We start from the raw sequence: 54,088 nt of genomic DNA on the forward strand, positions 1-54,088 counted from the left end.
TCGACTCCCTGACCGGCGCCGTGGGGTCTCAGGCCGAGACGACGACCGACCGCTTCATCGCGTGTTGGGTCTTGACTCGAAGCCATAGAAGGGTCCCCGGCATCCCCGTTCCGGGGGCGCGAGCTGCACTCGCGCAGCGGCGACGGAGCGCCGCCCAGAGGTTCGGCCGGCGGTGCCGGCCGCTGATGTTCGCCCGTTGAGCTCACGCTTCTTTGCCGTGAAGCCTTCGGCGGCTCCCTCCGCTTCGCTGCGCTCGTAGCTACCTACGGGCTCCGTTCAAGTGGCTGCGCCACCGGCTCCTCCGAGACTTTCGGCACGCGGTCGCTGCGCTCCCTTATTTCGCGCCGAAACTCCCTCCACCGCCGCCCTCCGGGTTGCACTGCGCCCTTCGGTTGCTAAGGCGGAGAACCGCCTTCCTTACCGTTATTTCCGTGGATCCGGGGCAGTTGTAGGCTCCGGAACGCGCCAGGGGTCCCGGGTATGGCTGACCGCCTTCAGCCGCCTGATGGCACGCCATGATGAGCCGCCCGGGACCCCGCAACGGCAGGACCGCTCATTGAGACACGCGACCAGATCGCCCCGTAAGGACATGCCGGCACGGTCGTTCACGGCGCACCGCACCCCTCAACGGAAGGACCCTGCATGCCACAACTCTGGGCCGGTATCGACGCCGGCAAGACCGAACACCACTGCGTCGTCATCGACACCAACGGAACCAAGCTGCTCTCGCAACGGTTCAAGAACCGAGAAACGGCGATCCTGACCCTGATGGGCGACGTCGCATCGCTGCCGGGCGGCACCGACGTCGCCTGGGCGACGGACCTGAACTACGGCGGGACAGGGCTACTGCAAACACTGCTCAGCTCGCACGCGCAGCCACTGTTCTACATCTCGGGCCGAGTCGTACATCACGCCTCGGGCGCTTACCGGGGCGAGGCGAAGACGGACGCGAAGGACGCGGTCATCATCGCGGATCAGGTGCGAACGAGGCGAGACGTGACTCTGATGCGGCAGGCCGACGAGTTCACCGCCGAGTTGCGACTGCTGTCCTCGCGTCGGGAGGATTTAGTGCACGACCGCACTCGCACCGTGAATCGGCTTCGCGCGATCCTGGTTCGCTACTTCCCGTCGCTCGAGGGAGCGTTCAACTATGCGACGACCAGGGGACCTCTGGTACTGCTCACCCGATACGCGACGCCCTCCGCGATCCGGCGCATGGGCGAGAGCCGTTTGGCGTCGTGGTTGAAGGGGCAGGGGTGCTGGAAGTCTGCGGCCGTTGCAAAGGCGGCGGTCGATGCTGCTCGCGAGCAGACCTCGGTAGTTGTGGGGGAGGGGGCAGCGGCGCGGCTGGTGGGTCGCTCCGCTCGTGACCTGCTCCGCATCCGCGACGAGCTCGCTGAGCTCGAAGCGGAGATCGACGCCGTTCTGGCAGGCAGTGCTTGCGCAGATCTGCTGGTGTCAGTTCCAGGATTCGGGCAACGGCTCGCCGCGGACTTTCTTGCCGCGACCGGCGCCGACCTCGCCGCGTTCCAGAGCCCCGACCGGCTCGCTAGCTTCGCCGGCCTCGCCCCCGTGCCCCGCGACTCCGGCAAGATCTCCGGCAACCACCACCGCCCCCGACGCTACGACAGGCGGCTACTCAACGCCTGCTTCCAGTCGGCGTTCATCGCGGCCAGAACTTGCCCCGTCTTGCGCTCGTTCTACGAACGGAAGCGACAAGAAGGCAAATCGCACAAGCAGGCGCTGATCGCTCTCGCCCGACGACGCATCAACGTGATCTGGGCAATCTTCCGCGACCAGACCGTCTACAGACCGACGCCGACACAGCTACAGGTTCAAGGCTGTGTACCCGAGTCAGATGATCCAGATTTAATCTGGGTGGAATATGGTGCTTGCTGCAAAATCCGGCCAACGTTCTTACCTCAGTCAGACGAACAGGGGATTTTGCTAGAAGGCAGACGCCCGACTGTGCGGCGCGCAGTTGGTGCTCTGGTGGAGGAGAAAGACGGTAACGACCAGTTTTGGTCGATCTCATGGTCTGACACGGCCGGGTGATCGTGATCGAACAACATGGGGTGGAGCTAATTGAGCGGAGGGACGAGGCCTGTGGCCCCGCCCCTCCGCTCTTTCCGTCTTCGAATTTCGGCTAACCGCCTTGCGTCATTCGAGCGCGTGAGGTGAGGTTAGCGCCTGTCTGTTAGCACGCACACGCCAGAAAGCGCCGGCCGCTGAAGCGAGCAAGAGAAATGCTCCCGCTCCAAGCATCCACGGATCCATCCCGTAATACCAGGGGCGCCGGTCGAGGACTGTCATACCTCCAGCAGCGCCCTCGCCGGTCGCTTCGGAATTTTTGATTGACTCTGCAAAACGCGTCGAGACGATGCTTGCGACCTCATTCAATGAAGTCGTGTATGGAACTTCCCTCGCCGCGGACTCGTTCAGCGCCGACACGGAACCGTCGCTGACCGCGTACCACGCCTCAATCGTGGGGTCCGACACCAGAACGGATTTCTCGCTGAGGGCTTGCAGTGCGCCCACCAACTCAGTGTCGTCGTTGTAGCCAGCGAGCTCCGCCTTGCTGTCCGACGTGGGACGCCAGACCCGATACGTGCCGACCGGTTCTCCATCCGGTCCGAGGATCGGAGCGAGCCACTCCTCGAGAGGCGAGGTTGGGGTGTTGGATGCCTTTCCTGAGATCAAGTCGGAACTCCACAAGTTCACCTGATGGGGAGTCCCGAACGAGCTAGCCGAGGAGAAGTCGGGAACGCCCGTTTCGTCCACCGTCACCAGTGTTTCATCCGCAGTTCGCAGCTTTTCAAGTGCTTCGGTGGAGTAGGCAGCTTGCACATCCGACGGGATGCCTTCAGTTGCTGCCTGTGCGGTCGCAAGCGAACCCAAGCTGAACGCTACGGCCAGAGCTGATCCGGCGACGATTCGAGTTAGGTTTCTCATAATCAGTTCGCCGCCCCGTAAAGAGTGTCTGTCCATTTGTGACCGCCGCCAGCCACCATCCAGGAGTAGGTGTTCGATTGGTACGAGGAATTGAGCGGGTTCATGTACGACACCGTGGATACCGAGTTGTCGTAGCCACGGATTACCACGATGTGACCAGTCGATCCGCCTGTGTTGTCCCAGCCCCATCGTGCTACCGCTGGCCGGTTCACGTTCAGATCACCCTGAATGTTGGAGAAAGAACGCGATCCCGAGCTGATTGAGCCGGGGTTTGCGAGGCCCGCGGAAACGAGAATGCTGTAGATGTTCCCGAGAGTCCCGGTGTTGTTCGGGCAGGTAGATCCGCCTTTGCCCCACTTGTATGCGGTGCATTGAGACGGGTTACTTCCGGCATGGTAGCTCGTCAGGGATTTACCCGCGGCGACCCAGCACCAGTTGCTCTGCTCCTGTACCACAACAGGGGAGCCCACATATCTGCTGGCAGCCTGCGCGGCAACCGCCCCGCCGCCGAGGATCGCCATTGCGAGAATCACTCCGAGAGCGATACGACTTCGCAGCCACTTATTCGTTTTTGTGTTTTTCAAGTGAACCAACCATCCTCATTGATACGTCGGATCTTTCTACAAGCGGCAACGTACTCCCGAGCAACGTCTGAGTACCAGATTCTTATAACCTGAAATTTTGGACAGGTTCGCGTCCACTCGTGATCGCTGCAGGTGGTGGCTTGTTCGAAGGACCAGGGAGACCGGGTTGCGGCCTGGACCTCGTTCGAGTACCCCTCCGAAGGATCGCGAGCGCGCCGAGAGCGCATGCTCCGTGGGGCTGCAGCCGTCGCGACGAGCTTCGCGATTCACAGCCGTGGGCGAACGAGTGGACGCCGAGCTCCGCTCGGCGCGGTGTTGAGCGCTGTGCGCATTTTGCCTGGAAGCCTTCGGCAGCGTACGGGCCTCCGGCGTCCACGCAAGCCGCTGCGCGGCCGGCTCCTCCGACGTTCTCGGCACGCGGTCGCTGCGCTCCCTCCCATCGCGCCGACAACCTCTCCTCCGCCTCCCTCCGGGTTGCGCTCCCACCTCCGACCCTGCTCGGCACTACGTGCCTTCCAGGCAAGAAAACGCTGGGAGAGAACGAAGAACAGATGAGCCTGAACGCCCCCGCTGGCTTGACAAATCTGATTGAGAATCACGGCAAAAAAACGATGAGGAAGAGGAAGAACATGCAGCAGATCACCACCGTCAGCACCTTCGTCCCGGCCGCAAACGAGGACGGGATGCAGAGCCAGTTGCGCCGGATCGCCGAGCGCGACGTCGACCTCTCGGGCATGGCACGCAACGGGTGGGCGCTGGCACACACCGCCACGATCCCCGGCCCCGAGGGCGCCATGTTCGTGGACACCCTCACCCGCACCGAATCCTGACCCGCACCACCACCACCGAGGAGGAAACGCCATGTCTGACACCATCACCACCAGCCCCGCGGCGCAGGAGCCGACCCTCTGGGGCGCGGTGGCCGAGTTCGCGTCCGTGTTTTCCCACGGGGACACCGCCGACGAGCTGGCCGTCCGGCTCAGCTGCTGCGAGGTCGACGCGCTGGCCGGACTCCTGCGAGCATTCGGACAGGGCGAGGCCGCGGACCTGTGGATCGCGGAGCACGCGACCGGCGACGACGAGGGCGACGCCCACACCCCGGAAGGTGCGAGAGGATCGCGATGATGCAGCAGAAGCAACTTGGCCTGGTCGTCTACTCGAAGCCGTCGTGCATGCAGTGCACCATGACCTACAGGGTGCTCGATAAGAAGGGCATCGAGTACACCGTCGTGGACATCACCACGAACCCCGAAGCGCTCGCGTACATCACCGAGGAGCTGGGCTACTCCGCCGCCCCGGTTGTCGTCGCGAGCGATCAGGACCATTGGTCGGGGTTCCGCCCGGACCTGATCGAGAAGCACGCAGCGTGAGCGGCCCGGACGCCTCGGGCGACGAGTACCGGGCCGGGTATCTCGCCGGGCGCGCTGACCGGCAGGGCGAGGTCGATTGGTTGGAGAACGAGGCGGATCGGTACTACCGCATCGCCTACGGCGACGAGCGGCGTCTCCCGAGCGTCGCTGTAACGCGCGCCGAGCTCGAACAGCGCAGGGCGCTGTCCGAGCCGCCCGTCGAGGTCACCCGGCGCGACGCTCTCGCGTCCTGGGGCATCGAGACGCCCCCCACTGACACCCCCGCGGCTGATGCCGCAGACGAGATCCCGCCGACGTCGACGGGACGACTCACGAATCGAACGAGCAGGAGAAGGCAGATGAGCACCAGGACGATCACCGGGAACCTCGCCACCGACCCCGAGGCGGTGCAGGCGGGCCGCGTGCAGATCGTGAAGCTGCGCGTGATCGAGAACACCGGAGAGTTCCGCGGAGGGGAGTGGACCGCGCACGAGGCGCCGACGACGCACTTCGTGGAAGCGAAGTTCGAGCTGGGCGAACACGTGCTCGCCTCCCTCCACAAGGGCGACGGCGTGATCGTCGTCGGCTACGAGCACACTGTCGCTTGGGGTGAGGGAGAGAACCGCCGCACGGGACGCGTGATCGAGGCCGACGCGATCGGCCCCAACCTCACCCGCGCAACCGCCGTCGTCACGACGGCCGCGCCGCGAGCTCGTCTCAACGAGCGCTGAGCCCGTCCGGGAACTGCTCTACCAGTCGCGACGCGAACTGAGGCGAGGCGGTGCCGGGTTCTCAGGAGGAGCCGGGAAACGGAAATTGCGGTAGCTGCGCTGCGGAACGAGGCGTCGCCCCGCTTTGGCCTTGTCGAGCCAGTCCACCAGCTCGGCCACGTCCTCCTCGCGCATGCCCTCATGTAGGCAGCGAGCACGGAAGGCAGCGGTGTTCACCGGCGTCCACCGGTGGCGGACGTGCATGAGGTCGGCCTTGAACTGAGCTTGTTCGTTCCACTTGAGGTGGTTGCCGTAACCCTTGGCCATCATCGCGAGGTACTCGATGATGCCGACGACGCTTGGCGGGAGTTCTTCGGAATCCATACCGAAGAAGTACCAGCAACCGCCGACACTCAAGGCCTGCCCTGTCCTGCGTCCTTGCAAGCGCATCAGCGGGCGCGAGCTAGCTCGCGCAGCGGCGACGGAGCACCGCCAAGAGGAAGCCGCTTTGCGGCTCGTTTCTTGGTTTTCTTCACCTCTCCGCGGTTTCAACCTATTTCGCTCCTGCGGCTGCGTGCCACCGATCCCGGACGCGCCCTGCGGGCTTATTTCGCCCGTGATCGGCGTCACTCCGCCGCCTCCACTCAAACGGTTTTCCCCGCCGGAGAGGCAAAGAAAAACGATCAGCCAGAGGGAGCACCCAGACCATGCAGACCAGCACCGTTCCGCGGACCACGGCGAAGACCTACCCCACCCTCGCGAACACCCGCGCCGTCAGTGTGCGCGTCGAGGGCACCGATCCGAAGACCACGCCGTCCGTGCTCGTCACGCGCCGCCCGTCGGGTCGGTGGGAGGCGTGGCACTCCGACGAACTGCACGGCTTCACCAGCGGCTCGTTCCGCATGTGCGTCATGTACGCCCGCCGCGCTGCGATCCGCCGTCACGGCCAGACCGTCACCCGCTGAGAGGAACAAGCCATGACTCGCACCGATACCGGCCGCGCCACCGCCGCCCAGCTCGACCTCATCCTCACCACCCGCCGCGATGAGTCCGACGAGGACGCCGCCGCCACCGACGCCGAGATCCTCGCGCACATCCGCAACACGCTCACCCTGCCGGGGGAGGGAGGCCCCGGAGGGTTCCCCGTCACCGACGACGGGACCGACTACGCGGCCGCGCTGATCGCGTACCTAGCCCCGACCGAGACGCCCGCGCGATGAGCGCCACGACCCTCAACCCGGTTCTGCGCCAGCTGCGCGAAACCGCGGCGCTCCTGCGGAAGCCGCAGGCGCAAGTCGCCGCGAACTGGCTCCGCACGCCCGCGATGCTCACCTACTCGGAGGCTATGAGCGTCGGCATCACCGCTGAGCAGCACGCTCACGCCGTGCGCGTCATCCGCCGTCTCGCCGAGACCATCGACACCTCGAGCGCCGGACCCGGCCGGTGACCGGTGGCGGGCCGGCCTTCGTGCCGGCCCGTGAGGGGCGACCCCCTCACACACCCCGGTGTTCCCCTCCGGGGGCGCGAGCTTCTGCTCGCGCAGCGGCGACGGAGCGCCGCAACGAGGAGCCGCTACGCGGCGCGCTTTGGAGGTTTTCTTCACCTCTCCGCGGTTTCAACCTATCTCGCTCCGCCGGCTGCGTGCCGTCTCTCTCGGACGCGGTCGCACGCTCCCTTATTTCGCCCGAGAGAGCCGTCACTCCGCCGGCTCCACTGAATTGGTTATCACTCGCCGGAGAGGCAAAGAAAAACGATCAGGAAGAGACAAGGGACATGCCCCGCAACCAGGGTCCGGGACCACAGAGCCTGCCGTCTCGATGATCACACACCGATTGAGGAGAAACCATCGTGACTATCACCCTAGGAACCGGGACCATCCAGCACGTCGCACCCGGAGACCTCATCATCGAGGCGAACGTGCGCACCAGCGCCCCGGTCACGCCCGAGTTCATCGCGTCGATCCGCGAGAACGGCGTCATCACCCCTGTTCTCGCCCGCCGCGACGAGCACGGCAACGTCATCGTCCGCGCCGGACAGCGCCGCACCCTCGCCGCCCGCGAGGCCGGAGTCGCCACCATTCCGGTCTACGTCGTGGAAGGTGACGAGACGACCGCCCACCGGATCGTGCAGCAGATCATCGAGAACGACCAGCGCGCCGAGTTGAGCGTCGCGGACCGCACCGCCGCGTGGGCGCAACTCTCCTTCGAGGGCGTGTCCGCCGCAGCGATCGCGAAGCGCACCGGCACCAAGACCGCGACCGTGAAGAAGGGCCTGGCCGTCGCGGAGTCCGTGACCGTCACGTCCGTTCTCCACGAGCACGAGCTGACCCTGGACCAGGCCGCGGTGCTGTTGGAGTTCGAGGAGGACGAGCAGACCCGCGGACAGCTGATCAAGGTCGCGACCACCGATCCCGCCCAGTTCGTCCACACCGCGCAGCGCGCCCGCGACGAGCGAGCCCGCGCACAGGTCAAGGCCGCCGCGGAAGCCGAGCTGACCGCCCGCGGCTTCGCGATCCTCGACAGCGAGGTCTACTACGGCGACACCAGCCACACCCACATCCGCGACTGCCGCAAGGAAGACGGCTCCCGCGTGGACGCCGCGGACATCGAGAACGTCGAGGGACGCGCCGCCTACGTCCAGATCGTGTTCACCGGCAAGAGCGCCGACGTCAGCTACTACCTCACCGACCCCCGCGCCGCGGGCTTCCGCAAGGAGGGCGGGAACACCGCCGGACCGATGACCGACGAGCAGAAGGCCGAGCGTCGCATCCTCATCTCCTGCAACAAGGCGTGGAACGCGGCCGAGACGGTGCGCCGCGAGTGGATCGCCTCGTTCCTCCCCCGCAAGACCCTCCCGAAGGACGCGGACCGGGTGATCGCCCTGGGCCTCACCGTGCACCGCTTCTCGGTGTCCTCCGGGATGACGGGCGGCAACGCTCTCGCGCACACCCTCCTCGGGATCTCGCAGCCCTCCGGCTTCCACGCCGACGCTCTCGGCGCGCTGGTCGAGGCGAACCCGGCGAAGGCCCGCCTGGTCGCGCTGGCCGTCGTTCTCGGAGGGCAGGAGGCGAACACGAGCAAGGAGTCGTGGCGCCGCGGCGACGAGCGCGCCGCCGCTCACCTCAGCCAGCTCGCGGCCTGGGGCTACGCGCTCTCCCCGGTCGAGCAGGTCGTCACCGGCGACACCACCGCCGCCGACGCCGCGGGCCTGAGCTAGCCCGCTCCGCAGGGACTGGCGGCCGCCGGTCTCCGCCCTCCCGCTTCGACTAGGTAGAAAGGCTCACCATGACCACCTCCACGACTCCCGCTGTCGACGTCGACGTGTGGGGACACACCCCGGCGCTGCGCGACGCGCAAGCCACGGTCGACGCCGCCACCGCCTCCGGCGACCAGGCCGCAACCGCCGCCGCCGCACGAGCGCTCATCGTCGCCGCGGCAGCGCACGGCTGGCCCACCGCGACCGCTCTCGTGTTCAAGTACGAGACGACCGGCCCCGTCGCCCGAGTCTGGGGACTCTGGCGAGTCCTCGACGCCGACCGGACCGTGCTGCGCTCCGACGACCCCCATCCGACGATGGATGAGTCCGAGGAGGAGTTGGTCGCCCTCGACCTCATCACCAACCGCCGAGCGACCCAGGAGTACACCGACTTCGGGAAGCCCATCGGTTCCACCGTGTTCATGCTCCACGCGATCGCTCTCTGAGCGTGTGTGCGGGCCGACCCGAAGCGGGTCGGCCCGCACGAGGGGGAGAGCCCCCTCGACCCCCGGTTACGCGTGGTGAAACGGCTGCCCACGCTCGAGCGGTAAATAGCCACGGTCCGGACCACACCATGCAGTTAGCGATCAGCGCAGTGAGCACGAGCTTGGACCAGACCTTCGCCATGCGCCGACCCTTGCGCCGGAGGGTGGACGTATCCGCCGGCCGGTGAAGGAGAATGGATCATGCCTATTCCCGTGTCTATCAGCGTTGATGAGTTCCCGGCCTTGAATGAACAGTTTTACGAGATGGCGCCGCACCGTTATCTCGATTCGCGGTTGACGGCTCTGCTGCTCATGGTGGGTGAGGCGGACGATCGAACTCGTCGTCCCGCGTCTCTTCGTTTCGGATCAATCACTGGTGAGCCCGACGAGCTCAGCACGCAGGAGCGCAGCGAATACGCAGCAATCGAATCGACGGTGCTTCTGCACCACGCCTGCGAAGCGCTGCTACGGATCTACCTCGCTCACGCGCACTCGAACCCCTGCCCGTGGATCGCGCTGTCGGAGTTCACGAATCCCCGCGCGTTCAAAGACGCAGTCCGCAAGCTGCGCCGGGACCTCGAGCAAGAAGAGACGATTGCGGACCTGCTTGCGGTTTTTACCGGCTCGCCTGATAGGTCGATTTTCATAGATCAGACGGAGGAACGATGGGCGAACCATCGTGAGGCCCTGGTCCTGCTTGTGCATCATTGCGCGGACGTCTTCTTGGACCAGGCCAACATCTACAACGCTGCCAAACACGGACTCGCGCTTGGCTCCCAGGAGGTCGGGATCAGCTTGAAACCACCAGGAGATGTGCCAGCGCTGGAACGAAACGGCCCCACCCTCAACTACCTTGAAACGGCAGGCCCACCCCACGACAAGCACTGGCGTCGAACCCTCCAGTTCGTGCAACCGGATACGAACGTCGGGTGGGTGGCGCTCATCCTGAGGGAGATCAGAGTGCTCTGGTCCATCGCTCGCCACCGCCGCGTGCGTGGAGTCGAGGAAGTGCACATCACGTTCCTAGAGGTCGGAGCGGTGAAGGAACTTTCGCGACAGGAGACTCCCAACGCCATGAACCTCTCGGGGTTCTCGGAACGGCTCCACGGCGAAGAGCCACCCCCGGCGGCCAGCGGCAGAGGCGCTCGCTAGCCGCGGACGCCAGGACGACGTGGCTGACAAACCACCAGAAGGCGAGAGGACAACTGGTTGAACTCGGTTGCAAGGCAGGCGTGCCTTCGCGTGGCGTCCCGGTCTGATCTGATAAGACTAGAGGCTGCGATTGTTTTGTACGTAAATATGGAGGAGTGGTCCTATGGCTCAGAAAATGACTCTCGTTGACGACCTTGACGGTTCCCCGATCGAGGATGGCGGCGGCACCGTCCGTTTCTCGATCGACGGCGCGAACTACGAGATCGATCTGTCCGAGAAGAACACGGCCCAGCTGACGCAGGCGCTTGAGAAGTACGTGTCCGCAGGCCGTCGCGTCCGCGCCGGCGGCAGCTCCACCCCCACGGTGAGCGCGAAGAAGAGCGACCCGCAGCGGCTGAAGGCGATCCGCGAGTGGGCGAACGAGAACGGTCACGAGGTGTCCAACCGCGGCCGCATTTCCGCCGAGATCGTCGAAGCGTACGACGCCGCGAACTAGCACCGGCCGCCGGCCCAGCTCACCGTGCGAGAGCTGGGCCTTGCGCGAACGGCTGCTGAGGGAGATGCGCGGCGAGTAGGCCAGTCAACAGAAGAAGTCAGACCGCAGGGCAACGTAAGCCAAGTGGGTCATCGGCGGCGCGGTCGCGGCCGGTACGATTTCCCCGCGCAAATGTTCCGGTTCTCGATCACGCCCACGACCGCCAGCCCCACCGCCACGGCCAGGATCAGCGCCCAGCCGAGGACGTTGAACCACTCACCGGTGAACGCCGCGTACGTCTGCTCGCCGGCGATCGCGAAGAACATCACCGACGCCCCGAACCACACCATGCCATTCGCGAACAACGCGGTTCGCGCCAGAGGAGTGCGGGGAGCGGTCATACCGTCAGCGTCCCACGACCGACGGAGGACTGTCTCCCCTCCCTCTAAGCTCCGGGCATGGTCCCGCCACTCGTCCGCAAGATCGTCAACAAGCACGAGCGCGACATCCGCTCGATGCAACGCACCCTCTTTACCGACGCAGGAGAACGGATCACCTCACAACCCGGGCTCACCGACGCCCAGCTGCACGAGCTCGCACACGCTCGCGCACGACAGCTCCCACGCCTCAGGGGACGGTCGCTGACCAACCGGCGCGCCGAGGTATCCGTCCTCATGGACCGCGGACCCCCCGCGGAGCTCGAACCCGACTCCAGCGCCGACCCAACGCACTCGCTGGTCAGCGTGTCCGCGAAGGGCCTCAACCTCCTCGTCGGCAACTCCGAGGTCCTCGAACCGGACGAGTGCACCGCCTGGGCGCAAGCCGTCGTGGGGGAGCAGGGGGCAACGCGCCTCTACGCAGCCGGCGCCCTGTCCGGCAGCAACGACAAGCGGCTCTCCACGTTCTACTTCTACGTGTTCACAGGCCAGGACGGCCGCGCCGTCGACAAGCCGGTCGGCTGGTCGCTCAAGCTTGAACCAGTCACTACGTAGAACCGCGCACCCAATCCGTCACACGCCCGACTTGGTGGGCGGCGTCGTACGCTTCCTGGACGGGTGCGGCGATTCGGCCGCGAGGCGACACCTCATGACTGTGTTCAGCGGCCCAGTCCCAAATGGCCTCCAAGCATTCGGGTTGCTCTTCCCTCGAGCGGAGAATGTGGCGGGCGTACTGATGCCGCGCACCGGTCGGCCAGCGGAAAAGTACCCCTCGAACACGCGTCGCAACTCGGCGGTGTTCCTCTCCGACAGGTCGACCTCGAAGTTCGCGCCGTCAACGGAGAAAGCGATAGTCCCACCGTCATCCTCGATGAGGAAGCCGTCCAGGTCATCTATAAGGAACAGCTTCTGCTCCATCAGGTGTGTCTCCAAGCAAGATCAAGAGTGACTACTCTCTTTGTAGCAGCCAGCTGCTCGCGCGCGAGGACCTCCTATGCCGCTCCACTAATGTGCAAGCGTATCAATTTCCGGCCTCTCCACGTATGTATGTCACACCAAAGGCGACGACCTGTCGGAATTCCTGGCGGCGGGCGGCGAGGTCGTACTGGCTTCCCGAGCCCTTTTGAAAGATGTCGAGGCCACGGCCGAGGAGGATCGTCCAGCCGTTGTCGGCACGGATTGAGCGGTCGTGTATCGTCTCGTCCCAGGTGACCGTGATGTTGATTCCTGCGGCGGACGCGCTGTCCTGGATGTCGTTAAGCATCAACAGGTGTGCTTGCTCGTACTGCCCCGTCTGGCCCTTGGTCACGAGCGTAACCCGAATCTCCTCGGCCGCGTCCTTAACCGACGCGAGTAAGGCCAGCAGGTCGACGAGGTTTCGGCCCTGGTGCGGGAGACGGACGTACGGGTCGATGATCGTGATATTCGATGCGCCATGCAAGTATGGAAGTAAAAGGGACTCGTATGAGATGCCGCGTTGGTTCTCCTGGAACTCGCGGTGCCCCTCGTGCAGCTCAGCCTCAGCCATTGTCGCCACGACTGGTGCGGTAGGCACCAGCGTGGCGACCTCGGCGCGCACGGTCACCGAGTCGGCATCAGCTTCCGACTTCTCGGGCGTCGATGCCGCCCGCTGGTTGTAGTAGGTCGGGTACTCCTGCTCCTCGAGTGTCATCACCGGCGACCACGTTCCAGCCCGGTCAGTGAACCCGAACTTGACGTCTGCCATCGTGGCATCGATACGCAGGATCTGGTCTTTGATACGCTTTCGGCCTTCAATGGCGAAGCGCAGGACCTCTTCGATTTCCTCGCGAGTTGCCTCGCCATTGGGGTAAAGCAGCTTCATCAGCCCGGAAATTGTTTTGTGGATGCCATCACGATCGCGCGTAGAAATATTAGGTGACAGGGTGAAATGCTGCTGGTAGCGGTCGGAGTAGTCGGCGGTGCGCATCGATTTTAGCACCTCGGCGATATAGTCGACAACAAATCCGTAGCCGCCGGAGAACATCTCGTTGCGAATCGTGTCGACCTCCCAGCCTGGGATGTAGTGGTGCAACCGATCGAGGTAGGCAGAGTCGTGGTAACTCTCGGGCAGTTCGTCGAACAGGTCGGAGTGCTTTAGCATGTAAGGCACGGTGTGCGAGGTGTTGCCGACGAAGACCATTGACGCCTCGGCTCCGAGAGTCTCAACCCCGCGGGAAAAGGACTTGTTCGCCATGTAGTTCTTCATGATGTCGACCAGCGCCTTGTCTGCGCGCTTCTTCTTGCCCGCGAACTCGTCGAAGGCGACGACGTCCCAGTAGCCAACCAAGCCGAGTCGCCCGTTCGAATTGTTAACGAACAGCTTCGGGACAGTTACCTCTCCGCCTGAGATGAGCATGCCGTGCGGCGAGAACTCCGAGAAGATATGCGACTTCCCGGTGCCCTTCGGTCCTAGCTCGATGAGATTGTAGTTGCGCTCGACGAACGGTATGAGACGCACGAGCTGGATCAGCTTTGCGCGCCGGCCAAACGCCTCGGGATTGAAGCCGATCGACTGAATAAGAAGGTCGATCCACTCGTCGGTGGCGAACCCGCGCCGTGCGGTGAGGTAGCCGTCGAAGTCGAAATTGGAGAGCTGAATGGGCTTGATCGAGCCGAGAATCCACGGGACAATGCGCTGGTCCTCGCTGTGGAAGTATTCAATGTCGCAGATACACCACACTCCACCGGTGAGGAGTTTCGGGTGCGCCTTGATGGTCGCGGGTTCGACTAGCACGCCCTTGATGCCGAGGTTGGCGAACTCTGCCTGGTAGACGTCGTCCTTCTCGTTTAGAGTGACCGCGACTCTGTCGATAATGCGATGGCGCCCACGCTCCCGGATCATCGACTTCACCAGTTCGGACTGGTTCCGGTGCACGTAGTGGTCGGCAAGAATCTTGCGAACTGCGTCGATACCGGCCTGAATAGTGGCCTCGTCGTCGGATGCGGCGTACTGGCCGAGTAGGTACTCCAGCACGTACGAGGGCACGATGGCGTTGCCTTTGACCGCCTTGACGAGGTCCTTTCGGACAACGACACCGGGGAAGAGCCTGTTGATTTTTCGGTCGAGATCAGATTGCACGGAGGGTGCGGCGTCGGCCGCTTCCTTGGTGTTGATGGTGCTGTCGAGACTCATCGATCCCTCCTTAAAAGTCGAAGTCCGAAGCGAACGAGCGCCGGAGTGTGTAGAGCGCCTTTTGGTAGGTACGCCATTGGTTAGTGTTCAGAATGCGCTCTTCGAGTCGAAATTCCACGGCGCGGTTGTTGAAATCGTTAGCGTCCTGGCTAAGCAGCATGTTGGCGTTCTGGTAGCGGTCGCGCTTGTCGCCTGAATCCTGGTCGAATGTCAGGTCCTTCTGGTTTGAGATCAGCGTCTCCCCGACGTACAGGCCTGCGCGGACGGTGCGTGGCTGCACCTTTTCACTCACCGGCTCGGACTGGAACAGCTTCACGACGAGCTGCCCCGTGGTGATCTTGTCCGACTCGGGCAGTACCTCGACGTGAACGAGTCGAGTGTCACTGCGGCGCTTTTTGTTGACCGTCAGCACCGGGACGACGATCTCCTGAAGAGATGCCCCGCCGTGGACAAACCGTGAACCCGCTCCGGGTAGCCGCAGCCGGTGGATAGACTTCGGAATCTGCACCTCAAGGTCGCTGTCCAGTCCAAGCTGCGACGGCTCGAAGGTGCGGAACGCGTCGTTCTGCTTAATTCCACGACCCAGGACATAGCGCCGGTTCGTGGTGACGATGTTGTCGCCCTGCGGGAGCGTGGAGAGGTAGAAGGCGTCGGTGAGGGCTGTGTCCTGGAAGAGGAAGCCGTGGTCGGCGGTGATGAGGATGTTTGTCGCGTTCGCGTTGGTCAGTCGCTTTACCAGATCGAGGAGTTCCCTTAGCGTCTCCTCCGCAGCCTCGAAGACCTGCCGTTCCGTACCCGCTTTGTCGCCGGTTGCGTCGATGCGGTTGTGGTAGACGTACAGCACCTGGTGCTGGCTGTAGAGGTCGCGCAGCTCGTCCCGTGACAGCGAGAAAACGTCCTCGGCTTGAATTGCCTTGCCATCGATGGCGCTCAGAATTTTTGTACGGTTCGCCGAACCGTCAGTGCGCTGCCCGTCGACCAGCACAGGATCGCCGTTCTTGGAGTGGCCGATCTTGCTGTGCGGCAATAGCGCAGCCATGCCGAGCTGCGTGTAGCTCGGAAGCACGCCCAGCACGGCGTCGAGATCGGCGTCGAAGCGGTCCTCCTGGCGGATGCGCGTGCTGAGTTCGTCAGCGACCTCGTAGCGCAGGGCGTCCGAGATGATCACGACCGCCTTGTTTCGGCCGCCTCTAGTAATCGGCGCGACGTGCTCGGAGTAGAACGCGGTCTGCGGACGAAGCACGGCCGATCCCCACCTGTCAGTGCCGTCGACGTGAGGCTGCCAGGCGTTGCCCAACTGGAACAGAAACTTGTTCACGTAGAACTTCTCGACCTCGCCTCGCAGCTCCTCGAGTGGTTTCGGGTGCTCGGAGGTGCGGGCGGCGTAGACGAACTGCCGGTAGAGCTGGTCGATTCGGTACCACTGGCGCCGATATCGGTCGAGTCCGTCATCGAACGAGGTGATGGTCGGCGCGAGCGGCGAGAGTTCACTCAGCAGTTCGGAGCCGCTCTCGATGGCAGCGTAGACCTTGCGGTATCCCTCCGCCCAGATGCTGCTCTTGCGCTTGCGAACGACGTCAGCCACCTCGCGCGCGGCCATCGTGCGGGACACGACTTCGCGCGCGAGATCGCTGATGATCTTCTGGTCCACCTCCTCAAAGAGGTCGTTGTCGACGAGATCGCGGAAGTCGACATTCTCGATCGTGTTCGCGTAACTGATGCTTGATGCGACGCGCTTAGCGAGCGTTGCCATGCTGCCCTGACTGCGCAGATCGAAGCGCAAGCTGTTGAAGTCAAGCTGGATGTTGCGGAGACCGCCAGGGTGGTCGCTACGGAAGCCGCCGATGGCCTGCTGGAACATCCACAGCAAGAAATCATCGATGCTCGGAGCCGACGACGAGTACCCGTAGATCTTCGCGACGCCGCCCCAGTAGAATTCGTCAAGTTGCTGGTCCGCGACCGCCTTGAACTTGGCGGTACCGCCAGCCGCATTCTCAATGAGGAGCGCGCGCGTCAGCTCAAGGAGGCTGTGTTCCGACTGACCAAGGATCACTGCGGTCATCTTCGCGCGAAGCCGGTCTGAGCCATCCTCCGAATCAAGAAGCGCCTTGAGAGCCTGCGCCCGCTTGGCGGCACGGAAGAACTTTTCATGAGCGCGGAGTATCTCGCCGACCCCATCAGCCGTGAGGCCGAGATCGCTCTGGATGAGGGAGGTGCGGTCGGCCGTGAAGACACCATAGGCAAGTTCAAGATCGAGTAGCCAGTTATCGGTGCCTGTTATTGCGGCACCCTTCATATAGACAAGAAACTTCCTTGTTGAATCTCGGTGAAGGAGCAAGTTCTTGATCATGTACTCGTTATTTGCCACCTCTATGACCGAGACGCCCGGTAGGTTGAATTTGTCGAGGTCAGTCGAGTACTCGTCGTTCGGGTCCTGCCAAAAGACCACCCGTTGTGCGATAAAGCGGCGCGCGAGGTGTTCCCTGACGCCAGCGATCTCACTCACGTGGTCACCGGATCTTCAATGGCGAAACGGCTAGCTGCCCTCTCCGCTCGCTTCGTCAGGGACGCAATGATGTTCTCCACCCTTCGGAGCAGGTCGTCATACGAGATGATATCCGTCACATTCGAGTAAGCGCGGCGAGCGAACTCCAGGTCGAATCGCTCCTTGATAGACAGATTGCTGTCTCGTCCAGCCAAGATGAATGCCTTCGGGTTCGAGATACTTATTTCGATGCCGCTCGGAAGGTCCTTCGAGTGGGCCTCCGTGATGGTTATCTCGCCATCACGACCCGCCTTACTCAGGTAGAACAGGTACTTCTCCGCTTGGATGATCGACCCCGTAAGTTCACGGACGGGCACATGGTTGTCACGGTATAAACTTCTCGACACAAGGCCGCGTTCGAACGGCTTCTTGATCTCTATAACGTCTACAGTGCCAGTGGCCGCTACCAGAAGCAGGTCAATGAACCGGTTAGTCGACTTCCCTGGGTTTGAGTAGCGCTCCTTGACATTCACGTTGTGAAGAACGGCCACGTACTGTGGGAAGATGAGGAGGAAGAGGTCGGCGACCGTCGCTTGCCATTCCGCCTCGGAGTACGCCTCGGCATCGCGCAGCATCTCGATCAGCCGATCTCTGACGAACTCGAACTTCGCGAGTTCGAGTTTGGTCGCGGCAGGAATCCGGCCACTGGGCTGATCCTGGGTCTTCGGCTTCGATCTCGCTCGTCGTGCCATATATCCTGCAAGGCGCTGCTCCGCGTCCGTCATGGTTTCCATGTACTCGGAAAGCACCCGCGTGATCCTCGTCCAGGCGTAAAGCTTCATCTCGGTAGTTGTTGGGAACGTACCCAGTAGCTTGAGGAACTCGTCCTCGGGAATGGCGGACGAGTGCGAGCCGCCGATAACGATCGGACTTTCGACAAGTTCATCAATGCGTCGGAAGATCGAGATGTCTCGTTCTGCGACAAACATGGCTCGCGTGAGTTTGATGGATTTCGCAATGCGCAGGTCGTGCTTCAACCCGAGCACATTGTCACGAATACTTCGATATTCATCGTCGATCGCGCCGATCACGAAGACTCGGGCGTCCCCGTCATCGTCATTTTCCGTGGGAAGTAGATCCGCCGGACGCACGGTGAACGTCCGAGACACGGTTGCCTCACCGTCGGTGCGCAATTTGTCATCGACCCAGCTGACAGATCCCCAATCTGACTCGTAAATGAGGACGACTTTGGTGTCGCGATCTTCGAACCTAATCATTCGGCTGCCTCTAGCCCGGGGATCTTTTTTAGAGCGGAGCCGAACTTTGGGTAGTTGGCCTTCACGCCGTCGTTGAGATCGATTGCAACCGTCTGAGTTGCGAGCGGGTAAAGGACGTCATGCTCATACTGGTTTAGCTCGACAAGCACCTTGCGCAGCCGGTCGACTTCTCGTATGTTGTTCGAACGCTCCGCCTGGGTCAAGCTCGCCTGAAGCTTTGCCTGGAATTGACGCAGGTAGTCGTTGAGCACCGTGGACACAGTCGATTGACTGTAACGGTGCATGTAAATGAGCGCGTTGAACGAGCCCTTCGGGCTGGAGAACAGCCAGTAGATCGGGCGCTTTTTGTACCTCTGACTGTGGTCTTTATAGAAGGACTTCACAAAGTAGTCACGTAGGCTCTTGGCGCCGAGCGACTCGGTGATGAACCACAGGTTCTCCTCGAAGTGCGATTGTCCAAACGCGGTTCGCAGGAACTGACGGAACCTCCCGACGATATCGTCTTCAAACCAGTCTCCGTCGACGATCGGGATGACACCGTCCGCGTCGGGCGTGAACGACGGAGACGGCACCTTAGCTAGGAAGTCCTGCAACGTCGCACCCTGGTCTGCCAGGATCGGACCCGGCTCGTCGAGGCTGTAGCGACCGAACATGCATCCCACCGCGTACGAGATTAAATCTCGCACAATTGAAGCCTGAGTGTACGGCAATGAGGACGGCTCGGCATCGGACGACTCTCTTGATTCAGCGAGCAAAGCCATCTGAAACAGCAGTGCGTTCTCGGCCTCAAGCTCTGTCAGTTCACTTTGAGTACGAACATCCCGATCCAGCGTGGACTCCACGTTGATCCGAAGCGAAGGATTAATTTCGGCACCCAAGAAGATCGACTCGAGCCCACCGAACCCGCGCGAGGTCTCTGATCGATCAAAGCCAGTTCGTGAAAGCTCAATCGCGCGTCGCGCAATCTCCTCGATCCGTGGCGCGGCAAGGATCTCCTTCGGGATAGGAAGGTGTGCCAGCGTGCCGACACCGAATCCTTTTGATGACACAAGCCGCGCTAGGGCTTCGAACGCCGGACTGTTCATGAGCGCCAGTAACTGCTCGGTCGTAGTTGAACCGATAGTGAAAACCATTGAGTTTTTTTGATCAAATATGGCCCCTTCTGACACAAAGCGCGCCTTAAGATATCCGGCGAGCCCGCCATAGGAAAGCCCGGGTCGGAAGTAGTACGTCGAATTGCGAAGCACAGAACTGGGATGCGCACGGATATCGGCACCGTCACTACTCCAGTCGACGACCAAATCCTCGCGTGCGAACCATCGAGTCGCCGAAGCTGATTTCACGTACGGCACCCAGCGGGAGGTATCTTTGGATCCTCCAAGTCGTACGCTAGAAAAGGAGACCTCAAACCACTGCCGCAGGAATCTTGTGTTGTCTCCAGTCTGGAGACCTGTGCGGACTTCAGCAATCGATTTCATCGTAGGCGCCGAGGCGAACGTGGTGTGGGCAGTCTCAGATGCGGCATATGGCGTGAAGACCCTGCCTGGAAAGACATCGAACCAGTCAAGTGGGTGCGTGTACCGTCGAGACAGGTCCTTGAACTGCGCGATCTTCGCGTCCGTTGTGGCGCCTGTGGTGGCCCCAATGAAAGTGCTGAGGGCGGTGCCAGGGGTGGAATTCTCAAAGATGGTGGCAGCAACCTGCACCACCTCACCGGCTATTTGAGGAAAGGCGCGCGGACCGAGTTGTAGGACGATTCTGGGAAGCAATGCGTCGCGGACAACATCCCGGAAATCTGCGCATTCGACGTTCCCGAGCCAGCTATCCATGGTTAGGAGCCCGAGATATCCTTTTGGCTGGACCAACGAACGCGATCGTAGCACGAAGGCGAGATCTATACCGGTAAAGCCTTCAGGGAAGTTCTCAACTACGAATTCGTACAGAGGCCCCGACATGTTGCGGGCGTCCATGTATGGAGGATTCGCTACGAGAACTGATCGACGTGCGGACAAGAAAGTTGCTTGGTGAATCGCCTTTCGCCCCCAATTTAGGGCGTCTGCATGGAGCATGTCGCCTTCGTCGTCGAGCGTCGCCAGATGCTCGTCGAGCCGGGCGGTCAGGGCGTGGTCGGTCTGGATGAGTGAGCCATAGGTGTCGGCCTCGGCGAACTGGTTCCAGAACGCTTCCTCCGCGTGGCGGTCGCCGTCTTTGGTGACGAGGTAGCTCAGCTCATCAGCGCTGAAGGAGATTGGGTCGATGACGCAAATGTTTGGCCTGGCCTGCTTGGAGAAGAAGGTGCGCTGCCTGGCCCGGGCCTTCATCGTCAGGGCGAAAGCCGCCAGCGCCCCTGCGCGCGGGTCGATCTCGGCGCCGTAGAGATTGTGAACGATGATCTTGCCCGGGATTTCGGCCGGAGCTTCGCCCTGTTCCTCGTAGATCGCGTAGAGCAGATCGAAGGCGTAGGTCAGCATGTGCCCCGATCCGCACGCTGGGTCGATGACGGTCAGCTCCTCGGCCTTGCCAATCTTTAGAAAGCTGGCCTCTTCGTTCACCGGAGCGACGTAGTAGTCCATCTGGTCGACGAGACGCGAGCCGGGATGGTTGAGCATCCACAGGCGGCCGAGGGTGTTCTCCACTAGGTAGCGGACGATCCAGTGCGGGGTGAAGAGCTGTGTGGCTGCGGGGATTTCATCGGCGCCGGCCTTCTTATTTCTCTTGAACCCGGCGAAGACCTCCTCCTTCCGTTCCGAAATGTAGAACTGGTAGAGCCAGCCAATGACCTCGACGTCCTGACAGACATCCTCGGTGAGCACTATCACCGAGCGAGCGAGCACTGAGTTGTCGGCGAGTAGGTTCGCCGGGATGAGCAGCTCGGTGTAGTCGCCCTCCCGCTCGAACATGAACGGCATTGAGCGGTGCCAATGTCGGCAGTATTCGGACAGCAGCAGGCTATACGCCTCGCCGTGCGGATCGATACTACGGCGTGTGCTGTCTAGGAGCGCGGTGACAGTTCCTGCCGTGCGCTTCCCGACGATCTCGGTGTCGATGACGCCGCGCTTGGCGTCGACAAGCACTTCCGGCTGCCCAGAAGTTTGTCCGCGGTGGGGTGAGACGACCCCGATGCCGCTGTAGCCGTTGGCGTCCATGAACCGCAGCGCAATGATGCGGTTAAACCAGGTGTAGGCGACCGTGTCCGCCACCTTTGCGCGACCGGCAGCCTCATCGCCAGCGGCTTTGACGGCACGCTCCAGCGCCTCGATCGCGGGCGCCTCTTCAACGCGCTCGCTGGACCCCGGAGCAAGCACAGAGGCTATCCGGGCGCCGACCTCCCTGATCAGCTCGGTGCGCGCCCACGTAGCAAACGACTTCAACGGTGCGGTTTCCATCAGAGTGCGATCCGCTTTCCGTCGTCGAGAGCCTGGATAAGGGTTTCGCGCAGGGCGATGATGTATATGTCAACGTCGTCGGGGGTCTCCAGGGGTCCGATGACGCCGCGTGCGGTGATCGTTTTGATGGAGACGGTCTGCTTGGTGGGCGGTGGTGGCATGTCCGGATCGGCCTCACGCCGCGCCGCGGCGAGTTGGTCGAGGATTGCCGGGTATCCGGTCTTTTCGAATCCGTTAGCCAGCTCGCGGAGGACGGCGATCTGACGTTCGAGGCCAACACGGGTGATGAGTGAGTCAATCTGCGCGGCCGCCCTTGTCCTGGCTTCGTCCGTGGCGTCCGCGTAGATGGTGCTGATGAGGAGCGCGTCCCGACGGGTCGTAATCTCGTCTTCAGCGCCGGACCGATTAGCACTTACCGCATTAGTGATCTGAACGCTTAGCGTGTCGGCGGCGTGCTTGAGCTGGGTCATCCTGTTGCCGCGGAACGCCTGCGGATCGTCGAGCAGGTGAGTCACCGCTTCGTCGCTGCCCTGCGGCAGGTAGGTGAGATTGCCGGCGTTGTCCCGGAGCAATTTGGCCGCGTCGTCGTAGATGGTGCGTTGATTGCCGCTGAGGAACGCCTGGGTGGGGTCAATAACGTCGTCTTTGGCTTCCAGCAGTTCGTCGGCGAGGGCGAAGTCGGTCAGGTACCACTCGTCGCTCTTGCCGACGACCTGTTCGAGCAGCGCGATCGGCGCGCCGAGCTGACTGACGAAGGGGTACTTCGATTCGGTAACGCGCGCCCTAAGTTCGTCGAGCTTTGCGCGCAGCTTCTCGCCGCCGTAGTGGGCCAGCTCGAGCGGGTCCTTAGTCACGGCGGGATCATCGAAGAAGTCGATGCAGAACGAGCGGAACGCGACGACCTTGCGGTCGTCAAAGCTTTTCTGCGGCGCGACCACGGCATGCGGGTGCTTCTGAGTGTTCCGCAGAATCATGGATACTTCGGAGCGCTTGAGTGTGTTGCCGTCTACAGACAGCGTCACCTTCGCGGCACCAACGAGATAGGCGGTCACGACCTCAGTGGAGGCAAGATCCCATCCATACGGCTTCGCCCCGAAGGTGTCCACAAGCGCCTTCACCGTAACCTGCTCGCCGAGACGATCGCGGCGCAGCACGTGCGATAGCATCTCGTTGCCCGGGCCGGCAAGCTTCGACAGACTCGTTGCTTCGAACATCCCCCCCTGATCAGGGTTGACTGCACCAGTAATCTGCTGCTCAGCGTAGGTCACTCCGCCGAGCAGGCTGAGCTGGGTGTAGGTGCGAGCTATGAGGTCCTGGAAGCCGTCCGTCACCCGGGCCAACGGATCCTGCGAGGAGGAAGACACATCAGCCGCGTTGATCACGAGTTGTGCGGAGCCGACCGCGCGCTTCATGCGCTCGATGAGTTCCTTCTCCCGTTCGACATTTTGCGCGGCCTTGGAACGGAGGATGCGGTCCTCGTCAACGGACAGCGAGCTGGTCTGTTTGCGCTTAGTGTACTTTTCAGTCTTGATAAGAAGCCGCAGGTCGGTGAGCACTCGGTCGTCCGCCTGCATGATTACGAGTAGCTCGTCCTTGCCTGCACTGTGCATGCGGGTCTCCTCGGGTGAGTACGCGTACTCCGGGGTGATGAAGTGCAGCGCCAGCTCGCGCTGCTGCCCGAATACCTGGTCATCTAACTTGTAGCCGAAGGCGAAGTCCTGACCGTTCTTGATGTATTTCAGCTTGGACGCCTTAATCACATCGCCAGAGAGAATCTTGTTAAGCCGGGCAGAAAGTTCGGAAGCGTCAATGTCGACAGCCTTTATCTCTTTCTCCATGTCCTGCTCGAGGTCCGTCAGGTACTCGTAGGTATTGCCGTTGCGCTGGATATAGGTCTGCGTCTCCAGCAGCGTGAGCGCCTCTTGCACCTGCTTTGCTAGCACCGGCAGATCGAGGCCGAACCGGTCGTAGACCAGCACGGTCAAGTTGCGGACGGTCGCACGAAACCCGTCGACGTACTTAACCAGGAACAGTGCCTTCAGCAGTCGTACTGCGAGCAAGTCTTCCAGGTTTCGGTCGGCGACATCGATGGATCGCTGCGCCGCAGACTTCAGCGATGAGCGGATGCCCGCAAACATGCTGTCGAACGTCGCGAGCTGTCCGACCTGCACATCGCCGATGTCCTTCGCCACCTGCTGCACAACTCCAAGCATCGAACGCTCGCCGACCGAGCTGTTGCGGCCCTCGAATACGTTATGATCGGAGATTCCCTCAATTGCCGCCTGGAACAACGAGAACTGGTAGTTAACGAACGGGTAGGTTCCCACGAACTGGTCCTCAGTCGTGTAGTTGCGGTACGTCTTCGCCCCGTCGACGAAGTCGAACAGCGTCTTGAAGTTCGCCGATTCCGCCGCATAGACCGCACTCAGTGCCGCGGTACCTGCGTTGTTCTTCTCCAACAGACGCTTGCTGATGACTTCCTCCACATCGGCGCTGGTGAGCTTCACACGGGTCTTAAAACGGGCCTGAATCTTCGAGAAATCGTTGCCCTGCTGCCTGGTGCGGTCGCCGATGACGCGATCCATGTCCTCCTGCGATGTCACCATGATCCACGCGCGGCCTTGACACTTAGTGTTGAGCGACTCTGCGATGGTTTGAAGGTTCAGCATCAAGTGGGTGTTGTTGCCAATGAACTGGCCGATCTCGTCGACGAAAAAGTTCAGCCGGAAGTCTTTCTCTTGCTTGTCGAGCCATGCCTTTACCTCATCCGCAAAGTCTTCGATCGAGACCGAGTAGGTGTCCTGGTAGATCTTCAGGATGTCCGGTGCCGTTTTCGCGTCGATACCAGTCACCTGGGCGTACGCCTCGTTGACTTGTTTGCGGACGGTCGGTAGCCCGAAACTCGGACGGCGGTCCTCCCACTCTCTTCCGGCGATGACCCGGAAAGCTTCCTTGAACGCGTCGAGCTGGCCCTCCTCGTCGAGCTGGTGCTCGAACCGGGCGATGAACCCCTGGTCTCCGTAGTAGCCGCGCGACTCGTTGAAGACTTGCACGAACACGCGCAGCAGTGCGTCGGCCTGGTCCTTGCTGATTAGCGGAGCCTTTTGGTCGATGTTGAACAGCAGACTCTTCGCTGGAACCCGGTCGGCCCTGGTGATCAGAGCAGGTAGGAAAGCACCCTCAGACTTCGCGCGGAACGTCGCGGAGACCTCGCCACGAGGGTATGCCTGGCCCTCGACATCGCCGAGGAGGTGGGCGAGCATCTTGAGCAGATGCGATTTGCCGGAGCCGAAGAAGCCTGAGACCCACACGCCGTTGGCGTTGGTGTGGTTCGTGTATGCCTCAAGGAGCTGCTCCAGCCCCTTGGCCGCCTCGTTTGTGAGGACGTACTCGTCAACCTCGGTGCCCAGGTTCCGGGCGTCGTCGGCCTTGACAACGCCTTCGATCGGACGCTGGACGTCCTTGGCGAAGATCTCTTGAAGTTGCATGGCGGTCACGGTTCCTGTTCCAGGATGTTCTTGGCGCGGTAGTACTGGTCGTCATGCTGAGTTCCGAAGAGCTCGAGCGATGAACCCAGCGTGTTCGACTGCTTGTACTCGCCTGGGAAAAACACGAGCATTGGTTTGCCGGTCACGACGCTCTGAAGGTTATTCAGCACGTTATGCGAGCGGATGTAAGGGAAGACCTCTCCGATGCCGGTGAGGAAGACGATGTCGAAGCCACCATCGGCGATGGTCGCGGCTATTGCCGGTGCCAAATGCTGCTGAGGATTGAGCATCGAGCGCAGCACCTCGGTAAACTCGGACTTGTCGATCGTCGGCTCGATCTCCAGAATCTCTTCCCAGTCGCCGCGCTCCTTGAGAATGTCCACTGAGAGGTCGTAGAGGTTGACCTCGCGAACCTGTATGCCTTTCTCGGTCGCGAGCCTGGTCTTGATCCGCTTCTTTGCCTTCGCCACGTGGAGCGCGTGCTCGGGAGGGTATGGGTATATGAAGAACGGCACCTCATTGCTCAGTCCCTCCATGTTGAGGAAGCGCCTGCGGCTGAGCACCGCGAACAGGTGCTCCTCCTGCCGATTGAGCTCGCCCGGAGTCATTGCGTACCGCCCCGCGTTGCTGGGAAAAACCGCAGATCACTCGGTTTTCGCGCTTCAAAGGCATCGAGGAGTCTCCCCGAGATTATGACAGGGACGATCTCGCCATCGTCGGTCAGTAGGCCCGCTTCGACGAGCATCTGGAAGACCACCGCGCGGAGCTTTTTTAACGTCGACTCCTTCAGGTCCTCCAGCTCTGGGTGCCATAGCGCCTTGCCTCGCACGAACCCATCGAACTCGTTGTATGTCAGCGTCGAAGTAAACAGCAGGAAGCGTTCGCGCACGACCTCCTCGGCGAACTCGCCGATGAACGCGTAGCGGCGACACGCAGCCGTCCACATCAGGTAGCCGCGCTCCATTCCGCCTGCGTCCGCGAGGAGTTCTAACTCGTCGTCGCTGAGTACTGCGAGTCGCTGAGCAACCTCCCTTGCCAGCCGGAACCCTGAGGACACGGTTCGAGTCTGAAAAAGATTGTCTTTGCCAATGAGCTTGCGAACCGCCTCCCAGTCACAAGTTCTTTCATAAAGAGGAACGGCTATAACTGCTTCTCGAGTTAAGAGGGAGCCACTCGTGAATGACAGTGCATACCGAATTTTTTCGTCACTTTTGCCAGTCACATCGCCTCCTCCCTCTTTCCAACTACCAAAGGGCAAATCGTCATAAAATAGGAATTGCTTTCGGCGCTCAGCTTCGTTCGCCTCAGGTCTCGCTGCCGCGGGTAGAAGCACCTCCACCGCGTACCCACGCGTCGACCTCGGAGGCCTGAAACTTCCAGAGACGACCCACCTTGTGCGCCGGCATTTCCTTGTCCGCGATCCAGACGTAAACCGTCTCTTTGGTGACGCCCAGATGCGCTGCGACGTCGTCGGCAGACAGCCAGGGCTCACTCACGAGGGCACCGTCCTGACGAGTTCACACGAGGTCATCCTCAGATCCTACCGTCGCAACCCCGATTCGGTCGGTTCTTCCCGGTCTACTTCGCTTTCGGCGGGCCTGCTTCGACCGCCCGGCACGCCAGCGGCCCAACAGAGGCGATTAACGGCCGCCTCGAATCCTCCAGAGGGCCCGCCCTCATTTTCAACACCTAACCAGCTACGTCGTCCGCCGCCTCCCTCGAAACCATCGGCTTCAGACCCTAACTTGACGCCGGGTTGCGATGAGCTGAAGGACGCGACAGGCAGTGGCTATATATGGCTAAGGTAAGAGTCTCCGCCTTACCTGGACTGTTGCCCGCGCGGGAGGCTGATGTGTGCCTTTTGCATTAGTCGGGTGGGTCCGCTAGCTCGATCGGTCAACGATCCGGGTTCAGGGTCGGCACCATTGTGCGCACTGCGAACAAGTGAAGGCTGAGGGGCACCACCTTGCTAAGCGCTCGGCTTGAACTTGCTTTTCGTAGCCAGCGCACCCAGGGACAGGGCAGCCAGACCGGCACCGACAAGCGCCTTTTTTCCGAGCTCTTTACCGGCCGTCTTTCGCTGACCAGGAACCCGAAGTGCCTGGCGCCAGGCGGTGGCCCTCAGCGCTTCACGATCGGAGTCGATGCCGAGGGGCGAATGAAAGTCATCAATCGCTGCCGCCGTCGCATTGAGGGAATCGATGACTGAGCGGGCGGCGATGGCGTGGAGCAGGATATTTTCGTTGGCGATCCCGCCGGCTGCATCCATTTGGGCCATAAGCTGCGCCGTCTTCTCGAGCACCTCGACGCGTCGCTTCTCGCGCGCGTGCGAGATTCCCTGCCGGTGCCCTTCCAGTGCGAGAGGGGCCGTGGCAAGGACATGGTCCAACTCAATAATTCCGAACTCGTCCTGCAGCTCGAAGCACCGACCGAGCGCTGCGAGTTGAATGGCAACCTCATGTTCGATCTCCCGCATGACCTTCTTCAGCTCGCCGGTCTCCCGCTTGTTCTTGACCTTGTCAGCAAGTGCACTAAGTGCCGCGAGCCCATCCTCCTGAACGTTGAGGATCGTTTCGTGCGTGCCGCTGACTTTGTCCCACAGAGTTCGCGGATCGCCGCCTCGCGCACGGATGATCGATGCTTCTTCGATCGCTGCCCCTGAGCTTTTCAAACGAGCCAGTACTTCGTCTCGTTGTCGACGACGTATGTCGTCGAGCTTCTCGTCGATTCTGACCAGCATCGCGCGTAGCTCCTGTGCTTCGGCTTGCTGGGCGAATTGGCTCATGAGGCTACCAACGCCCGACAGTACCGCCGGGTTGGTGAGCAGCGACGTGGGTCCGTCTTGAACCTGGAGCCACTTCAGCGAGTCCTTGCCCGTCTCGCCGAGCATCACGTGGCTGATGCCGCCGGTCTTCGTCTTCATGAGACCGCCTGCGTCCTTGAGTCGCTTGACGGACTCGGGCGTCAGCTTGAGGTACATCGCTGACTGTTCGGCGATGCCGGACGCCGATGATGCGAAGTCGGCTCCGGTGCTGAGCAAACCGCTCAGCTTGCCGAGACTGAGCTTTCGTGCGTACCTCAGGAGGGCGGTTTCGCGGAGAAAACGCTCGACCGCGGAGAAATTGCCGGTAACAACGACACCCTCACCGTCGCTGATCACTTCGATCTCATCCGCCATAACCCCACCTCTCTTCCGCTGAGGAAAATCTATCGCCTCCGCCCGACATCGTTCTTGCGAAGTGGCCGCGCGAACTGGGGCCTTGCACGCCTGTTGGTCATGGTGAGGGACGCTCGAAGCGGGTTGTGAAGCACTGGCTCACCGCCCGCCGCGGCCCTTGAGACTAGCGCCGCGGCCCTCGAGGTCTCTCATCCCGAGGGAGGCGAAGCATCTTGGTGATCGCGGCACCCATTTTCCGTCGCTGTGTGCTGGCGGGGAGCGGTCGGTCTCGCAACTTCGGCGCGCTGCCCCGGAGGACGCCGATCGCGCAGGACTCTGTTGCAAAGCAATCGCTGTCTGCTGACCGCCTCGTAAAGCATTAGCTTGTTGAGACAGCCCGTTGAGAGCCGTTCCGAAGTTGGCCTCGGCCGGAACGGCGGAGGCCTCACTGTCTCAACAACTTGTCTCCTAGTACTTCGTCTCAGGAGGGTGCTTGGAGGGGCTTTCCGAGTCAAACTGAGCTTGTGAGACTTCTCGGTTATACGCGTGTGAGTACGTCGAGTCAGGATGCGCAGTTGCAGGTCGACGCGCTCGTTGCGGCTGGCGTTCAGAAGCGGGACGTGTTCGCGGACGTGACGTCTGGCAGCAAGACCGCCATCGAGCGTCGCGGGATGAAGAAGCTGCTCGAGTACGCCGAGGGCGGGGACACCGTCGTCGTCTGGCGGGTCGACCGTCTCGGCCGGTCGCTGATCGACGTGCTGAACACGGTGAACCTGTTGCGTGACCGCGGCGTGCAGGTCCGGTCGATCTCCGACGGCATCGATCCGTCGACGTCGACGGGCCGGCTGATGCTGAACATGCTCGCCACGCTCGCGGAGTACGAGCGGGAGCTCATCGTTGAACGCGTCAACGCCGGCATCGCCGCCGCACGTGCGAGCGGAACGCGCTTCGGCCGGCCCCTGTCGGATCCTGCGGTGGTCGCGGACAAGCTCGCGATCGCCGCGGACGCGCGAGCGCGTGGTCGCACTGCTGAGGATGCTGCTCGTCTCGTTGGGTGGAGTCGCGCGTCGCTCTATCGCCACCAGGCAGACGCCGCTCGCCGCGCAGCTGCTGGAGAGCAGGCAGCGTCCTAGCAGGGGATGCTCCACCGCGACAGATCCACTGTCTTGACGCAGGCACGAACGTGCTCACTCATCGCCTCATCACCATTGACGGTCCCGTGAGGGATCCCTGGCCGGCTGATGAGGTCGTGCTGCGGCCGGATTCAGCTGGTGAGTCGGCGGACCTGTTCGATGGAGAGCTGGCGGTCGGCGTAGAGGACGATTCGAGCGGTCGGGTCCGGGCTGTGCGCATTCGGACCTTCCCACCTTCGCTGAAGGCCGAGTCGCTCGATGGTGCGGCGGGAGCGTGCGTTGCGTTCTGCGACGACCGCGGTGACGGGCAGTTCCGGTCGGAGTAAGTGGGCGAGTTCGATGCCGGTGAGGGCGACTTCCTGCGCGTAGCCCTTTCCCCAGTGGTCGGGGTGGAGGGTGAACGCCACGTTCCAGGCCGCGTCGGAGAGGAGGGTGCATCCGCCCATTCCGATCAGATCATGGTTGTCGGTGGGGGATTCGCGCCGGCGGATCACCCAGCTGCTGAGTCCGTCTTGTGTCCACTGGGTCCTTCGGTATGCGATGACGGCCCGGGTCTGATCGGCGGAGAGATGGAGGAGGAGTGGATCTTCTTCCGCGATCCGTGGGTCGGTGTAGAGGCGGGACAGCTCGTGGAGGTCGGTTTCGGCGGGCCGGCACAGTCGGAGTCGGTCGGTGAGCACGTCGAGGTTCTGTGGGGCGCAGGCCTGTCCGTCGCTCACGATCATGGGACGAGGATTCCACGTTCCGACCGCTCGACCAGCGTTATGTGCGCGTGCGATCCGTCGCGGGAGGCCGCCCGTACGGGGACGGGCTAGCGGTCAGTCCTGCGCAGTGAACTCGATCTCGGGTGCTGCCCCGTCCGCCAGGAGGAAGTAGCCGATGAACACGACGTCTTCGCTCGTGGTGTCGAACTTGGAGACGATGACCCCGGCAGGCTCGTAGAAGACGTCGCCGGCGCGAAGGGTGGTTTGTGCCTCCTCACCGATCTGGAATGTGACCGACCCCCTTTCGATGGCTCCGAAGACAGGGCCGTTGTGAACGTGAGCACCGCCCTTCGTGCCAGCTGCGATTGAGATTCGGCGCACCTCGACGTGGGACACGTCCATGCCGCCTGCAAGCGACTGGTGGAGAAGAGTTGATCGAGTGATGGGCGATTCAGTCATGGTCACAGCCTGGTCGGACGGATCGCTCAGACGTGGGTCGTCGGACTCAGGAAATACGGCTCGCAATGTGCGGTTCTCGCCAACGGCCGCGTGGTCCGACACCCCCGCCGCTGCCGGAACTTGTCTCGATAGCCGATGGGCTAGCGCGTCAGACCCAGCGTTTCTCTGCAGACCTAAGTGCTCGTTCCGAGGGCTGCGGGGACAGCAGGTCACCGAGCTCGCGCTTCGCCTTCTGGTACCGACTGCGCGCCGTTGACGGCGGGACGGAGACGATCTGAGCTGCCTCGCTGAGAGAGAAGCCGTCCCAATGCACCAGTCGCACGAGCTCTGCGAGCTCTGGAGCGAGCTTGTCCAGAGCTGCCCGTACGTCGAGGGCGATGTCGGAGGGTTCTGCGATCACGACGGTGGGGTCGATGGTGCCGCGGAGCTTCTCGGCGAGGAGGTCTTGGCGCCGGCGTGTCCTGCTGGTGTTCAGGACGACGTTCCGCGCGACCCCGAACAGCCAGAGGCGGGCGTCCTCGTCCGGCAGGGGCATGTATGACGATCGGCGCCACGCGATCGTCATTGTCTCGGAGAGCGCGTCGGGAGCGTCGTCAGCGCCGACTCGGCGTTCGAGGTAGTTCAGAAGGTCACGGGCTGTGGCGTCGAGGATCGTGACCACGCGATCGGCTCGGGTGTCGCGGCGGCTCACTGTGTGAGGTCTGCCTGGGTGAATTTTGCGCAGTCGTCCTGGCTTCCGAAGGAGAGATCCGATCCGGTGACGGGATCGACCACTCCTCGATCTTCGAGCTCGTCCCAGACGACGTTGATGATCGCGCCCCCCACGGCTTGGCGGTACAGCTCATCTTCGGAGTACAACCCGGTCGCGCGCACCACGGTGTCGCCGTCGTCGCCGCGGACGGTCACGTCCCGGGCGACGATCCGAGCAAGCTCGCCGTCGACGTCCGCGAGGGCGAGCACGTCGGTGGTGCGAAGCACGTCCTGCATCTCCTTGATGTCCTCCGGGTCGCCTTCCTTGGCGACGCTTCGGAGCTCGCATTCTCTTCCGCTGGGCAGGGTGAAGTGGACAACGGAATCCGGATTCGCCACCCACGGCTCCCACCCCGAGAGCGTCGCTGCCGCTGCTGCACCCGTGCCGCCCAGCGTGAGAGCGACGACGGTCCCGATCACGAGCGCACGAGGCGTCGCCTGTCGCCTGCCGCGTCGCGCGTTCCACTCCGCTCCGCGAATCATCTCTCGAAGAGAGGAGTCGGAGATGGCTTCCGCCAGTGGGGTCGGCGGCGCCGATTCGTCCAGGAGCGCGTTCATCGCCCGATCGCTGCCCGCGTCGTGAGGTTCGGTGGTCATGATCTGCTCCTGTGCGCTCGAGTGGCCTTCACTCTGTACATGTCCGGCAGGACCCCGAATTGACGACGCGACGATGGAATCAGTCGAGAGTCTGTCCCGTAAGGGGATGGCCATCTGACGGAGCTAGACCTCGGCTTGGAGTTCCGACTTCAGCTGTTGTCGAAGTCGCGCGTATCGGGTCCGGATCGTGGAGGGGTTTTTCTCGAGGATGCGTGCGGCTTCTTCGAGGGTGAAGCCTTCCCAGTGGACCAAGCCGATGATGTCGCGATCAACGGCGGGCAACCTCTCGATGAGGTGGTGGAGGTGCGCGCTGATGTCGTCCAGCTGGTCGTGGGCCGGGTTGTGAACGACAATCTGGTCTCGGAGGCGGTCAACGAGGCTGGTTCGGCGGCGATTCGAGCGGTGGTGAGTAGCGAGGACTCGGCGTGCGACCCCGTAGATCCAGAGCGTCCCTTCGTTGCCGGCGGGTACGTCTTTCGCGCGGCGCCAGACGGTGAGCATGGTCTCGCTGAGGAGGTCGGGGGCGTCATCCAGGGGAGCTCGGCGGGAGAAGTAGCGCAGTAGCGGTTCCGCCTGGGCGAGAAGCAGGAGCTCCACCCGTCTGGCGCGCTCGTCGTCGCCTCGCCGCGTCGAGGAGGCTTTCGATGACAGCTGGTCGTCCAGGGTCACCGCAGTTCTCCTTCGCAGTCGGATTCGGCTCCGCTCAGCATGTCCTCGGGCACCAGTTCGTCGGGGACTTCGGCCCAGATCACCGTGGTCAGAGCCGCCCCGAACGAGAACTTGTCGAGGTTGGCCTGCGTGAGGCCGGCGGCCTCTTCGCTGTTCCGTGGGATGTAGGGATGTGCGAGGGCTTCTTCGTAGACGCGCTGGCCGATCCCTGACCAGTCGTGCTCAGCGATGAAGTCCTTTACCGCTGCCGGGTCGCTCGTGCCGCCGATGCCGGCCTCGACCGCGTAGTGACAGCTGACCTGTCGACCCGAGTCGGTCGTGTAGTTGATCGGGACGATCGCGTCCGCATCGAATCCCACGGTGAAGACGACGGCCCCGGCTGTCGTCGCGGCGAGGACACCGATCACGGGGAGGATTAGAAGCGGGCGACGCCACCACGGACGCCGTGGTGTCGCGCTCTCCGCGGTGGCGGACACCAGGTCCTCAATAACAGTGCGAGACGCGAGCCCACCTATCGGACTACGTCCCGAGCGGGCCAGGAACTCATCGAATCCGTCGTCGTCCATCGTTTCCTCCTCGAGCAGACCTTGCTCTTCACTATGGACATGGCCGGTCGGGCGCGGAACGTCTCAGGAACGCCGTCCAAGTTCTAAATGGTTGGCTTCCGCCGCGCGGCCGACGTCCCGTATGGGGATGGTTCACCGGCACGCAAGGTTCTAGTTGTCCTTGACTCTGCGACCCGCGCCGCGCCCGTCTCCGCCGGCAATCCAGTCGTTGACCGCTCGAGCTACGTGAGTGTTGTGACTTGCGGCCCATGAGGGATCGTTGGATGCGGACGTGAAGGCGATCATCGGTGTGTGCCGGATGCGGCCGTGACGGTCGCGCCAGTGCAGGACCATCAAGCCGGCTTTTTGGCGCACTTGGATGGTCTGGTCGCGAGGGACGCGTCGGGACCACCAGACCCCGTGGACGGTGAGGTCGTTCTCTCGCAGGCTGACGCCGCTGAAAACAACCCACCGCGCAGCGAGCGATATGACGACCGCGAAGATGACGATGAAGACCAGCTGCTCGTCCAGCGCGAGGCCGGGCTTCCATACTGTCGCTGCCGGCACGCAGATCAGAGCTGCGGGCAGGAGTATGCCGAAACGGAGCTGGATATTCGGGCGAAACCGCACGGCGCTGATTTTAGGGGCGCCCGCCCGTTCGTCGTTCCGTATAGGGATCGTTCAGTGGCCGGTGAGCGGGCAGGTACTGCTCTCGCCCGCGCTGTGCGTCGCGGCCCAGAGCAGGGCGGCGCCGGCGGCCCCCGCCGGTCTGTCACGTGCGGCGTCAGCGAAGTCCCCATCTCTCGACCGCACCGCCACAGGCCGCATGTCCACAGCGCGTGACGCTCCGGCTGCAGATTCCGCTAGCAGCTAGCGAACGCCGCGGGCACGCTCGTAGCACCGGTAGAGCACGATCGCGCCGACGGCTGACACGACGAGTCCGATAAAAAAGCCCACGAGCAGGACCGGGCTGAGTTGGCCCCCGGTCTGATCCAGGTCCGCACGAACGCCGGTCTGAAACCCCGCCACTGAGCAGAGGAAGGCGATCACGACACCCGACGCGAGCAGGCTCACGCCCTTGAGCACTTCCACCATGACCACCCCCGGTCGTGAAGCTACCGCAGAGTGTTCCACCCCGCGACCGCCTCGTCCCGTATGAGGATCGTTCACCGAACGCTCCTCTGCGATTGCTGGAACCCGTTCCGGTCGTCAGTTGCTGTCGAGTGGTGAACCGGGAAGTCCTGGCGCCGGTAGCCAGTCCGAAAATCTCGCTCGCAGGTCTTCCTGCTGTCGCTCGTCCTTGAGGAAGACGTCGACGCCTCCGTCGTAGGGGGCGAAGAGCCAGCTAGCGGTGGCGTCGGTGACGGCGACGTGCGCTTCCTCGTTCGAGACGGCGCGGAACAGTGGCTCGAGTTCTTCGGGTCGGTGTGGCCCGAAGCTGATCGTCAGAGCCGGTAGATCGTAGAGGTCCTCGTCGTGCACGGAGCTTCTCCAGTGGACGGCATCGGGAAGAAGAGCTTCGATCCACGGAGTCCGGGCGAGGTCGTCTTGATCCCATTCCTGCGCAATGACGAGCAGAGAGGCTGCAGAATCGCCCGCGACCTCGGTCAGCAAGGTGACGTAGCGATCGAGAACCGTCTGCATCTCCTCCGGGCTCTCGGGGTACTGCTTCGACTTCGGAAGAGTGTGAAATCTCCTCCAGCGGTCGGCCCCGGAGTCGAGCGCGCGCATGTGCCATCCGATTGGCGCCACGTCATCGCCCCACTCGGCTCGCCAGCGTTTCTCGAAGGCCCTGATTTGTGAATTCACGCGGTGATCGTCGCACGATTCTGTCGGGGAGAGAGCTGGCGTACCGGCCGTCCCGTATGGGGATGGTTCAGCGGTCGCTCATCAAGCTCTTCCGGCTTGGGAGAGGGCGTCCGGCTCAGCTGTCGTTGGACCGCCGCCCGAACACGGAGCCAGAACGCATCCCACGCAGCAGGATCACGGTCGTAACGCTCCGCCTCATTGACGTACTTGTCATGTGCGCGCTGCGCGGACTCGTGGTTCCACTCCCTGATCGCGACGTCGTTGAGAAGCTGCCCACCGAAGTGCACGATCTCGTCTCGGTAGTCACCCATCGCCTCGTTCATCCACTCTCCGTGGTCGGCGGCCTGCGTGTGAGTGGCGAGATACGCGTTCCATCGCGCGTCCAGCTGAGCCCGAAGCGGGTCCGGGTCGCGGTCGGGGGATGAAGACTGCTCCATGACCGGAACCCTACGACTCGGTCTTCGGCCGCATCGTTCTCGTCCCCGTGGCGAGCGAGAGGCGGAGGAGGACCGCCCAATTCCACAGGGGTGCTTCAGCAGGTGGACGAGGGCGGTCCTAAGATTCGGGGGTGGGCATCACCATTCCTCGCATGGCCGCGACGATCGAGCGGCGTCTTCTCGTCAACTTCCGGGTGGACCCCGTCGTGATTGAGTCTCTGCTGCCCGAGGGGCTCCGTCCGCAGATCGTCGACGGGAGCGCGGTGGCGGGCGTCTGCCTGATCCGGCTGGGAAATTTCCGGCCGATGTGGGTCGCACCGAGGATCGGCCACCGGAGCGAGAGTGCGGCCCATCGAGTGGCTGTCGAGTGGGACGGGCCCGACGGGATCCGGACCGGAGTGTTCATCCCGCGCCGGCACAGCGCTTCGCGTCTCGCCCAAGTCGCGGGTGGGCGGGTGTTCCCGGGCGTCCATGAACGCGCTCGGGTGAGATCCGTCGACTCGGACGACGAACTGAGTGTGACCGTCGACGCCGCCGATCTTCGTGTCGCTGTCGACGCCCACGTTGTCCCGCCCGAGACGTTCACGAGTTCACTGTTCGCCGACCTGTCCGCGGCGTCCGATTTCTTCCGGAAGGACGCTGTCGGCTGGTCGCCGACGCGAGCGGGGCGGCTCGAGCCGCTTCGGCTGGACACCCACGCCTGGCGCGTGGAAGCGGCTCGCACGACGCGTGTCCAATCGAGCTTCTTCGACGCGCTCCCCACCGGCTCCGCTTCGTTCGACCACGTACTGGTCATGCGGGATGTCCCGGTGGTGTGGAGCAGTCTTGGAGAGGCTGCGCCTGCCGCTCGGCCTTGACCGGCGGGTGCGGAGCATGCGGTCACCCATCCTCCGCGGAACGGTCGGCGGACGGGTGCGGAGGGGTCACCGTTCGGCGCCGCGCTGTACTTGGTGCGCCTCATCACCGGCGGCCGCGCTTGGGGTGTTGCCGCGGGCGCGCTGACGGCCGCAGTCGCCTTCGCATCGAAGCTCCGGCGAGCAAGGCGGACGAGCGCGATCTGGCGTCCCGTAAGGGGATGGTCAGCCGGTCAGCTCCGAGGGGGCCGCTTCCACTCGGCCGCGAGGATCGCGTAGACCGCTGAGTCGATCCAGGTCTCTCCGCGTTTCTCGCTCTGCAAGAACAGGGCCTCTCGCCGGAGGCCCATCCGCTCCATCGCGTGCACGGAGCTGCGGTTGTGGGCTGCGGCGCGCCCGACGATGCGATGGAGGTTGAGCGATCCGAACCCGATGTCGAGCAGGGCGGCGCCCGCTTCGAGCGAGTAGCCCAGGCCGGCCGTGTCGGGGTGGAGAAACATGCCGATCTCGCCCTGCTGTCCATCCGCGGATCGGATGAGGACGGCATCACCGACGAGCATCCTCGACGCTCGGATCTCGATCCCGTAGAAGCGGCGGTGACCTGGTTCGCGCAGCTCCCACTCGATGTCTCGCTCCTCGAACCAGGGGATGTACTGCCCCTCCGTCAGCGGCGGGTGCCCGAGGAAGCGGGAGGCATGGGCGTCGCCCCGATATGACATGACCGCCGCCTCGTCGTCTCTTGTGAGTCGACGCAGCCGGAGGCGTCGCGTGAGGAGATCGACTGACGCTTCCATCTGCTCAGGCTAGGTGCAGGCTCCGCCAGTCCTGCGAGACGCCATGGCGTCCGAGGATCATTCGGCGTCCGGCAGGGGGTCGTTCACCGGTCGCTTGAGGCGCCGATGCTTGTTCCGTCTCCCACAGCGCGGCAGGTCCGGTCAGCTCGTGGGGAGAGGTGTCGGAGATGCGGTGGTGTGCTTCGAGCTGGCGACCCATGCTTCGCCATCCCAGCTGATCCACACTTCGCACGCACTGCGCGCGGCGGCTCCAGAGCGGGATGCGCCGGCGAGGTAAGCGTGGGCAGAGGTCGGCACGAGCTCATCGAACACGTCGAACTGCGTATCCGTCGCTGATACGTCAGCACAGGAATCGAGGATCCCGGAAGCCTGTTCCTCCGACGTCGCGCCAGCGGCAGCACGGATCGCTTCGACATCCCCGGTCAGAACGCCCGGCTCGAGAGCCGTGAGCGTGGAGCGCGCGGAGCCGGCGGGTGGTAGCGAGCTCTGCGCGTTCAGCAGGAGGGCAGCTGCACCTCCTGCTGTGATCACGAGCGCTGCTGCGCAAGCAAGGACCACGAGGCGACGTTGATTCATGTCCACAGTGAACCGCATCACCGGTCGGGGCGGATCACGTCTCGAAGGTGATCGCTGAGCGGGCGTCCGATAGGGGGTACCCCAACTAGATGGTCTCGTGTGAACGTCGAGCCGTGAGCGAAGGCGGCCTCCTGCGGGGTGCGCAGGCGGGGCGATGCGCCGGGGATGCTCGGCGTCGCGATGGTGGAAGACTTCTCTTACCGCCCCCGATGGAGGAACTGATGACGAGCTACCTCGTGAGCTATGACCTCTCTGCACCGGGACGTAATTATGACGAGCTCATCGCTCATCTGAAGCACACGCTCGAGAGCACATGGGTCGTCGTCACAGACATGACCAGCAACGAGGTGAGGGACGCTGCCACGAAGTACCTCGATGCCAACGACAAGCTCCTCGTACTGAAGCTCAGCGGCGCGGGTAGCTGGCGTGGGCTGAGGGCGTCAACCACTGAGTGGCTCAAGAAGCACCTCTGAGCCGACCTGCCGGCCGCAGGGCGGCACGTGGGTACAACGGTGGTGTCGCGGGCACGGCGGAGGGCCGGCCGAGTTGAGCGCTCGGCCGGCCCTGATCTGCTGGCTGGTGTGGTGTCGGGTTAGAAGCGGCAGCGCCAGCCGCTGGCGCTGGTGTTGACGGTGACGGCGACCGCTCGGGAGTTGTATTGCTGCTGGCAGGCGACGGCGACGTTGACGCCGACGAGGCCGTAGCGGGTGCCGCAGCGCCAGCCGTCGTAGCGGTTGTTGATGTTGGTGGCCTGGCTGGGTGCGAGGGTGCCGCTGCTGACGTTCCTGGCGCAGTAGTTGGCGATGTTGACGCCGTAGTCGGCTGCGAGAGCGGGAGTTGCGGTGGCGACTGAGAGACCACCTGCGAGCGCGAGTGCTGCGCCCAGTGAGGCCAGACGTCGGGAAACTTTCATGGGTGTTACCTCCTCGATGAGCCGGCGATCTGCCGTCGACGTGACGATGACAGGCGTGGGGCGGTTCTGGGGTCCTCGTTGGAAGAACCGTCATTTCCGGAAAAGCTGGAGAATCAGCTGCATCGAAGCGAGCGGAGCATGGGTGGCGTGGGACGGGTCCTGGTGCTCTGACCAGGTGTGTCGATGTCGACCCGGCCGGCCTTGAATGGGCGTTCCTGAGTGATCGGATGAGAGCTGCGCTGGTTCCGGTCCGTTCAGTCAGGTGCAGAGTGCGTCGCCAACGTCGATGGTGTCGCCGTTGAGGGTGATGTTCCCGTGCGCGCAGATGCGTGTGTCGGCGTCTGACCGGACGATGAGGGCGGTGTAGGCGCTTTGGACTCCTTCGACTGTGGATTCCTGTCGGTGGTTGTCGCGGTCAGCGCTCTGTGGGTAGATCTCGATGTGGACGCTGTTGTTGAAGCTCTGGTTGTCGTATCGCGTGATCCGACCCCATGCGGCTTGGCAGCGATCTGACCACATGACTTCGAGTAGGACGCTCTCGTTGCGTGTCTCCGATGCGGCCGGTCGGGCGTCGTCCAGGCAGGAGGTCGCTGCGGGGTCGACGCCGTTCTCGACGGGAAGCATCGACGGGCTTCCCGGATCCGGCTCGGTGGCAGCAACTGCCTCGGGGCGATCAACAAGGGCAGTGATGCCGGTCGCGACTGCGGCTCCCGCCCCGAACGCTACGACAGCGAGAACCACAGCCCCGCGAAGAGTCAACGCGTGCTGTGGCTGCGGACCGGCAGTCGGTGGCGCCGGCTCATCGGGCGCCGAGCGCGTCTTGGTGGTGGGGGACGCTAGTAGGGTGCGCCGGTCCAGCCACGCGGACGGGTCCTCGCCAAGTGCGCGGACGAGGCAATCGAGAGTCCGTTCGGACGGCAGCTGCTTGCCCTTGAACGCGTCTGACAGCGACGACTTCGAGACTCCCGTCAGCTGCTCCAGGTGGACGAGCGTCGGACTTTCCGCTCTCAGACGTAGCCGACGAAGATCAGCAGCCAGGAGGTCGACCCCAGAGACTTGCTGCGAAGAGCCCTCTTCTTGCACCTGCGGCCTTCCTGACCCGATCACACGCTCAGCGTGGAAGTCCAAGGTACCGTCGGATCCGGCGAGCCGTGGAGTCGTCAACATGCGATTCAAGGTCGGTAGTGAGTGGTGAACGTGATCGAGGACATGGTGCGCAGCATCGCTGAGGCGCCTGGCGCGGTGATCGGCGCTGCGGCGGTAGGCGTGGTGGGTTTCGTCTTCTACCGATTGAACAAGCTGCTGGATCGGCGGGCTGATCGTAAGGCTGCCGACGCAGCGAGGACTCCGAAGGCGAGTGCCGCGAATCGTCGCGCCGGACAGCGCTTCTTGAACCGAATGGCGACGAGGCGAGTGCACCGGGACGGGCCGGCGCGATGGTTCGTGACGTACGAGCCGAACCTTGCCGCATACAGCCTCGAGCACCGCGGACCGGGACCAGTCCACGACCTCCGCGTCGACGTTTTCACCCGCGGCCGCCGACCACGGCCAGTAGGTGTCACGATCCCTGTGCCGGTGCTTCCCGCCGGGGTGCCCCTCGCGTTTCGTCCCGGCGCGCCGAGCCGAGCTCGGATGTATGTCCTCGGACTCCGATGGGACGACGACTTCGGAGTTGAACAGTTCGAGCGCTTGCCGCTTTCCACCGCCGGCACGTTCTGAGCAGGACACCCACTGCCTCATGGAGGTTGGGTCTGCCGCAACGGGACGCGTGCGCGGGTGCTGGCAATTGCTGTCGTTCCTCGCGGTCGCCTGTACGACTCTTCGCGCTATCGCGCCACTCGTGCAGACAACCGTGAGCATTTAGATGTTCAGGGTCCCCTGCACGCGCGATGCGGGCGCCACTGAACCGTTCCGTACGGGATCGTCCTTCGGACGTCCGTCCCGTAGGGGATCGACTGCCGGTCGTGAGCGCTGTCTGCTGGAAGAATCCAGCAGATGGACGAGTCACGTGCTGAGGTCAGAGTGCAGCGGCTGGCGTCAGCCCGAGATTGGCCCGTGCCCTCAGGGCACTCGCCTCCATGCGGTCGACCTCGATACCCAGAGCGGAGCGACCACCGGCGGTGAGCTGGAAGTAGCGACGTACCCGACCGTTGACCCGCTCATCGCCGTCGGCGCCGATCAGGCCCTCCGACTCCAAGCGCTCCAGAGCGGCGTAGAGGGTCGTCACTCGGAGGCGCACGCGACCTTCCGACTGCTCTTCGATGTCTTGGAGGAGTGCGTAACCGTGGCGCCGACCCGTCGCCAACGTCGTCAAGATCCAGAAGGTCGTCTCTCGCATCTCGTCGGCCATGATCCGAACCATACTCCAACGCTCGCACTATGAGGGAACCAGTGGCTTCGCTGTAGTCGTGCGCGTTGGTCGAGCGGTTACGCGGGGTCCCTCTCCAAGCATCGGCCCCACCTCAGAACTGTCGAGCTTCAAACCGTCTGTACTGCGGATGGCTCACTTGAGCGTCGAGCATCGATCGCCGTCGTTGCGCCACCTTCTCGCTCAGCGAACCCGCGGTTGTGGTACATGCAACCCTTGCAACCAGCACCCGCCTCTAAAGGGGGGCAGCCCGCTTTGCGGCTTTCATGTACCTTCCGCTTCTCCTATTTCGAGATGCATTTACCCACACCAAAGCACTCCGGTCGCGAGCAAACAAACTTCTTGCGCCTCAAAGCGGCACCCTGCTAACTTCCGAACATGGAACATGCAGATTCACTATCGAGGCGAACAGTCGTCGCGGGAACTGCCGGAGGCTTGTCGCTCTTGGCGGTGGAATATTTGTTCGGCCCCGCGGCGGCCGCACGAGCAGCTTCCCCTCCCGAAAGCAACGGCGCTGTCGACCCCGCAAAACTGACCACCGTTGCAGCCAGTGCGGGAACAGTGCTTCTCGAACGCTCTACTGCTGCGAAATGGACGGCGATGGTCGCGGCTTGCAAGGCTGCGACAGGAGTCACGATGGTCATCACATCCCCGGATGGTGGTTATCGCGACCTGGTCCAGCAGCAGTACCGCTACGACCACCCGGAGGGACCGGTGTCTATTGCGCCCCCAGGCTCATCTACGCACGGGTTCGGAACAGCGGTCGACATCTGGAACAGGCAGTACACCTGGCTTGTAGCGCATGCTGACGAATACGACTTCAAACAGACCTTCTCGAGCGAGCCCTGGCACTGGCAGTACACAGGATCGACATCGACGATCGGCCCCGAAACAGAGGATGACGAAATGCAAATGATCGTGGTTTACCAGGACGCCGGAAGCGGCCGTACGTCGAGTTACGGAAGCACCGCAGTGATTACTCCCCGACGCGGGTTCGTGCAGACAAGCACCGGACTGGGAAACCGCGACGAGCTCAACGCGTGGACGTCCATCGCCGGCGCTCTCGGCATCACGATCATCGAAAAGCACGTCGACGCTAACGGCTTCGTCATGGCTGGGCGATTCTGACCGATCCCAAAGCGATGCAACGGAGGGCTGCAACCCGCTTGGTGGGTGGCAGCCCTTCGTCGTGCACAGGAGAGAGCCAGACGCGAGGGGGCGCCGGGACCGCAGCCGTCATGCCGTTCGACGCCGGTCCAACGCAGACAAACTGACATAATCTCGATTATCGGAGGTCGCGCGGCGGAGCGGTTTGCTCTAGCGAAACCGGTTGCTCCAACTGCACGCCGGTCGCTTCGACCGCAGCCTCGTTTTGTGCCCACGGGTGATTTGGCGCCCACGCAGGTCAGCGCAGGTTGCTGCTCGGGGCGAAGGGCCGTCGACTAGTTGTCGTTGATGGGATGGACCGACGCACGATCGTGTGCTGTGCAACTTCTGATCACCGCGGAAAAATTTTGCAGTTACAACTGAAACGCCGTAACGTGGACCTGCGCAGATCAGTTGAGACGCGTGATGGAGGATGAAGGACATGCCTAGAACGCTTGCGATCACGGCACCAGCAAACACCCGGGCCGTGCGAAATGAAGCCGCTGCGGTCGTTCGCGACGCGTGCGATGAGCAGATCACAACTTTCTCCGTGCAGGTCGGCGACCGCACGATTCCTCTCCAGGAGAACGTGTCGAGCTTCCTCCGGTTCATACTCGAGCAGGCCGCGGAAGGCGCATCGTTCTCGATCGCGTCACGGCCCGAGGAGCTCACATCGACGGTCGCTGCCGATCTCGTCGGAGTATCTCGCCCCACGCTCATGAAGATGGCGCGGGAGGGACTCGTCCCGTCGATCAGAGTTGGCACTCACACTCGTTTCAAGTCGGCGGACATCGAAGAGTTCCTTCGCGCGCGAAGCGAAGCGAGAGCAGCAGCGTTTAAGGAGCTGCGTCAGATCTACGACGAGCTGGAGCTTCACGCAGCCCAGTAAGCTCGCGCCATGACCCAGCGCATCTTCGTTGACGCGAACATTCTCATGTCGCGCACGCTGATGGACTGGTTGTTCATGCTTCGCGCGGAGACCGGTCGGATGTTCTCGATCGTGACGAGTGAGGACGTCCTGGCGGAGGTTGAGTACTCGTTGCGACGCCTGCACCCCGAGGCGCCCGGCCGGCTGATCGTTCAAAAGCGGGCGAAGATCGTCGAATGTGTCGATGAGGTCCTTGGTGACTCGGACGCCACCGTTCCGTACAACGGCACCGATCCTCACGATCGCCACGTCCACGCTGCTGCGCTCGCGGCCGGCGCGGATATCTTGCTGACCAACGACGGCGGATTCTCGGACAGCGAGGACGAGCTCTACGAGGTCTACCGCGCGGATGACTTCTTCATCCTCATCGATGACGGAGCGCCCTCACACGTGCAGCGTGTGACGGACAAGCAGCGGATTTACTGGCGAGACAGGGATGGCAGACCCCTCGCTGACGCTCTCCGCGGGGCCGAGTGCCCGCAGTTCGCGGAAAGGGTCACCGGGCACCTCCGTATGCTCTCGGGAATCCGCCGCGACGATCTCGCCCCCGTTCTCCTCACTGCAGCGTGAACGCAGCGAGGCCCAGCACGCGGGAGTCGTGCTGGGCCTCGCTGAGTTCAAGCGCGGACCATTGGACGTCTCAGCCCGTGGCCCGAGCCGCAGGTGTCACCGGACCAAGCGGTGCAGGAACTGAATGGCGTGCTCGACGCGCGTCTTGATCACCTGAAGCTGCGGCAGATCGAATCGTCCCGCTCCCCCGTGCGTTGCGGCGTTGAAGTCGGTGAAGAGCGAGATGACACTGTCGATGTCGTCTTCCACGAACTGAGCGAGCGCGGCGACGTCGTTTCCGGTGCGAGCGAGGAAGAACTTGATCTTCGCGCGGCGGGACACGCCTCCGTTCGGGGTTTGTACGTACTCAGGGTTTGCCTGCTTCACAGCAGAGTCGGGCGCTTCTCGATCGAGAATGCTCGCGAGGATCTCGCGGGCGCTCGTGCGGAAGTGCCGGGCTGCGTCCGGGTTCTGCGGGCTCAAGGCGAACAGTGCGCCGTTCCACCGGTCCTGCAACTCCGGGTCGATGCTCGCGAGTTCGTTGGTGAGCGACGTCACCCGAAGCTCCGGTTCTTGATCCTCGTCATCGGTTGACGGAGCCAACAGTGCATTGAGGGTTGCGACGCTGTTGGCGGCTTCGCCCTCTGCCAGGTCGAGGAAGTTGCGCGAGTCTGACCAGGCGCCTTCGGTGGCTGCCGACTCCACGTCGGCGAAGGATCGCTGCAACGTCGACACCGATCGGGTGTAGGTGACATAGCGCGTCGACGAGTGCGTCTGGGACCGCAGCTTGCTGAGTTCCCGCTCGAGCCGCTGGCGGTTCGCGCGGACACGCGAGTTGTGGGCGGACGCCTCGCGGTTGTACGTGCTGACCGCTTGGCGCACCTTGTTGTTGTAGTTGCGGACTTCCCGGTTGTAGTTACTGAGCGCCTGCCGCTGCTTCTGCTCGGCCTGGCGAACCATGCTGCGAAGCTGGGAGGGAGTGACTCTGCGCACCATCACTACCACCGCACCTTCTCGGCCGTGAAGGTGATCCTGGTCCCGGAGCTGATCGCCTCCGCGTACTGGCTCAGCTCCGGATCGGTGAGGTCACCGCCGTCCTGGCGGAAGATGCGCTGAAGCGCGGGCTTGATCTCGCTGACCGGTCGACCGGCATAGCGGCCGTGCAGAGCCGCGAGCGCGCGGCTCCGCTTGCGGGCGACATCGTCGAGGGTCGACTGGACCTGCTGCTGCAATTCGCGGCGAAGCGCTGCTTCGTTGAACGTGAATGACATGGTGGTGTGTGAGCTCCCTGCCCGAACGGGCGTTGGGGAAGCGTGCCGTGCATCGAGACGTCGACGAGGGTCCGTGGCTCCGGGAGGAGCCACGGACCCTAGGGGCTAGCCCTTTCCGAGGGTCGAGCCGGCCTTCGACTTGGCGGCCTTGCCGGACGAGTCGGACGCGAGGGTCCTTCCCGCCTTCGACAGGGCAGCCTTCGAGGGCTTGGCCGACCGTGACGACTTCGACATCACGTGCTCCACTTCTCTATATGAGGGAGGCAGCGTCGCGTCAACGGGCCGGAGCCCGCTTCACGCAGAGGTCATGGAACCTCTAAGGTCAAGGAGTCCTTCCACAGACACCCTCGGCCCCGATCTGCCTATGAGCACCGAATCTGCTCAGGAGCAGATCGGGGCTGTTTACATTCACAACTGTAACTCAGTGGTCCGCTCTGCGCCTCTGTCGCAGCGGAAATGTGGAAAACACCTCCTGGTTTATCCACAGGATCTTGAGCCGCCAGGGGGCCGTCAGGGGCCGAAACGGACTGCTTTTCGAGCTGGGTCACGCTTCGGTCACGAATTACACGGCTGAAAGTCAAAGCTGAATGCTTGCTTAGGAAGTTATCCACAGGCAGCCTGCGCAGGACGTCCTCGACCGGTCGCCCGTGAGGAGATCCCGTTCGATCTCTGCCGCTAAGCCGCGCTTTGCGCGGCACAGGGCCCGAATGCGTGCTCACCGCGCCAGCTTCTCACCGACCCATGACACAGGGCCTTTCGGGGCTGAGTGCCATCCCGAATGGGGATCGATCGGCGGGACGCTGAGCGTCCAATTCCGCCACGACATGCATCACGAGACGGCATGGGCCGAGAACTGACATAAGGTCAATTTTGATGAAAAGGGCGCTTGTTTCCGGTAGTTAGGGTCAGCGTACGGCGCCGTCTCGCGCTGCCACCACTTCGGTGTAGAGCGGAGGCTGGTTGTCGTCCTCGAACATGCCGACCGGTGGCGGCGTGTAGGGCAGCGGATCACCGCCGTCGTTCTCGTCGCGAGAGTCCGCGAACGGCCCATCCATCGACAGGAGCACGTTCATGTGCGGGTCGCAGTGGTTGACGCACCAGGTGCTCGGCCCGTCCGTCTCGTCTCGTCGTGCGGCCTCCCACGCCCGCCACAGGGCTTCGATGCGCTGCACTGCCTCCTTGCTCTCCCACCAGGCCGCTTTCCAGCGCATGCCGCCCCCGGAGCCGTAGGCGATCACCCGGCGCCGGTAGGTGCTGATGAGCTGCTTGCGCACGAACTCATCCGCGGACCCGTAGTGCGTCGTCACTGCCTCCTCGTCTTGCGCCGGAGCGTGCTCCGAGGCGGGTGCGGAGTCCTCACCGCCGAACGGGTCGAAGTCGTCTGCGGTCATGCTTCCTCCATAGCGGCGGTAGTGACGAGGGGCGGCGTGGTCGGTGCGGGCTTGCCCGCTTTGTGGTTCGCGATGGAGGCGTTGATCGACTCCACCAGCGCCTTGGGTCCGTCGAACCACGGGACGGTGCGCAGGATCGCGGCACGGTTACCGGAGGACATCATCACCGCGCGCCCGATCTTGCGGCCCTTCCGCGGTGTGGGGAGGTTCGCCAGCTCCGCGACGTCGAGGATCAGTTCGCGCTTCAACGCGCTCGTGGTCGAGCGCACACCCTTGTTCATGCTCGCGGAGGTCGTCTCCCGGTCGTAGGTGCCGATCAGGTCGGACACCATACGCAGGACCCTGAACCGACCCCTTGACAGCACGGTGCTCGGAGCTGAGTGACGCGATGCGCTCACACGCACCGCTCGAGCAAAGGCTCGCTCCCTCCTCCCTCCGCCGTCACACCCAACTAGGAGGTACCACAGGGGCTCGCGGGTATGTAAACGCCCAGCCCCCATGCCCGTCGGCCACCCTTCCCGGCCACAGGGCCACGCCGCCGGGCCTGCGAAGCCCCGCGTTACCTCTTCTAGCGTTCCATAGCGGAACGCAATAAAGTCACTGCCTCGAAGGTAAGTTTCGGCTGGCTGGTATGAATTGCTTGCCCGACCCATTTGATGCCATTCTCATCAGCCTTGATAGACGCGGTTCCAACGGGTTCCGAAAGCTCTTGGGCTGTATCCATACCATGAAGTAGTGCGGCTTCCACTCCTTCGGACGTGAGAAGCTGTTCATGCCACCCGAAAACGTTGGAGGGTCCTCTTCGATATCTATAGAGGATGAAGGCGTCATTAGGTTCCTGTGCCCAGCAGTGAATAAGTTCGATATCACCAGCACGATCTTGCTTTAGGAAGACACGCACTCCTCGCAGGAAGGCGTCGGCTGTATGTTCCGCCTGTGTCATTGCCCAACTCCTCCTAATCGACAGTAGCAGAGGAGAAGAGTAGATTTCTTCTCCTCTGCTACTGACCGAACTTACTCCGTGAACATGATCTCCGGCAGGGGCGCGTAGTCGAACGCGACCTCGGTCACGTCGCTTGCGATCTCTGCCTTCAGCTCCTCGATCTCCGGCGACGCGAGGATCTCGGCCTGCTTCGCTTGTTGGTCCGCCGTGAGCCCTTCCTCCGCAGGCGTGCTCGACCGGCTAAACGGGTTGTCGACACCTGGGTAGTCAATCGAGTACGTCACCCAGTCGGCGCAGCGAGCTTCGCCGCCCTGCTTGCAGTAGAGGGTCTGCATGCCCATCTTTCCGCCGACGGGCCATCCGTAGTACAGGTCGTACGACCGGGGATTGTAGATGCCCAGCAACTCGACCTGCTCGCGGAGCACGCACCTGCCGTCGACGCAGTCGTAGTTGCCCGCGTAGGCCTTGAGATTGTAATTGCCGTTCCCCTGCAGCGTGCTGTTCGTGGAAGCCATCACCTTCTTCATTGCGTTGGTGCTCCAGATGTTGTGCTTGTGGAAAACCTTGTCGAGGCCCCACCCGCGCTCGATGTCTGCATCGTAGAAGCCGCGCCGGATCGGGAAACTCCCATGCGTACTGCTCGACACCGTCGCGAAGGTGTCTGTACTGGGGTAGCCGGCGGGCGGTTGTGCTGCCATCACCGGTCCCGTAGAGACCAGTCCGATTCCGGTGGCTGCGATGCCCGCAATAAGCAGGCTTGCAGCGAAGGAACGGAAACGCTTCATGCGATCCACCTTTAGCTTCTTGTCTCTACTCTCATTGGCACTTCTGAACTCCCTCAATGGCATATCGAACGGCCTTTCATCTGTAGCGTTTTTTCAGATGCGGATTGATCTCCGCGTTTGAAGAAGGCTTGCAGCGAAGTCAGGAACGGTCAAGAGCGGAGCTTCAAGTGGCGGGATAAGTGGCGCGTTCGTGAGCGAGGAGTCTTACTCGGATCTTCGTGAATTCGGCTCTACTTCTTTCCCTCCTCCGCTTTCGCTTGCTTCAGCGCCCTCGGTTGGCGTGGCCGGAAGGGTGGCGGCCAGCGCGCTGGTGAGATCACTTCGGGGGCCGCCCGCAATGCGACTCTCGTTGGCAGCACACTCCGATCGACCATATGAGTATGTGTCACGTTCCAGGCGTGTGGTGAGAGGATGAAAGGTATGACAGGAGCGAAAAATCGCAGCACACCAGTGAAACCACTCCAAGATCGAGCTGATCGAACGCGAGCCGCGATCGTCGCGGCGGCACGCGAAGTCGTCATCGAGGTGGGTAGAGATCGGGCGACAACCGCCAAGGTGGCGGCTCGCGCCAGCGTCGGCATCGGCACTCTCTACCGGTATTTCGTCGATTTCGCGGATGTGCTCGAGGCTGTTTATGCAGAGGATCCGATCTACGATAGACATCAAGCGGTACTGAGAGCTGCGCACAAGGCGACCGACTCGGAGAGCGCCGAGACCGTCGCGGTGGAAGCTCTTCAAGAACTCATAAAGGAACTCAGGGCTGAGTCGCTTCTCGAAGCCGAGCTGCGTCTTTACACCTGATCTCGGGATCGTGCGAGCAACCCGCGGTGTCCGCTCGCATCGCAGAAGGCCTTCGTTTGTTCAGCGAGCGCACGCATCGGATGCCTCGCCACGAGGGACCATCAGCGCTCGCCGCCCGACCGCTCCCCGAACTCCACGAGCTTCACGAACAGGTCCTCGATCAGCCAGCGGGTGTCGAACGCCTCGCAGACCCGGATCGTGTGCGGCCCGGAGTCGGGCAGGACTTCGCCGTCCGTGGAGAACCTCGGCGCGCGGCGCTCCCGCCAGCGCCCGCCGGCGGGGTTCATCACGGCGCCGATGGCCGGGCTGTCACCCAGCGACCGGAAGTCGAGCGGCCCGTACGGGATGGTGTCGTTGAACGCGATCAGCTGGTCCACCAGGTAGTCCCCGAGCGGGCTCGTGCCGCGCAGCCGGGTCCGCAGCTCGGCGTGGCCGACTCCGACTCCGGAGTAGACGGGCATCGGGATCTGCCAGAGGGCGATGCCCGACTCGAGGACGCGGTTCGCGGCGTCGACGTCGTTGATCAGGTTGAACTCGGGGCTGTAGGCGGGGATCTCGTCGTAGGGCGGGCCGCCGACCCAGACGACCACGACGTCGCGCGAGGCGATCGACGGCTCGAGCAGCAGGGCGGCGGCGACGTCGGTCAGCGGCCCGAGCACGGCGATCCACAGCCGGACCTCGTCGCGCAGCGCCTCGGCCACGATCAGGCGGGCGCCGTCCGACGCCTCGGCGGGCAGGGCCGACTCGGCGCCGTCGACGACGGTCACCGTCGAACCCGCCAACTCCACGATGCGATCGATCTCGGCGCGCGACTCCGCCATGCTCCCCGGCCGGCCGAAGTGCGCGGCGACGAGGCCGCGGACGTCGAGGGTCTCGGTCAGCAGCGCCTGGACGATCGCGAACTGGTCGTCGGCCTCGTTCGCCGCGTCGGTGCTGACGATCAGGCGGTGCGGGGGAGGCGGGGTCATGCGGACTCGCGCTGCACGAGGGTCGTCGCGAGGATCGGCTGCCGGTCGACCGGGCGGCCCTGCACGACGGCGACGACGGTCTCGGCGGCGACGCGGCCCATGTCCTCCAGGGGCTGCCGGATGGTCGTGAGGGTCGGATCCGAGGTGGTCGCGATGACGACGTCGTCGAAGCCGATGACGGAGACGTCGGCGGGGACGCGGCGGCCGGACGCCTGCAGGACGCGGATCGCGCCGTTGGCCATCAGATCGGAGGAGGCGAAGACGCCGTCGAGGTCGGGGTGGCGCTGCAGGAGGCGGGCCATCGCGGCGGAACCGCTCTCGAGGGTGAAGGCGCCGTGCACGATCGGGCTGGAGTCGAGGCCGAGCTCGGTCAGCTCGTCGCGCCAGCCGCGGATGCGGTCGCGGGCGGGCTCCATGTCGTGCGGGCCGGCGATGATGCCCAGGCGCCGGCGGCCGGAGTCGGCGAGCGCGCGGGCGGCGAGGCGGCCGCCTCCGTAGTTGTCGGAGTCGATGACGATCGCGTCCTCGGGCAGGGCGACGCGCGGGCGGCCGACCCAGGCGATCGGCACGGGGGAGTCGGCCAGCGCCTGGGCGAGGTGGGTGATCTCGTGCTGGAGGATCACGATCGCGCCGTCGACGGCCCGCGAGCGGAGGAAGCGGGGGATGCGGTCGCTGTCGTCGTGGTCGGCGGGCAGCAGCACGGGCTGCACCTCGCCGGCGTACAGGCCCTTCGCGGCGCCCTTCAGCACCGAGGTGAAGAACGTCCCGGTGAGGCTGTCGAGCTCGTTGAAGGCGACGATCAGGGCGATGGCCCCGGCCCGCCCGCCGCGGAGCATCCGGGCGGCGCTGTTCGCCTCGTAGCCGAGGGACTTCGCGGCGCGCTCGACCGCGGCGGTCATCCGGACGTCGACATTGGTGCCGCCTGCGAGCACACGGGCGGCGGTGGCGCGCGAGACGCCCGCGGCCTGGGCGACGTCCACCAGCGTGGGTCGAGTCATGCTGCTTCCTTCTGCGAGGGGAGGTTCCGGCTTCCGCGCCTCCCCGCGGAGCACGGTGGGGAGAGCGTCGGAGTGAAGACTCGCACGGGGCGGCGGGCGGCCGTCCGGAACTGCTCGATTTGCGAAACTTCCCTTTGATACTAGGCGGAGATCGTTATCTCGCGGAGACCGGTTCTCGCTTGCATCGTGCTCACGGGCGGGTTAGGTTGGCCGCCAAGAGATCGTTCTCTGAGGCCCGCCCTCACCGAAACCCTGCGAATCCCCAACGAAGAGGAATTGTCGTGAAAAGAAGCCTGACGGCCGTAGCCGCAGCAGCAGCAGTAGTCGCGCTCACCCTGACCGGGTGCTCGTCCGGAGGGGGAGGAGGCGCCTCGGACGACCCGAACGCCGAAGCCACCTTCTGGTCCTTCACCGGCATCAACGCCAAGGACAGCGTCGACGAGTACCTCGCGAAGATGCCCGACGCGAAGATCAAGCTCTCCGAGGTCGGCAGCACGACCGAGACCGCCACCGCCCTCACCGCGGCCCTCGCCGGCGGCAAGGTGCCCGACCTGGTCATGATCCAGAACGACGACCTGCCCCAGTTCGTCGCCAACAGCTCGAACTTCCTCGACCTGCGCACCCTCGGCGGCGACGACGTCGCCTCGACCTACCTCCCGTGGGCCGCCTCCGCCGCGACCGCCGACGACGGCTCCGTCGTGGGCGTCCCGACCGACGTCGGCGGACTGGGCTTCGCCTACCGCGCCGACCTCTTCGAGCAGGCCGGCCTGCCGACCGAGCCCGACCAGGTCGCCGAGCTCTGGAAGGACTGGCCGTCCTTCATCGAGACCGGCAAGAAGTACACCGAGGCGACCGGCAAGCCGTTCGTCGACAACATCGAGACCAGCGTCTTCTTCTCGACCGTCAATCAGGTCTCGGAGAAGTACTACTCGCCCGACGGCGAGCTGGTCTACGACACCAACCCGCAGGTGAAGGACGCGTTCCAGGTCGCCGTGGACACCAAGGACGCCGGCATCAGCGCCGGCATCGCCGCCTGGTCCTCGGGCTGGGCTCCGGGCCGCGCGAACGGCGCCTTCGCCGTGACGATCGCCCCCTCGTGGATCCTCGCCGGCATCAAGACCGACGCCCCCGACACCGCCGGCAACTGGCGCGTCACCAGCGTCCCCGGCATCGGCGGCAACTGGGGCGGCAGCGTCATCGCCATCCCCGCCCGCGCCGAGCACCCCGAGGCCGCCTGGCAGTACATCAAGACGATGATGTCGGCTGAGGGCCAGACCGACCACTTCAAAGCCTCGGGCACGCTGCCCGCCGCCACCGAGGCGGTCGCCAGCGAAGAAGTTCAGTCGTACACCGACCCGTTCTTCGGCGACTCGAAGATCGGCGAGGTCATGGCGACCTCCGTCGAGCAGTTCCCGTCCTTCTACAACGGACCGGACACCACCCCGATCAACGGGGCGCTCCTCAACACCCTCGTCGAGCTGGAGGCCGGCAACGTGACCTCCGACAAGGCGTGGTCGACCGCACTCGACACGGCCAAGCAGGCCATCGGCGGCTGATCGCCCCACCCACCCGAGCGGCCCGGCGCCTCGCGCGCCGGGCCCCTCCCCCCTTTCTCGACGGAGGTACTCCCGTGTCAACGGTGACAGCAGCACCACCCCGCAAGCAGCGCAAGCAGCCCAGCGCGCCGGTCCAGAAGGCCGCGCGGATCCGCAACTCCCTCTCGGAGCGGATCGCCCCCTACGCGTACGTCGCGCCCTTCTTCATCATCTTCATCGTCTTCGGGCTCTTCCCGCTCCTGTTCACGTTCTACGTCTCGCTCTTCGACTGGAACCCGATCGGCGAGCAGACCTTCGTCGGCATCGCGAACTTCCAGCAGCTCTTCGCCGACTCCCGGTTCTGGAACGCGCTGGTCAACACCTTCGGCATCTTCATCATCTCGACGGTGCCCCAGCTGCTGTTCGCCCTCTTCCTCGCGCACCTGCTGAACCACGCCCGCCTCCGCTGGGCGAACTTCTTCCGCATGGCGCTGCTGGTGCCGTACATCACCTCCGTCGCGGCGACCGCGATCGTGTTCGCGCAGATCTTCGACAAGAACTTCGGCCTGATCAACTGGTTCCTCGGCATCTTCGGACTGCCGTCGATCAACTTCCTCGCCACGAACTACGGCTCCTGGATCGTCATCTCGACGATGGTCTTCTGGCGCTGGTTCGGCTACAACACGCTCCTCTACCTGGCGGGCCTGCAGTCGCTGCCCCGCGAGATGTTCGAGGCGGCCTCCGTCGACGGCGCGTCCAGCTGGCAGCAGTTCCGCCACCTGACGATCCCGGCGCTGCGCCCGATCATCGTCTTCACCGTGATCATGTCGACCATCGGCGGTCTGCAGATCTTCACGGAGGCGCTCCTGGTGGCTCCCGAATCGGGCCTCACCTGCGGCGCCGGCCGGCAGTGCCAGACGCTGGCGCTCTTCCTCTACGAGCAGGGCTTCGGCCAGTTCAAGTTCGGCTACGGATCCGCCATCGGCGTCGTGCTGTTCGTGATCGTGGTCCTCGTCTCCCTCCTCAACTTCTACCTCTCCACCCGCACCCGGAAGGAGGCCGTCTGATGTCGGATGTGATCGACCAGGCCGTCCCGCAGACGCTGGCCCCCACGGTCCAGAAGGCACAGCTGCCGAAGCGGCGCGGGAAGGGCGGCGGAGTCGGCTGGCCGACCTACGTCTTCCTCGTGATCGCGGTGCTCGTCTCGATCTTCCCGCTCTACTACATGTTCGTCGTCGCGTCGGTCGGAGCGACCGCCGTCACGTCGATCCCGCCGCGCCTGTACCCGGGCACGAACTTCATGGCGATCGCCGAGAAGGTGTTCGACACCGTCCCGTTCATCGCCTCGATGCTGAACAGCCTCATCGTGTCGCTGAGCATCGCCGTCATCTCGGCGATCCTCTGCGCGATGGCCGGCTTCGCCTTCGCGAAGCTGCAGTTCCCGGGCCGCAACGTGCTGTTCCTGATCGTGCTGCTGACCATGACGGTGCCGGCGCAGCTGAGCATCATCCCGCAGTACCTGATCGTCTCGGCGCTCGACTGGGTCGACACCCTCCAGGCGATCATCGTGCCGGGCCTGGCCAGCGCCTTCGGCATCTTCTGGATGCGGCAGCACATGTCCACGACGGTCAGCGACGAGCTGATCCAGGCGGCCCGCATCGACGGCGCCAACTCGTGGCAGCTGTTCTGGCGCATCGCCTTCCCGGTGGTCCGCCCCGCGGCGTTCGTCCTCGGGCTGATCACGTTCACCGCCGTCTGGAACGACTTCATGTGGCCGTTCATCGTCCTCAAGTCGCCGGAGCTGTTCACGGTGCAGATC

General features: G+C 63.5%; 61 protein-coding genes and 3 pseudogenes (1 of these 64 cut by a window edge). 24 read left to right on the forward strand and 40 right to left on the reverse strand.

Annotated features, from left to right (window positions below; all coding sequences use genetic code 11):
* Positions 1 to 642 precede the first annotated feature (642 nt).
* A pseudogene (locus C5C36_RS13910) lies at positions 643 to 1,824 on the forward strand (IS110 family transposase); the annotation flags it as partial.
* 336 nt (positions 1,825 to 2,160) lie between these two features.
* On the opposite strand, the gene C5C36_RS17340 reads toward C5C36_RS13910, so the two are convergent.
* Together C5C36_RS17340 and C5C36_RS13915 are read right to left on the reverse strand one after the other, a co-directional pair.
* Positions 2,161 to 2,952 (reverse strand): hypothetical protein, encoded by a 792-nt coding sequence (locus C5C36_RS17340; protein ID WP_146085337.1) that lies wholly within the window; start codon positions 2,950 to 2,952, stop codon positions 2,161 to 2,163.
* A 2-nt stretch (positions 2,953 to 2,954) separates the two neighbouring features.
* Complete coding sequence (locus C5C36_RS13915) at positions 2,955 to 3,485, reverse strand: C39 family peptidase (RefSeq protein ID WP_146085338.1); 531 nt, start codon at positions 3,483 to 3,485, stop codon at positions 2,955 to 2,957.
* 602 nt (positions 3,486 to 4,087) lie between these two features.
* Between C5C36_RS13915 and C5C36_RS13920 the strand changes: the two genes are divergently transcribed.
* The 4 genes from C5C36_RS13920 to C5C36_RS17345 are packed head-to-tail and all read left to right on the forward strand — an operon-like array spanning position 4,088 to position 5,616.
* On the forward strand, positions 4,088 to 4,366 hold the full coding sequence (locus tag C5C36_RS13920; RefSeq protein WP_146085339.1) for a hypothetical protein: 279 nt from the start codon (positions 4,088 to 4,090) through the stop codon (positions 4,364 to 4,366).
* 31 nt (positions 4,367 to 4,397) lie between these two features.
* Positions 4,398 to 4,661, forward strand: a complete 264-nt coding sequence (locus C5C36_RS13925; protein WP_219814900.1) for a hypothetical protein — start codon at positions 4,398 to 4,400, stop codon at positions 4,659 to 4,661.
* Positions 4,658 to 4,906: a glutaredoxin-like protein NrdH gene (gene nrdH / locus C5C36_RS13930; RefSeq protein WP_308470905.1), complete on the forward strand. Its 249-nt coding sequence runs from the start codon at positions 4,658 to 4,660 to the stop codon at positions 4,904 to 4,906. The genes C5C36_RS13925 and nrdH overlap by 4 nt, the downstream gene beginning before the upstream one ends.
* Entirely contained in the window at positions 4,903 to 5,616 is a 714-nt protein-coding gene (locus tag C5C36_RS17345) for a single-stranded DNA-binding protein (RefSeq protein WP_146085340.1), read from the forward strand. The genes nrdH and C5C36_RS17345 overlap by 4 nt, the downstream gene beginning before the upstream one ends.
* Positions 5,617 to 5,634: 18 nt before the next feature.
* On the opposite strand, the gene C5C36_RS13940 is transcribed toward C5C36_RS17345, so the two are convergent.
* Positions 5,635 to 5,979: a hypothetical protein gene (locus C5C36_RS13940; protein WP_146085341.1), complete on the reverse strand. Its 345-nt coding sequence runs from the start codon at positions 5,977 to 5,979 to the stop codon at positions 5,635 to 5,637.
* Positions 5,980 to 6,302: 323 nt separating this feature from the next.
* On the opposite strand from C5C36_RS13940, the gene C5C36_RS13945 reads away from it, so the two are divergent.
* From C5C36_RS13945 to C5C36_RS13975, 7 genes are all read left to right on the forward strand, one after another.
* Positions 6,303 to 6,560 carry a hypothetical protein gene (locus C5C36_RS13945; protein ID WP_104309900.1) on the forward strand — a complete coding sequence of 86 codons (258 nt, stop codon included), beginning with the start codon at positions 6,303 to 6,305 and terminating at the stop codon, positions 6,558 to 6,560.
* 12 nt (positions 6,561 to 6,572) lie between these two features.
* Positions 6,573 to 6,815: a hypothetical protein gene (locus C5C36_RS13950; RefSeq protein WP_104309901.1), complete on the forward strand. Its 243-nt coding sequence runs from the start codon at positions 6,573 to 6,575 to the stop codon at positions 6,813 to 6,815.
* Entirely contained in the window at positions 6,812 to 7,042 is a 231-nt protein-coding gene (locus C5C36_RS13955; RefSeq protein WP_104309902.1) for a hypothetical protein, read from the forward strand. Before C5C36_RS13950 ends, C5C36_RS13955 begins: the two co-directional genes overlap by 4 nt.
* Before the next feature lie 401 nt (positions 7,043 to 7,443).
* Positions 7,444 to 8,811 (forward strand): ParB/RepB/Spo0J family partition protein, encoded by a 1,368-nt coding sequence (locus C5C36_RS13960; RefSeq protein ID WP_104309903.1) that lies wholly within the window; start codon positions 7,444 to 7,446, stop codon positions 8,809 to 8,811.
* Positions 8,812 to 8,879: 68 nt separating this feature from the next.
* The gene (locus tag C5C36_RS13965; protein WP_104309904.1) at positions 8,880 to 9,296 is read left to right on the forward strand and encodes a hypothetical protein; all 417 of its coding nucleotides are present in this window, start codon (positions 8,880 to 8,882) and stop codon (positions 9,294 to 9,296) included.
* Between the two features lie 240 nt (positions 9,297 to 9,536).
* Positions 9,537 to 10,487 (forward strand): hypothetical protein, encoded by a 951-nt coding sequence (locus C5C36_RS13970; RefSeq protein ID WP_104309905.1) that lies wholly within the window; start codon positions 9,537 to 9,539, stop codon positions 10,485 to 10,487.
* A gap of 163 nt (positions 10,488 to 10,650) precedes the next feature.
* Entirely contained in the window at positions 10,651 to 10,983 is a 333-nt protein-coding gene (locus C5C36_RS13975) for an Lsr2 family protein (RefSeq protein ID WP_104309906.1), read from the forward strand.
* 128 nt (positions 10,984 to 11,111) lie between these two features.
* On the opposite strand, the gene C5C36_RS13980 is transcribed toward C5C36_RS13975, so the two are convergent.
* Positions 11,112 to 11,363 (reverse strand): hypothetical protein, encoded by a 252-nt coding sequence (locus tag C5C36_RS13980; protein ID WP_146085343.1) that lies wholly within the window; start codon positions 11,361 to 11,363, stop codon positions 11,112 to 11,114.
* Positions 11,364 to 11,420: 57 nt separating this feature from the next.
* Between C5C36_RS13980 and C5C36_RS13985 the strand changes: the two genes are divergently transcribed.
* The gene (locus tag C5C36_RS13985; RefSeq protein ID WP_104309908.1) at positions 11,421 to 11,954 is read left to right on the forward strand and encodes a hypothetical protein; all 534 of its coding nucleotides are present in this window, start codon (positions 11,421 to 11,423) and stop codon (positions 11,952 to 11,954) included.
* Here the strand turns inward: C5C36_RS13985 and C5C36_RS18275 are convergent.
* From C5C36_RS18275 to C5C36_RS14035, 11 genes and pseudogenes are all read right to left on the reverse strand, one after another.
* Positions 11,947 to 12,087, reverse strand: coding sequence for a hypothetical protein (locus C5C36_RS18275; protein WP_374954351.1), 141 nt, complete (start codon positions 12,085 to 12,087; stop codon positions 11,947 to 11,949). The two genes, C5C36_RS13985 and C5C36_RS18275, sit on opposite strands and share 8 nt — an antisense overlap.
* A 47-nt stretch (positions 12,088 to 12,134) precedes the next feature.
* A pseudogene (locus C5C36_RS18280) lies at positions 12,135 to 12,317 on the reverse strand (histone-like nucleoid-structuring protein Lsr2); the annotation flags it as partial.
* A gap of 103 nt (positions 12,318 to 12,420) precedes the next feature.
* Positions 12,421 to 14,553: a BREX system Lon protease-like protein BrxL gene (gene brxL / locus C5C36_RS13995; protein ID WP_104309910.1), complete on the reverse strand. Its 2,133-nt coding sequence runs from the start codon at positions 14,551 to 14,553 to the stop codon at positions 12,421 to 12,423.
* A 10-nt stretch (positions 14,554 to 14,563) separates the two neighbouring features.
* The gene (gene pglZ / locus C5C36_RS14000; RefSeq protein ID WP_104309911.1) at positions 14,564 to 17,059 is read right to left on the reverse strand and encodes a BREX-1 system phosphatase PglZ type A; all 2,496 of its coding nucleotides are present in this window, start codon (positions 17,057 to 17,059) and stop codon (positions 14,564 to 14,566) included.
* On the reverse strand, positions 17,056 to 18,315 hold the full coding sequence (locus C5C36_RS14005; RefSeq protein WP_104309912.1) for a Shedu immune nuclease family protein: 1,260 nt from the start codon (positions 18,313 to 18,315) through the stop codon (positions 17,056 to 17,058). The genes pglZ and C5C36_RS14005 overlap by 4 nt, the downstream gene beginning before the upstream one ends.
* Positions 18,312 to 21,701, reverse strand: a complete 3,390-nt coding sequence (pglX, locus tag C5C36_RS14010) for a BREX-1 system adenine-specific DNA-methyltransferase PglX (RefSeq protein WP_104309913.1) — start codon at positions 21,699 to 21,701, stop codon at positions 18,312 to 18,314. The genes C5C36_RS14005 and pglX overlap by 4 nt, the downstream gene beginning before the upstream one ends.
* Entirely contained in the window at positions 21,701 to 25,189 is a 3,489-nt protein-coding gene (brxC, locus tag C5C36_RS14015) for a BREX system P-loop protein BrxC (RefSeq protein WP_104309935.1), read from the reverse strand. The genes pglX and brxC overlap by 1 nt, the downstream gene beginning before the upstream one ends.
* A 5-nt stretch (positions 25,190 to 25,194) precedes the next feature.
* Positions 25,195 to 25,797: a DUF1788 domain-containing protein gene (locus C5C36_RS14020; RefSeq protein WP_104309914.1), complete on the reverse strand. Its 603-nt coding sequence runs from the start codon at positions 25,795 to 25,797 to the stop codon at positions 25,195 to 25,197.
* Positions 25,794 to 26,528 (reverse strand): DUF1819 family protein, encoded by a 735-nt coding sequence (locus C5C36_RS14025; protein ID WP_308470906.1) that lies wholly within the window; start codon positions 26,526 to 26,528, stop codon positions 25,794 to 25,796. The genes C5C36_RS14020 and C5C36_RS14025 overlap by 4 nt, the downstream gene beginning before the upstream one ends.
* Positions 26,494 to 26,685 carry a helix-turn-helix domain-containing protein gene (locus tag C5C36_RS14030; RefSeq protein WP_104309916.1) on the reverse strand — a complete coding sequence of 64 codons (192 nt, stop codon included), beginning with the start codon at positions 26,683 to 26,685 and terminating at the stop codon, positions 26,494 to 26,496. The genes C5C36_RS14025 and C5C36_RS14030 overlap by 35 nt, the downstream gene beginning before the upstream one ends.
* Before the next feature lie 473 nt (positions 26,686 to 27,158).
* Positions 27,159 to 28,367, reverse strand: a complete 1,209-nt coding sequence (locus C5C36_RS14035; RefSeq protein ID WP_104309917.1) for a hypothetical protein — start codon at positions 28,365 to 28,367, stop codon at positions 27,159 to 27,161.
* Between the two features lie 503 nt (positions 28,368 to 28,870).
* On the opposite strand from C5C36_RS14035, the gene C5C36_RS14040 reads away from it, so the two are divergent.
* Positions 28,871 to 29,479, forward strand: a complete 609-nt coding sequence (locus C5C36_RS14040; protein ID WP_104309918.1) for a recombinase family protein — start codon at positions 28,871 to 28,873, stop codon at positions 29,477 to 29,479.
* Between the two features lie 131 nt (positions 29,480 to 29,610).
* Here C5C36_RS14040 and C5C36_RS14045 read toward each other — a convergent pair whose 3' ends face one another.
* The 10 genes from C5C36_RS14045 to C5C36_RS14085 form a co-directional block, all read right to left on the reverse strand.
* Complete coding sequence (locus C5C36_RS14045) at positions 29,611 to 30,204, reverse strand: GNAT family N-acetyltransferase (protein WP_104305001.1); 594 nt, start codon at positions 30,202 to 30,204, stop codon at positions 29,611 to 29,613.
* A gap of 93 nt (positions 30,205 to 30,297) precedes the next feature.
* On the reverse strand, positions 30,298 to 30,642 hold the full coding sequence (locus C5C36_RS14050; protein ID WP_146076923.1) for a cupin domain-containing protein: 345 nt from the start codon (positions 30,640 to 30,642) through the stop codon (positions 30,298 to 30,300).
* A gap of 148 nt (positions 30,643 to 30,790) precedes the next feature.
* Positions 30,791 to 31,303 (reverse strand): RNA polymerase sigma factor, encoded by a 513-nt coding sequence (locus C5C36_RS14055; RefSeq protein ID WP_146085344.1) that lies wholly within the window; start codon positions 31,301 to 31,303, stop codon positions 30,791 to 30,793.
* A 26-nt stretch (positions 31,304 to 31,329) separates the two neighbouring features.
* Positions 31,330 to 31,989 (reverse strand): hypothetical protein, encoded by a 660-nt coding sequence (locus C5C36_RS14060; RefSeq protein ID WP_104309920.1) that lies wholly within the window; start codon positions 31,987 to 31,989, stop codon positions 31,330 to 31,332.
* A gap of 123 nt (positions 31,990 to 32,112) precedes the next feature.
* Complete coding sequence (locus C5C36_RS14065) at positions 32,113 to 32,658, reverse strand: RNA polymerase sigma factor (protein WP_181065503.1); 546 nt, start codon at positions 32,656 to 32,658, stop codon at positions 32,113 to 32,115.
* Positions 32,655 to 33,224: a hypothetical protein gene (locus C5C36_RS17710; RefSeq protein WP_181125583.1), complete on the reverse strand. Its 570-nt coding sequence runs from the start codon at positions 33,222 to 33,224 to the stop codon at positions 32,655 to 32,657. The genes C5C36_RS14065 and C5C36_RS17710 overlap by 4 nt, the downstream gene beginning before the upstream one ends.
* 150 nt (positions 33,225 to 33,374) lie before the next feature.
* Positions 33,375 to 33,833: a hypothetical protein gene (locus C5C36_RS14070; protein ID WP_104261702.1), complete on the reverse strand. Its 459-nt coding sequence runs from the start codon at positions 33,831 to 33,833 to the stop codon at positions 33,375 to 33,377.
* Positions 33,834 to 34,073: 240 nt separating this feature from the next.
* Entirely contained in the window at positions 34,074 to 34,298 is a 225-nt protein-coding gene (locus tag C5C36_RS14075) for a hypothetical protein (RefSeq protein ID WP_146085345.1), read from the reverse strand.
* 114 nt (positions 34,299 to 34,412) lie between these two features.
* A complete protein-coding gene (locus tag C5C36_RS14080) occupies positions 34,413 to 34,934 on the reverse strand; it encodes a hypothetical protein (RefSeq protein ID WP_104226400.1) in 522 nt (173 codons plus the stop codon).
* 74 nt (positions 34,935 to 35,008) lie between these two features.
* A complete protein-coding gene (locus C5C36_RS14085) occupies positions 35,009 to 35,449 on the reverse strand; it encodes a hypothetical protein (protein ID WP_104309922.1) in 441 nt (146 codons plus the stop codon).
* 131 nt (positions 35,450 to 35,580) lie between these two features.
* Here C5C36_RS14085 and C5C36_RS14090 point away from each other — a divergent pair, with 131 nt between their 5' ends.
* Positions 35,581 to 36,306, forward strand: coding sequence for a DUF2071 domain-containing protein (locus C5C36_RS14090; RefSeq protein WP_219814901.1), 726 nt, complete (start codon positions 35,581 to 35,583; stop codon positions 36,304 to 36,306).
* A gap of 230 nt (positions 36,307 to 36,536) precedes the next feature.
* Here C5C36_RS14090 and C5C36_RS14095 read toward each other — a convergent pair whose 3' ends face one another.
* Together C5C36_RS14095 and C5C36_RS17350 are read right to left on the reverse strand one after the other, a co-directional pair.
* The gene (locus tag C5C36_RS14095) at positions 36,537 to 37,097 is read right to left on the reverse strand and encodes a GNAT family N-acetyltransferase (protein ID WP_104288851.1); all 561 of its coding nucleotides are present in this window, start codon (positions 37,095 to 37,097) and stop codon (positions 36,537 to 36,539) included.
* 141 nt (positions 37,098 to 37,238) lie between these two features.
* Positions 37,239 to 37,673 (reverse strand): hypothetical protein, encoded by a 435-nt coding sequence (locus C5C36_RS17350; protein WP_146085346.1) that lies wholly within the window; start codon positions 37,671 to 37,673, stop codon positions 37,239 to 37,241.
* A 221-nt stretch (positions 37,674 to 37,894) separates the two neighbouring features.
* Between C5C36_RS17350 and C5C36_RS14100 the strand changes: the two genes are divergently transcribed.
* Positions 37,895 to 38,146: a SinR family protein gene (locus C5C36_RS14100; protein WP_146085347.1), complete on the forward strand. Its 252-nt coding sequence runs from the start codon at positions 37,895 to 37,897 to the stop codon at positions 38,144 to 38,146.
* 119 nt (positions 38,147 to 38,265) lie between these two features.
* On the opposite strand, the gene C5C36_RS14105 is transcribed toward C5C36_RS14100, so the two are convergent.
* The 3 genes and pseudogenes from C5C36_RS14105 to C5C36_RS18285 all read right to left on the reverse strand — a co-directional run.
* Positions 38,266 to 38,586 carry a hypothetical protein gene (locus C5C36_RS14105; protein ID WP_104226404.1) on the reverse strand — a complete coding sequence of 107 codons (321 nt, stop codon included), beginning with the start codon at positions 38,584 to 38,586 and terminating at the stop codon, positions 38,266 to 38,268.
* A 258-nt stretch (positions 38,587 to 38,844) separates the two neighbouring features.
* Positions 38,845 to 39,327 carry a DUF2690 domain-containing protein gene (locus C5C36_RS17715; RefSeq protein ID WP_181133824.1) on the reverse strand — a complete coding sequence of 161 codons (483 nt, stop codon included), beginning with the start codon at positions 39,325 to 39,327 and terminating at the stop codon, positions 38,845 to 38,847.
* A 135-nt stretch (positions 39,328 to 39,462) separates the two neighbouring features.
* A pseudogene (locus tag C5C36_RS18285) lies at positions 39,463 to 39,753 on the reverse strand (helix-turn-helix domain-containing protein); the annotation flags it as partial.
* Positions 39,754 to 39,774: 21 nt separating this feature from the next.
* On the opposite strand from C5C36_RS18285, the gene C5C36_RS17720 reads away from it, so the two are divergent.
* Positions 39,775 to 40,305, forward strand: a complete 531-nt coding sequence (locus C5C36_RS17720; protein ID WP_181133825.1) for a hypothetical protein — start codon at positions 39,775 to 39,777, stop codon at positions 40,303 to 40,305.
* A gap of 298 nt (positions 40,306 to 40,603) precedes the next feature.
* Here the strand turns inward: C5C36_RS17720 and C5C36_RS14115 are convergent, their stop codons facing one another.
* Positions 40,604 to 40,936 carry a PadR family transcriptional regulator gene (locus C5C36_RS14115; protein ID WP_219814902.1) on the reverse strand — a complete coding sequence of 111 codons (333 nt, stop codon included), beginning with the start codon at positions 40,934 to 40,936 and terminating at the stop codon, positions 40,604 to 40,606.
* Positions 40,937 to 41,332: 396 nt separating this feature from the next.
* On the opposite strand from C5C36_RS14115, the gene C5C36_RS14120 reads away from it, so the two are divergent.
* The 3 genes from C5C36_RS14120 to C5C36_RS14130 all read left to right on the forward strand — a co-directional run bounded on the left by C5C36_RS14120 (position 41,333) and on the right by C5C36_RS14130 (position 43,598).
* Positions 41,333 to 42,082 (forward strand): M15 family metallopeptidase, encoded by a 750-nt coding sequence (locus tag C5C36_RS14120; RefSeq protein WP_104309924.1) that lies wholly within the window; start codon positions 41,333 to 41,335, stop codon positions 42,080 to 42,082.
* Between the two features lie 460 nt (positions 42,083 to 42,542).
* A complete protein-coding gene (locus C5C36_RS14125; protein ID WP_181133826.1) occupies positions 42,543 to 42,989 on the forward strand; it encodes a helix-turn-helix domain-containing protein in 447 nt (148 codons plus the stop codon).
* Positions 42,990 to 42,998: 9 nt separating this feature from the next.
* Entirely contained in the window at positions 42,999 to 43,598 is a 600-nt protein-coding gene (locus C5C36_RS14130) for a PIN domain-containing protein (RefSeq protein WP_104309926.1), read from the forward strand.
* Positions 43,599 to 43,694: 96 nt separating this feature from the next.
* On the opposite strand, the gene C5C36_RS14135 is transcribed toward C5C36_RS14130, so the two are convergent.
* The 7 genes from C5C36_RS14135 to C5C36_RS14155 all read right to left on the reverse strand — a co-directional run bounded on the left by C5C36_RS14135 (position 43,695) and on the right by C5C36_RS14155 (position 47,976).
* A complete protein-coding gene (locus tag C5C36_RS14135; RefSeq protein WP_146085348.1) occupies positions 43,695 to 44,537 on the reverse strand; it encodes a hypothetical protein in 843 nt (280 codons plus the stop codon).
* A gap of 38 nt (positions 44,538 to 44,575) precedes the next feature.
* Entirely contained in the window at positions 44,576 to 44,848 is a 273-nt protein-coding gene (locus tag C5C36_RS14140) for a hypothetical protein (RefSeq protein WP_104262294.1), read from the reverse strand.
* A gap of 105 nt (positions 44,849 to 44,953) precedes the next feature.
* The gene (locus C5C36_RS18140) at positions 44,954 to 45,082 is read right to left on the reverse strand and encodes a hypothetical protein (protein ID WP_258063410.1); all 129 of its coding nucleotides are present in this window, start codon (positions 45,080 to 45,082) and stop codon (positions 44,954 to 44,956) included.
* A gap of 671 nt (positions 45,083 to 45,753) precedes the next feature.
* Positions 45,754 to 46,239, reverse strand: coding sequence for a DUF4913 domain-containing protein (locus C5C36_RS14145; RefSeq protein WP_104309928.1), 486 nt, complete (start codon positions 46,237 to 46,239; stop codon positions 45,754 to 45,756).
* The gene (locus C5C36_RS14150; RefSeq protein WP_104309929.1) at positions 46,236 to 46,571 is read right to left on the reverse strand and encodes a hypothetical protein; all 336 of its coding nucleotides are present in this window, start codon (positions 46,569 to 46,571) and stop codon (positions 46,236 to 46,238) included. Before C5C36_RS14150 ends, C5C36_RS14145 begins: the two co-directional genes overlap by 4 nt.
* 236 nt (positions 46,572 to 46,807) lie before the next feature.
* Positions 46,808 to 47,182, reverse strand: coding sequence for a hypothetical protein (locus C5C36_RS17355; protein ID WP_146076867.1), 375 nt, complete (start codon positions 47,180 to 47,182; stop codon positions 46,808 to 46,810).
* Between the two features lie 71 nt (positions 47,183 to 47,253).
* Positions 47,254 to 47,976 (reverse strand): hypothetical protein, encoded by a 723-nt coding sequence (locus C5C36_RS14155; protein WP_104262297.1) that lies wholly within the window; start codon positions 47,974 to 47,976, stop codon positions 47,254 to 47,256.
* Between the two features lie 411 nt (positions 47,977 to 48,387).
* Here C5C36_RS14155 and C5C36_RS14160 point away from each other — a divergent pair, with 411 nt between their 5' ends.
* On the forward strand, positions 48,388 to 48,768 hold the full coding sequence (locus C5C36_RS14160) for a TetR/AcrR family transcriptional regulator (protein ID WP_181133827.1): 381 nt from the start codon (positions 48,388 to 48,390) through the stop codon (positions 48,766 to 48,768).
* Positions 48,769 to 48,869: 101 nt separating this feature from the next.
* Here the strand turns inward: C5C36_RS14160 and C5C36_RS14165 are convergent, their stop codons facing one another.
* Positions 48,870 to 49,736 carry a nucleoside hydrolase gene (locus C5C36_RS14165; protein WP_104309931.1) on the reverse strand — a complete coding sequence of 289 codons (867 nt, stop codon included), beginning with the start codon at positions 49,734 to 49,736 and terminating at the stop codon, positions 48,870 to 48,872.
* Positions 49,733 to 50,734, reverse strand: a complete 1,002-nt coding sequence (locus C5C36_RS14170) for a LacI family DNA-binding transcriptional regulator (protein WP_104224675.1) — start codon at positions 50,732 to 50,734, stop codon at positions 49,733 to 49,735. Before C5C36_RS14170 ends, C5C36_RS14165 begins: the two co-directional genes overlap by 4 nt.
* A gap of 281 nt (positions 50,735 to 51,015) precedes the next feature.
* Here C5C36_RS14170 and C5C36_RS14175 point away from each other — a divergent pair, with 281 nt between their 5' ends.
* The 3 genes from C5C36_RS14175 to C5C36_RS14185 form a co-directional block, all read left to right on the forward strand.
* Positions 51,016 to 52,290 carry an extracellular solute-binding protein gene (locus C5C36_RS14175; protein ID WP_104226495.1) on the forward strand — a complete coding sequence of 425 codons (1,275 nt, stop codon included), beginning with the start codon at positions 51,016 to 51,018 and terminating at the stop codon, positions 52,288 to 52,290.
* An 83-nt stretch (positions 52,291 to 52,373) separates the two neighbouring features.
* The gene (locus C5C36_RS14180; protein ID WP_104224677.1) at positions 52,374 to 53,336 is read left to right on the forward strand and encodes a carbohydrate ABC transporter permease; all 963 of its coding nucleotides are present in this window, start codon (positions 52,374 to 52,376) and stop codon (positions 53,334 to 53,336) included.
* A protein-coding gene (locus tag C5C36_RS14185) for a carbohydrate ABC transporter permease (protein WP_104224678.1) crosses the window boundary here: on the forward strand, positions 53,336 to 54,088 show its 5' portion. 150 nt of this gene lie beyond the right edge of the window; the window shows 753 of its 903 coding nt (coding positions 1-753); the start codon lies at positions 53,336 to 53,338; the stop codon falls past the right edge of the window. Before C5C36_RS14180 ends, C5C36_RS14185 begins: the two co-directional genes overlap by 1 nt.

It is taken from the genome of Rathayibacter sp. AY1G1, assembly GCF_002932095.1.
Classification (GTDB): Bacteria; Actinomycetota; Actinomycetes; order Actinomycetales; family Microbacteriaceae; genus Rathayibacter.

Excerpts from the sequence above, each read along its gene's own strand:
- C5C36_RS17340 (WP_146085337.1), bottom strand. The coding sequence starts at position 2,952 with ATGAGAAACCTAACTCGAATCGTCGCCGGATCAGCTCTGGCCGTAGCG.
- C5C36_RS13920 (WP_146085339.1), top strand. The coding sequence starts at position 4,088 with ATGAGCCTGAACGCCCCCGCTGGCTTGACAAATCTGATTGAGAATCAC.
- C5C36_RS13925 (WP_219814900.1), top strand. The coding sequence starts at position 4,398 with ATGTCTGACACCATCACCACCAGCCCCGCGGCGCAGGAGCCGACCCTC.
- nrdH (WP_308470905.1), top strand. The coding sequence starts at position 4,658 with ATGATGCAGCAGAAGCAACTTGGCCTGGTCGTCTACTCGAAGCCGTCG.
- C5C36_RS13940 (WP_146085341.1), bottom strand. The coding sequence starts at position 5,979 with ATGGATTCCGAAGAACTCCCGCCAAGCGTCGTCGGCATCATCGAGTAC.
- C5C36_RS13945 (WP_104309900.1), top strand. The coding sequence starts at position 6,303 with ATGCAGACCAGCACCGTTCCGCGGACCACGGCGAAGACCTACCCCACC.
- C5C36_RS13950 (WP_104309901.1), top strand. The coding sequence starts at position 6,573 with ATGACTCGCACCGATACCGGCCGCGCCACCGCCGCCCAGCTCGACCTC.
- C5C36_RS13955 (WP_104309902.1), top strand. The coding sequence starts at position 6,812 with ATGAGCGCCACGACCCTCAACCCGGTTCTGCGCCAGCTGCGCGAAACC.
- C5C36_RS13965 (WP_104309904.1), top strand. The coding sequence starts at position 8,880 with ATGACCACCTCCACGACTCCCGCTGTCGACGTCGACGTGTGGGGACAC.
- C5C36_RS13970 (WP_104309905.1), top strand. The coding sequence starts at position 9,537 with ATGCCTATTCCCGTGTCTATCAGCGTTGATGAGTTCCCGGCCTTGAAT.
- C5C36_RS13975 (WP_104309906.1), top strand. The coding sequence starts at position 10,651 with ATGGCTCAGAAAATGACTCTCGTTGACGACCTTGACGGTTCCCCGATC.
- C5C36_RS13980 (WP_146085343.1), bottom strand. The coding sequence starts at position 11,363 with ATGACCGCTCCCCGCACTCCTCTGGCGCGAACCGCGTTGTTCGCGAAT.
- C5C36_RS13985 (WP_104309908.1), top strand. The coding sequence starts at position 11,421 with ATGGTCCCGCCACTCGTCCGCAAGATCGTCAACAAGCACGAGCGCGAC.
- brxL (WP_104309910.1), bottom strand. The coding sequence starts at position 14,553 with ATGAGTCTCGACAGCACCATCAACACCAAGGAAGCGGCCGACGCCGCA.
- C5C36_RS14005 (WP_104309912.1), bottom strand. The coding sequence starts at position 18,315 with ATGATTAGGTTCGAAGATCGCGACACCAAAGTCGTCCTCATTTACGAG.
- pglX (WP_104309913.1), bottom strand. The coding sequence starts at position 21,701 with ATGGAAACCGCACCGTTGAAGTCGTTTGCTACGTGGGCGCGCACCGAG.
- brxC (WP_104309935.1), bottom strand. The coding sequence starts at position 25,189 with ATGCAACTTCAAGAGATCTTCGCCAAGGACGTCCAGCGTCCGATCGAA.
- C5C36_RS14020 (WP_104309914.1), bottom strand. The coding sequence starts at position 25,797 with ATGACTCCGGGCGAGCTCAATCGGCAGGAGGAGCACCTGTTCGCGGTG.
- C5C36_RS14035 (WP_104309917.1), bottom strand. The coding sequence starts at position 28,367 with ATGGCGGATGAGATCGAAGTGATCAGCGACGGTGAGGGTGTCGTTGTT.
- C5C36_RS14045 (WP_104305001.1), bottom strand. The coding sequence starts at position 30,204 with ATGATCGTGAGCGACGGACAGGCCTGCGCCCCACAGAACCTCGACGTG.
- C5C36_RS14050 (WP_146076923.1), bottom strand. The coding sequence starts at position 30,642 with ATGACTGAATCGCCCATCACTCGATCAACTCTTCTCCACCAGTCGCTT.
- C5C36_RS14060 (WP_104309920.1), bottom strand. The coding sequence starts at position 31,989 with ATGACCACCGAACCTCACGACGCGGGCAGCGATCGGGCGATGAACGCG.
- C5C36_RS17710 (WP_181125583.1), bottom strand. The coding sequence starts at position 33,224 with ATGGACGACGACGGATTCGATGAGTTCCTGGCCCGCTCGGGACGTAGT.
- C5C36_RS14075 (WP_146085345.1), bottom strand. The coding sequence starts at position 34,298 with ATGGTGGAAGTGCTCAAGGGCGTGAGCCTGCTCGCGTCGGGTGTCGTG.
- C5C36_RS14080 (WP_104226400.1), bottom strand. The coding sequence starts at position 34,934 with ATGCGCGCGCTCGACTCCGGGGCCGACCGCTGGAGGAGATTTCACACT.
- C5C36_RS14085 (WP_104309922.1), bottom strand. The coding sequence starts at position 35,449 with ATGGAGCAGTCTTCATCCCCCGACCGCGACCCGGACCCGCTTCGGGCT.
- C5C36_RS14095 (WP_104288851.1), bottom strand. The coding sequence starts at position 37,097 with ATGGAAGCGTCAGTCGATCTCCTCACGCGACGCCTCCGGCTGCGTCGA.
- C5C36_RS17350 (WP_146085346.1), bottom strand. The coding sequence starts at position 37,673 with ATGAATCAACGTCGCCTCGTGGTCCTTGCTTGCGCAGCAGCGCTCGTG.
- C5C36_RS14100 (WP_146085347.1), top strand. The coding sequence starts at position 37,895 with ATGACGAGCTACCTCGTGAGCTATGACCTCTCTGCACCGGGACGTAAT.
- C5C36_RS14105 (WP_104226404.1), bottom strand. The coding sequence starts at position 38,586 with ATGAAAGTTTCCCGACGTCTGGCCTCACTGGGCGCAGCACTCGCGCTC.
- C5C36_RS14115 (WP_219814902.1), bottom strand. The coding sequence starts at position 40,936 with ATGGCCGACGAGATGCGAGAGACGACCTTCTGGATCTTGACGACGTTG.
- C5C36_RS14120 (WP_104309924.1), top strand. The coding sequence starts at position 41,333 with ATGGAACATGCAGATTCACTATCGAGGCGAACAGTCGTCGCGGGAACT.
- C5C36_RS14125 (WP_181133826.1), top strand. The coding sequence starts at position 42,543 with ATGCCTAGAACGCTTGCGATCACGGCACCAGCAAACACCCGGGCCGTG.
- C5C36_RS14130 (WP_104309926.1), top strand. The coding sequence starts at position 42,999 with ATGACCCAGCGCATCTTCGTTGACGCGAACATTCTCATGTCGCGCACG.
- C5C36_RS14135 (WP_146085348.1), bottom strand. The coding sequence starts at position 44,537 with ATGGTTCGCCAGGCCGAGCAGAAGCAGCGGCAGGCGCTCAGTAACTAC.
- C5C36_RS14140 (WP_104262294.1), bottom strand. The coding sequence starts at position 44,848 with ATGTCATTCACGTTCAACGAAGCAGCGCTTCGCCGCGAATTGCAGCAG.
- C5C36_RS18140 (WP_258063410.1), bottom strand. The coding sequence starts at position 45,082 with ATGTCGAAGTCGTCACGGTCGGCCAAGCCCTCGAAGGCTGCCCTGTCG.
- C5C36_RS14145 (WP_104309928.1), bottom strand. The coding sequence starts at position 46,239 with ATGACCGCAGACGACTTCGACCCGTTCGGCGGTGAGGACTCCGCACCC.
- C5C36_RS14150 (WP_104309929.1), bottom strand. The coding sequence starts at position 46,571 with ATGGTGTCCGACCTGATCGGCACCTACGACCGGGAGACGACCTCCGCG.
- C5C36_RS17355 (WP_146076867.1), bottom strand. The coding sequence starts at position 47,182 with ATGACACAGGCGGAACATACAGCCGACGCCTTCCTGCGAGGAGTGCGT.
- C5C36_RS14160 (WP_181133827.1), top strand. The coding sequence starts at position 48,388 with ATGACAGGAGCGAAAAATCGCAGCACACCAGTGAAACCACTCCAAGAT.
- C5C36_RS14165 (WP_104309931.1), bottom strand. The coding sequence starts at position 49,736 with ATGACCCCGCCTCCCCCGCACCGCCTGATCGTCAGCACCGACGCGGCG.
- C5C36_RS14170 (WP_104224675.1), bottom strand. The coding sequence starts at position 50,734 with ATGACTCGACCCACGCTGGTGGACGTCGCCCAGGCCGCGGGCGTCTCG.